47 protein-coding genes, 1 tRNA gene and 1 pseudogene (2 of these 49 running past the window's edge) are annotated in these 56310 nt (G+C 72.2%); 22 read left to right on the forward strand and 27 right to left on the reverse strand.

The features are described from left to right. On the reverse strand, positions 1-2169 hold the 5' portion of the coding sequence (locus WMF42_RS05860; RefSeq protein ID WP_437690726.1) for a sulfatase-like hydrolase/transferase. The gene continues 213 nt to the left of window position 1, outside the view; only the first 2169 of its 2382 coding nucleotides appear in the window; it begins with the start codon at positions 2167-2169; its stop codon lies off the left edge, out of view. 245 nt (positions 2170-2414) lie between these two features. On the opposite strand from WMF42_RS05860, the gene WMF42_RS05865 reads away from it, so the two are divergent. The 3 genes from WMF42_RS05865 to WMF42_RS05875 all read left to right on the forward strand — a co-directional run bounded on the left by WMF42_RS05865 (position 2415) and on the right by WMF42_RS05875 (position 6072). After that, a complete protein-coding gene (locus WMF42_RS05865) occupies positions 2415-3002 on the forward strand; it encodes a Uma2 family endonuclease (RefSeq protein WP_437690728.1) in 588 nt (195 codons plus the stop codon). Between the two features lie 134 nt (positions 3003-3136). Further along, positions 3137-5164, forward strand: a complete 2028-nt coding sequence (locus WMF42_RS05870) for a redoxin domain-containing protein (RefSeq protein ID WP_437690730.1) — start codon at positions 3137-3139, stop codon at positions 5162-5164. Continuing rightward, positions 5161-6072: a hypothetical protein gene (locus WMF42_RS05875; RefSeq protein WP_437690732.1), complete on the forward strand. Its 912-nt coding sequence runs from the start codon at positions 5161-5163 to the stop codon at positions 6070-6072. The genes WMF42_RS05870 and WMF42_RS05875 overlap by 4 nt, the downstream gene beginning before the upstream one ends. Positions 6073-6165: 93 nt before the next feature. On the opposite strand, the gene WMF42_RS05880 is transcribed toward WMF42_RS05875, so the two are convergent. Beyond that, positions 6166-6420 carry a hypothetical protein gene (locus WMF42_RS05880; protein WP_155798980.1) on the reverse strand — a complete coding sequence of 85 codons (255 nt, stop codon included), beginning with the start codon at positions 6418-6420 and terminating at the stop codon, positions 6166-6168. Positions 6421-6961: 541 nt separating this feature from the next. On the opposite strand from WMF42_RS05880, the gene trpD reads away from it, so the two are divergent. The 5 genes from trpD (at position 6962) to WMF42_RS05905 (ending at position 12035) form a co-directional block, all read left to right on the forward strand. Beyond that, positions 6962-8005 (forward strand): anthranilate phosphoribosyltransferase, encoded by a 1044-nt coding sequence (gene trpD, locus WMF42_RS05885; protein WP_437694212.1) that lies wholly within the window; start codon positions 6962-6964, stop codon positions 8003-8005. Further along, complete coding sequence (gene trpCF / locus WMF42_RS05890) at positions 7998-9464, forward strand: bifunctional indole-3-glycerol-phosphate synthase TrpC/phosphoribosylanthranilate isomerase TrpF (RefSeq protein ID WP_437690734.1); 1467 nt, start codon at positions 7998-8000, stop codon at positions 9462-9464. The genes trpD and trpCF overlap by 8 nt, the downstream gene beginning before the upstream one ends. A 56-nt stretch (positions 9465-9520) precedes the next feature. Further along, on the forward strand, positions 9521-10714 hold the full coding sequence (gene trpB, locus WMF42_RS05895; protein WP_437690736.1) for a tryptophan synthase subunit beta: 1194 nt from the start codon (positions 9521-9523) through the stop codon (positions 10712-10714). Beyond that, positions 10711-11535, forward strand: coding sequence for a tryptophan synthase subunit alpha (gene trpA / locus WMF42_RS05900; protein ID WP_081426989.1), 825 nt, complete (start codon positions 10711-10713; stop codon positions 11533-11535). Before trpB ends, trpA begins: the two co-directional genes overlap by 4 nt. A 140-nt stretch (positions 11536-11675) precedes the next feature. Continuing rightward, entirely contained in the window at positions 11676-12035 is a 360-nt protein-coding gene (locus tag WMF42_RS05905; protein ID WP_061612294.1) for a hypothetical protein, read from the forward strand. Here the strand turns inward: WMF42_RS05905 and WMF42_RS05910 are convergent. Both WMF42_RS05910 and WMF42_RS05915 read right to left on the reverse strand, forming a co-directional pair. Beyond that, a complete protein-coding gene (locus tag WMF42_RS05910; protein ID WP_155798981.1) occupies positions 12022-12753 on the reverse strand; it encodes a hypothetical protein in 732 nt (243 codons plus the stop codon). The genes WMF42_RS05905 and WMF42_RS05910 overlap by 14 nt on opposite strands. Positions 12754-12837: 84 nt before the next feature. After that, positions 12838-16182 carry a POTRA domain-containing protein gene (locus tag WMF42_RS05915; RefSeq protein ID WP_437690739.1) on the reverse strand — a complete coding sequence of 1115 codons (3345 nt, stop codon included), beginning with the start codon at positions 16180-16182 and terminating at the stop codon, positions 12838-12840. A 327-nt stretch (positions 16183-16509) separates the two neighbouring features. On the opposite strand from WMF42_RS05915, the gene WMF42_RS05920 reads away from it, so the two are divergent. Then, the gene (locus tag WMF42_RS05920) at positions 16510-17322 is read left to right on the forward strand and encodes a phosphate/phosphite/phosphonate ABC transporter substrate-binding protein (RefSeq protein WP_437690741.1); all 813 of its coding nucleotides are present in this window, start codon (positions 16510-16512) and stop codon (positions 17320-17322) included. Between the two features lie 49 nt (positions 17323-17371). Here the strand turns inward: WMF42_RS05920 and WMF42_RS05925 are convergent, their stop codons facing one another. The 4 genes from WMF42_RS05925 to WMF42_RS05940 all read right to left on the reverse strand — a co-directional run bounded on the left by WMF42_RS05925 (position 17372) and on the right by WMF42_RS05940 (position 26729). Continuing rightward, complete coding sequence (locus WMF42_RS05925) at positions 17372-21808, reverse strand: translocation/assembly module TamB domain-containing protein (protein ID WP_437690742.1); 4437 nt, start codon at positions 21806-21808, stop codon at positions 17372-17374. 97 nt (positions 21809-21905) lie between these two features. Next, a complete protein-coding gene (locus WMF42_RS05930) occupies positions 21906-23024 on the reverse strand; it encodes an endonuclease/exonuclease/phosphatase family protein (protein ID WP_437690744.1) in 1119 nt (372 codons plus the stop codon). 91 nt (positions 23025-23115) lie between these two features. After that, positions 23116-24789: an energy-dependent translational throttle protein EttA gene (gene ettA, locus WMF42_RS05935; RefSeq protein WP_434045922.1), complete on the reverse strand. Its 1674-nt coding sequence runs from the start codon at positions 24787-24789 to the stop codon at positions 23116-23118. Positions 24790-25064: 275 nt separating this feature from the next. Continuing rightward, on the reverse strand, positions 25065-26729 hold the full coding sequence (locus WMF42_RS05940; RefSeq protein ID WP_437690747.1) for a lipopolysaccharide biosynthesis protein: 1665 nt from the start codon (positions 26727-26729) through the stop codon (positions 25065-25067). Between the two features lie 195 nt (positions 26730-26924). On the opposite strand from WMF42_RS05940, the gene WMF42_RS05945 reads away from it, so the two are divergent. The 5 genes from WMF42_RS05945 (at position 26925) to WMF42_RS05965 (ending at position 31965) form a co-directional block, all read left to right on the forward strand. Continuing rightward, positions 26925-27000, forward strand: a tRNA-Asn gene (locus WMF42_RS05945). Between the two features lie 162 nt (positions 27001-27162). Further along, a complete protein-coding gene (locus tag WMF42_RS05950; protein ID WP_437690748.1) occupies positions 27163-28371 on the forward strand; it encodes an efflux RND transporter periplasmic adaptor subunit in 1209 nt (402 codons plus the stop codon). 1 nt (position 28372) lies between these two features. Next, positions 28373-29593 (forward strand): ABC transporter permease, encoded by a 1221-nt coding sequence (locus WMF42_RS05955; RefSeq protein ID WP_437690750.1) that lies wholly within the window; start codon positions 28373-28375, stop codon positions 29591-29593. Continuing rightward, positions 29586-30272 (forward strand): ABC transporter ATP-binding protein, encoded by a 687-nt coding sequence (locus tag WMF42_RS05960; protein ID WP_061606746.1) that lies wholly within the window; start codon positions 29586-29588, stop codon positions 30270-30272. Before WMF42_RS05955 ends, WMF42_RS05960 begins: the two co-directional genes overlap by 8 nt. Before the next feature lie 988 nt (positions 30273-31260). Beyond that, positions 31261-31965 (forward strand): DUF6968 family protein, encoded by a 705-nt coding sequence (locus WMF42_RS05965; protein ID WP_437690752.1) that lies wholly within the window; start codon positions 31261-31263, stop codon positions 31963-31965. 156 nt (positions 31966-32121) lie between these two features. Here WMF42_RS05965 and WMF42_RS05970 read toward each other — a convergent pair whose 3' ends face one another. From WMF42_RS05970 to WMF42_RS05980, 3 genes are all read right to left on the reverse strand, one after another. Continuing rightward, on the reverse strand, positions 32122-33243 hold the full coding sequence (locus tag WMF42_RS05970) for a hypothetical protein (RefSeq protein WP_437690754.1): 1122 nt from the start codon (positions 33241-33243) through the stop codon (positions 32122-32124). 149 nt (positions 33244-33392) lie between these two features. Further along, the gene (locus WMF42_RS05975; RefSeq protein ID WP_437690756.1) at positions 33393-34493 is read right to left on the reverse strand and encodes a hypothetical protein; all 1101 of its coding nucleotides are present in this window, start codon (positions 34491-34493) and stop codon (positions 33393-33395) included. 83 nt (positions 34494-34576) lie between these two features. Continuing rightward, a complete protein-coding gene (locus WMF42_RS05980; protein ID WP_437690758.1) occupies positions 34577-36013 on the reverse strand; it encodes an RNA polymerase sigma factor in 1437 nt (478 codons plus the stop codon). A gap of 210 nt (positions 36014-36223) precedes the next feature. Here WMF42_RS05980 and WMF42_RS05985 point away from each other — a divergent pair, with 210 nt between their 5' ends. Together WMF42_RS05985 and WMF42_RS05990 are read left to right on the forward strand one after the other, a co-directional pair. After that, positions 36224-36703, forward strand: coding sequence for an SRPBCC family protein (locus tag WMF42_RS05985; protein ID WP_437690760.1), 480 nt, complete (start codon positions 36224-36226; stop codon positions 36701-36703). Positions 36704-36783: 80 nt separating this feature from the next. Then, entirely contained in the window at positions 36784-36930 is a 147-nt protein-coding gene (locus WMF42_RS05990; protein WP_437690762.1) for a hypothetical protein, read from the forward strand. A gap of 36 nt (positions 36931-36966) precedes the next feature. Here the strand turns inward: WMF42_RS05990 and WMF42_RS05995 are convergent. From WMF42_RS05995 to WMF42_RS06005, 3 genes and pseudogenes are all read right to left on the reverse strand, one after another. Beyond that, a pseudogene (locus WMF42_RS05995) lies at positions 36967-37095 on the reverse strand (LysR family transcriptional regulator); the annotation flags it as partial. 24 nt (positions 37096-37119) lie between these two features. Beyond that, positions 37120-37896: an SDR family NAD(P)-dependent oxidoreductase gene (locus tag WMF42_RS06000; RefSeq protein WP_437690764.1), complete on the reverse strand. Its 777-nt coding sequence runs from the start codon at positions 37894-37896 to the stop codon at positions 37120-37122. Positions 37897-37973: 77 nt separating this feature from the next. Next, positions 37974-39194: an FAD-dependent monooxygenase gene (locus WMF42_RS06005; protein WP_437690766.1), complete on the reverse strand. Its 1221-nt coding sequence runs from the start codon at positions 39192-39194 to the stop codon at positions 37974-37976. An 84-nt stretch (positions 39195-39278) separates the two neighbouring features. On the opposite strand from WMF42_RS06005, the gene WMF42_RS06010 reads away from it, so the two are divergent. After that, on the forward strand, positions 39279-40235 hold the full coding sequence (locus WMF42_RS06010; protein WP_437690768.1) for a LysR family transcriptional regulator: 957 nt from the start codon (positions 39279-39281) through the stop codon (positions 40233-40235). 289 nt (positions 40236-40524) lie between these two features. On the opposite strand, the gene WMF42_RS06015 is transcribed toward WMF42_RS06010, so the two are convergent. The 3 genes from WMF42_RS06015 to WMF42_RS06025 all read right to left on the reverse strand — a co-directional run bounded on the left by WMF42_RS06015 (position 40525) and on the right by WMF42_RS06025 (position 42153). Then, positions 40525-40677, reverse strand: a complete 153-nt coding sequence (locus WMF42_RS06015) for a YetF domain-containing protein (protein WP_437690770.1) — start codon at positions 40675-40677, stop codon at positions 40525-40527. 40 nt (positions 40678-40717) lie between these two features. Continuing rightward, on the reverse strand, positions 40718-41197 hold the full coding sequence (locus tag WMF42_RS06020; protein ID WP_437690772.1) for a nucleoside deaminase: 480 nt from the start codon (positions 41195-41197) through the stop codon (positions 40718-40720). 110 nt (positions 41198-41307) lie between these two features. After that, positions 41308-42153, reverse strand: coding sequence for an AraC family transcriptional regulator (locus WMF42_RS06025; RefSeq protein WP_081426441.1), 846 nt, complete (start codon positions 42151-42153; stop codon positions 41308-41310). Positions 42154-42409: 256 nt separating this feature from the next. Here WMF42_RS06025 and WMF42_RS06030 point away from each other — a divergent pair, with 256 nt between their 5' ends. Then, a complete protein-coding gene (locus WMF42_RS06030; RefSeq protein ID WP_437690775.1) occupies positions 42410-43108 on the forward strand; it encodes an O-methyltransferase in 699 nt (232 codons plus the stop codon). Positions 43109-43151: 43 nt separating this feature from the next. Here WMF42_RS06030 and WMF42_RS06035 read toward each other — a convergent pair whose 3' ends face one another. Continuing rightward, positions 43152-43895, reverse strand: a complete 744-nt coding sequence (locus WMF42_RS06035) for an SDR family oxidoreductase (RefSeq protein WP_437690777.1) — start codon at positions 43893-43895, stop codon at positions 43152-43154. A gap of 139 nt (positions 43896-44034) precedes the next feature. On the opposite strand from WMF42_RS06035, the gene WMF42_RS06040 reads away from it, so the two are divergent. The 3 genes from WMF42_RS06040 (at position 44035) to WMF42_RS06050 (ending at position 47868) form a co-directional block, all read left to right on the forward strand. Continuing rightward, the gene (locus tag WMF42_RS06040; RefSeq protein ID WP_437690779.1) at positions 44035-44931 is read left to right on the forward strand and encodes a cupin domain-containing protein; all 897 of its coding nucleotides are present in this window, start codon (positions 44035-44037) and stop codon (positions 44929-44931) included. 164 nt (positions 44932-45095) lie between these two features. Then, complete coding sequence (locus WMF42_RS06045; protein WP_061608024.1) at positions 45096-45425, forward strand: ArsR/SmtB family transcription factor; 330 nt, start codon at positions 45096-45098, stop codon at positions 45423-45425. A gap of 13 nt (positions 45426-45438) precedes the next feature. After that, complete coding sequence (locus tag WMF42_RS06050; RefSeq protein ID WP_437690782.1) at positions 45439-47868, forward strand: ATP-binding cassette domain-containing protein; 2430 nt, start codon at positions 45439-45441, stop codon at positions 47866-47868. Between the two features lie 54 nt (positions 47869-47922). Here WMF42_RS06050 and WMF42_RS06055 read toward each other — a convergent pair whose 3' ends face one another. From WMF42_RS06055 to WMF42_RS06070, 4 genes are read right to left on the reverse strand one after another with little or no spacing between them, the layout of a single operon-like run. Continuing rightward, positions 47923-48669 carry an ABC transporter ATP-binding protein gene (locus WMF42_RS06055; RefSeq protein WP_437690784.1) on the reverse strand — a complete coding sequence of 249 codons (747 nt, stop codon included), beginning with the start codon at positions 48667-48669 and terminating at the stop codon, positions 47923-47925. Continuing rightward, positions 48669-49478, reverse strand: a complete 810-nt coding sequence (locus WMF42_RS06060; protein WP_061608013.1) for an ABC transporter permease — start codon at positions 49476-49478, stop codon at positions 48669-48671. The genes WMF42_RS06055 and WMF42_RS06060 overlap by 1 nt, the downstream gene beginning before the upstream one ends. Further along, positions 49475-50281 (reverse strand): molybdate ABC transporter substrate-binding protein, encoded by an 807-nt coding sequence (gene modA / locus WMF42_RS06065; protein WP_437690786.1) that lies wholly within the window; start codon positions 50279-50281, stop codon positions 49475-49477. Before modA ends, WMF42_RS06060 begins: the two co-directional genes overlap by 4 nt. A gap of 59 nt (positions 50282-50340) precedes the next feature. Further along, complete coding sequence (locus WMF42_RS06070; protein ID WP_437690788.1) at positions 50341-51447, reverse strand: substrate-binding domain-containing protein; 1107 nt, start codon at positions 51445-51447, stop codon at positions 50341-50343. On the opposite strand from WMF42_RS06070, the gene WMF42_RS06075 reads away from it, so the two are divergent. Next, positions 51446-51772: a sensor histidine kinase gene (locus tag WMF42_RS06075; protein ID WP_437690790.1), complete on the forward strand. Its 327-nt coding sequence runs from the start codon at positions 51446-51448 to the stop codon at positions 51770-51772. The two genes, WMF42_RS06070 and WMF42_RS06075, sit on opposite strands and share 2 nt — an antisense overlap. Positions 51773-51817: 45 nt before the next feature. Here WMF42_RS06075 and WMF42_RS06080 read toward each other — a convergent pair whose 3' ends face one another. The 5 genes in view from WMF42_RS06080 to WMF42_RS06100 are tightly spaced (at most 27 nt apart) and all read right to left on the reverse strand, a layout consistent with a single transcriptional unit that may run on beyond the window. Next, positions 51818-52981: a DUF2169 family type VI secretion system accessory protein gene (locus WMF42_RS06080; protein ID WP_437690791.1), complete on the reverse strand. Its 1164-nt coding sequence runs from the start codon at positions 52979-52981 to the stop codon at positions 51818-51820. Next, a complete protein-coding gene (locus WMF42_RS06085; RefSeq protein WP_061608017.1) occupies positions 52978-53985 on the reverse strand; it encodes a hypothetical protein in 1008 nt (335 codons plus the stop codon). The genes WMF42_RS06080 and WMF42_RS06085 overlap by 4 nt, the downstream gene beginning before the upstream one ends. 8 nt (positions 53986-53993) lie before the next feature. Then, positions 53994-54983, reverse strand: coding sequence for a DUF2169 domain-containing protein (locus WMF42_RS06090; RefSeq protein ID WP_437690794.1), 990 nt, complete (start codon positions 54981-54983; stop codon positions 53994-53996). 14 nt (positions 54984-54997) lie between these two features. Then, on the reverse strand, positions 54998-55459 hold the full coding sequence (locus WMF42_RS06095; protein WP_437690796.1) for a hypothetical protein: 462 nt from the start codon (positions 55457-55459) through the stop codon (positions 54998-55000). A gap of 27 nt (positions 55460-55486) precedes the next feature. Beyond that, positions 55487-56310, reverse strand: partial view of a type VI secretion system Vgr family protein gene (locus tag WMF42_RS06100; protein ID WP_437690798.1) — the end only. It continues 1507 nt past the right edge of the window; 824 of the gene's 2331 nt are visible here — the last part of the coding sequence; the start codon falls outside the window, past its right edge — the gene reads right to left on this strand; its stop codon occupies positions 55487-55489.

A 56310-nucleotide genomic window follows, 5' to 3' on the forward strand; every position in this document is an offset into this window, starting at 1 on the left:
GGGCGCGCGCTCGGCGCCGGCCGCGATCGCGGCGAGGGAGCTGCCCTCGACGGCCGTGGTCTCGGCGCCGCCGAGGTCGAGGACGGTGGGCGCGATGTCGACGGTGCTCACCGGGTGCGGGTAGCGGCCCGGGGCGGCGCCGGGGAGGGCGACGACGAGCGGGACGCGGATCACCTCCTCGAAGAGCTCGACGCCGTGCCCGACGGGGCCGTGCTCGCCGAGGCCCTCGCCCTGGGCGCCGTGGACGAGGATCGCGGTGCGGCCGGCGCGCGGGCCCGCGGCCACGGCGTCGATCAGCGCGCCGAGCTGGCGGTCGACGTAGGCGATCTCGCCGTCGTAGGCCGCCGTCCTGCCGGAGCCGAAGCGGATGCCGGGGTGGGCGATGTAGCGCTCGTGCGCGTCGAAGAGGTGGAGCCAGAGGAAGATCGGCTGGGCGCGCTGGGCGTGGCCGGCGAGCAGGTCGATGGCCTTCTTGACGGCGAGGTGGCCGGTGGCCTCGCGCTCGGGGTGGGCCTCGCCGTGGACGGTCTCGAAGCGGTCGAAGCCCTGGTCGAAGCCGCGCTCCTGGCTGATCCACGTGAACGAGCTGACCGCGGCGGTGAGGTAGCCGGCGCGCTTCATGCGCTCCGCCAGGGTGTCGTTCTCGGGCAGCAGCGTGGGCCACGCGCGGCGATCGCGCGCCGCCCGGTTCAGGCGGCGGCCGGTGACGAGGGGCGAGATGGCCCGCTGCATCTCGCTCGAGGCGGCGTAGGCGCGCTCGAACAGCACGCCGCGGGACGCGAGCTCGGCGAGGCGCGGGGTGGTGTCGCGGCCGTAGCCGTAGGCCGACGTGTGATCGGCGCGGACCGTGTCGAGGGTGACGAGGAGGATGTCGGGGCGCTCCGGGGCGGAGAGGGCAGGGGCCGTGACGGCGGCGGGCATGACGGCGCCGGAGGAGGTGGTGGTCCGGGTCAGGACGGCCGGGACGACGGCGCCGCTGTCGTCCCCGGCCGCGGGCGCGGTGGCCGCGGGCGCGTGCGGGGGCGGGGCGGCGGGGGCGGCCGGCGGGGCGCTGGCAGGGGCGCCCGCGAGCGCCATGGCGGGGCGGGGAGCGTCGCCCTGGGCGCCGCCGCTGCAGTCCTGATCGATGCCGTCGCCCGGGATGTCCTGCGCGCCGTGGTACCGGGCGGGGTCGCCCTCGTCGCAGTCCAGGCCGCCGAAGTGCGAGCCCATGCCGTCGCCGTCGCGGTCGGTCCACTGCTCGAGCGCGACGAAGAGGGTGGCCGCGAGGCCGCCGCCGGCGCGCACGGCCTGGCCGAGCGGGGGGAACGACTCGACGCGCGCTGTCGCTGTCATGAGGACCAGGGCGGCGAGCGGGACGCCCGCGAGGCCGGCGACGCGGCCGACAGCGGCGCTGAGGTCGACGCTGGAGACGAGCGCTGTCGCCACGAGCGCGATGGCGCCGTCGACGATGGCGGCGCGCACGGCGGCGCCCGCGTCGCCGGTGGTGTTGCCCGCGAAGGCGGCGAGGGGCGCGAAGGCGGCGATGAGCGGCAGGACGCCGATGGCGGCGCCGGCGACGGCGAGGATCCACGGCTTCACGCCGCGGGCGGCGAGGCGGTCGCCGAGGGCGACGAGGCGCTGGGTGAGGAGCGCCGCGGCCGCGACGCCGGCGAGGCCGAGGACGCCGAAGGTGGCGCCGGCGAGGCCGCGGTGGTGGGTCGCGGCCTTGAGGAGGGCGGCGAGGGCGGCGAGCACCGGCAGGGCCACGCCGATCCACAGGGCGACGCGGAGGACGGCGAGGCGCTCGCCGCCGGCGCCGACGATGCCGCGGAAGCCGCGGCCGGCGGCGCGCGAGAGGATGAGCGCGAGCGTGACGAGCGGGAGCAGGACCGCGGTGCCGACGAGGAGCCCGTCGAGGAACGACGCTCCGGCGCGGGCGGTGCGCAGCGCGGTCGGCACGGCGGAGAGCGACGCGACGCCGAGGCCGAGCACGCACGCCTCGCCGAGGCGGGTGGTCCAGGCGCCGTGGCGCGGCGGCGGGGGGGCCGACCGCGCTGGCGGGGGAGCGGACCGCGCGGGCGGCGCGCCCGGGTGGGGGGGCGGCCCGCTCGGCGATCGAGGCGGGACGCTGTCATGAGCGCCGGCGGCGCTCGGCGGCGGCGGGGGACCTGGTTCGGCGGTGATCATGGGCACACAGGGGGGCGGGCCGCGCGGCGCCTCGCGAGGGCGTGTCGCGCCTGGCCGCGAGGTCGTGCGCCCTGGGGGATGTCCGGGGCCTACCATCGGTCGACGGGGTCGGAAAGTATCCTGCGGGAGCGGATGGGGTGGGGGTGCAGGAGGCGAGGGATCGCGCGCCGGGGCTCGAGGTCGCCCGCCGTGGATGGGGCGCGGCGCTGGCGGCATGCGGGCGGCTACGGCACGATGCAGGGGCCGTGTCGCTCCCCGCGCGCAAGCTCGCCACGATCGCGGATCTGCTGGCCATCCCGGAGGCGCAGCGCTTCCACGAGATCATCAGCGGCGAGCTCGTCCCGAAGGCGATGCCCTCGCCGAAGCACGGCGGCGCCCAGGCGTCGCTCGCCGGGCTCGTGTTCAGGCCCTACAACCGGAGACCGGGAGGTCGCTGGCCCGGGGGGTGGTGGCTCGCCACCGAGGTCGAGGTCCAGCTCGAGGAGCACGATGTCTACCGCCCCGACGTGGTGGGCTGGCGGCGCGAGCGGCTCCCCGAGCTGCCCGAGAAGACGCCGATCCTCGTGCGGCCCGACTGGGTCTGCGAGGTGCTGAGCCCGTCGAACACGCGCAACGACCTCGTGAAGAAGCAGCGCACGTACCAGCGGTGCCAGGTGCCTCATTACTGGATCGTGGATCCGATGAACGAGGTGCTCACCGTCTATCGCTGGATGCCGGATGGCTATCTGAACGTGCTCACCGCAGAGCGGGGCGACCGGGTCAGGGCAGAGCCGTTCGATGCGATCGAGGGGTCCGTCGGGGTGCTCTTCGGGGACGACCCGGACGAGGAGTAGCGCTGCGGTTCAGGAGGCGTCGGTAAACGGGTATCTCCTTGCCCGGCCCCCCCTGGCGACCTCTATCCTTCCCTGCGACGCTGCGCGCGGCCGCGTGCGCGCCCGATCTTCGCCTCATTTCAAGGAGCTTCTCGATGACGCTGCTACGACGTCGCGCCGCTCTCCTCGCGCTGGTCATTGTCGCCTCGTCCGCATGCGCCGACGACGACCCTGCGAGCGGGGCCGGGCTGTCCTGCGGCCCCGGCACGGAGGAGGTCGACGGCGCCTGTGTGCCGGCGGCGACGAGCCCCGGCGTCACCTGCGGCGAGGGCACGGAGGAGGCCGACGGCGCTTGCGTGCCGGCGGCGACGAGCCCTGGCCTCACCTGCGGTGAGGGCACGGAGGACGTCGAGGGCGAATGCGTCCCGACCGCGCTCCAGCCCGGCCATTTTCTGAGCCCTCTCGTGCAGCTCCAGAGCCTGCACGAGGTCGGGAGCCACACCGATGAGGTGCGCCTCCGCGAGGACGGCCTGCTCCTCAATTGCAGCTACACGTTCAACGTCATCGACGCGAAGGACCCCGCCGACATGGAGGTGCTCGCGGGGGGGCTCAAGCACGCGATCCCCGACGATTCCCGCGCCCCCGGCTGCAAGCACCTCGCGTGGGACGACAACCTCGTCTTCACCACGCACCTCGGCAACATCCGGAACCCGGCTTTCCTCAGCGGCTGGGACATCAGCGACCCCGAGGCGCCGGTGCAGCTCGACGTCCTGCAGGAGCAGGGGATCAGCTACGAGGGCATCGACGTCGCGAACCACAACATCTTCGTGGGGCTGCACGGAAATGGCCTCGGCGTCTACAACCATGACAGCGCGACAGGCTTCACGCGCGTCGGGAGCCTGGGCGGCTTCACCAATGCGTGGGGCATCGCCGCGCGCGACAACCACGTGTTCGTCGCCGACGGCGTGGACGGGCTCGTCACTGTCGACGCGACGGACCCGACGAAGCCGGTCGAGCTCGGGCGCGTGGCCACCGGCGGCCAGGCCAAGGGCGTCGTCGTCGACGGCGACTTCGCCTATGTGGCGGCGGGGTCGGCGGGCGTCGCCGTGGTCGACATCTCGGACCTCGAGAGCCCTGTCGTCGTCGGCCGCGCCGAGATGCCCGGGACGCCGCTCCGCCTGGCGTACTCCGAGGGTCGCCTCTTCGTCGCCGCGTGGAACGACGTGCGCGTCTACGACGTGTCCACGCCGGCGACGCCGACCTTCGTGGCGGCCGTGCGCATCCCGAGGGAGTTCGAGTACGACGATCCGGATCGCGAGCTCCCGACGATGCGCACCTTCGGCGTCGCCGCGCGAGGGCAGGACGTGTTCATCGGCACCTGGGAGAACCCGTATTCTTACCGCCTCGAGCCGGAGCGCGTCGCCCCCAACATCCGCCTCCCGGAGGCCGCCGCCAGGATCGACTTCGGCCAGGTCGCCGTCGGGGGCAGGAAGACCGTCCCGCTCGAGGTAACGAACCAGGGGACGGCGCCGCTCACGCTCGTGGACAGCTGGATCAGCGGCTCGGCCTTCAGCGTCGCGCCGCGCCAGGCCCGGATCCAGCCCGGCGAGACGATCGAGCTCGCGCTGACCTACCTCGCCTCGGCGACGGACCAGGAGATCGGCTATCTGCACGTCGTCTCCGACGACCCCGCGGCCCCGGTGCGCAAGGCGTACCTCGTCGGCAATGCGCCCGGCGTGACCGTCGGGGCGCCGCTGCCCGCGACCGTGGGCACGATGCTGGACGGCACGACATGGACCTCGGAGGCGTCGTCCGGGAGCGTCCTCTTGCTCACCTACTTTGCCACCTTCTGCCCTGTCTGCGCCAACCACCTGCCGGACACCGAGGAGCGGTTCTGGCGGAAGTACAAGGACCAAGGGCTGCAGATCGTCGCCCTCAACCCGCGGGAGTCGGTCGACCAGATCGGTCAGGTGCAGGCGTACGGCGACAACATCAAGGTCACCTTCCCGCTCGGGATCGAGGAGACGGCGAGCACCTACGCCGCCGTGACATCCAACTTCCCTGGGCCCAACCCGTTCCCTGTCGACGTGATCGTCGGCAAGGACGGCATCGTCCGGTATGCCAGCCACGAATACGATCCGGACGCCATGACGGCGGTGATCGAGCAGGCGCTGGCCGAATGAAGCGCCGCACGCTGCTCGTGCTGGTCGCGGTCGTCGCGTCCGCCTGCGATGGCGGCGGCGGCTCGACCAGCGGGGCGGGGGACGCCGGCGGCGCAACGACGGGCGGCGGCGCTGGAGGCGGAGCCACCGTGGGCGGGGGCGGGGAAGGGGAAGGCGGCGCGGCGACAGGCGGAGGCGGAGGCGGCGCGGCGGGCGGCCTCGGCGCGGGCGGCGCTCCGGCGGGGCCGGGCGTGACCGGCGTGCTCGAGGACGAAGCCGGGCAGCCCATCGGCGGGGCCTCCGTGCTGCTGTGCAACACAAGGGTCTGCTACTCGGACAACACGGCGGCGGACGGCCGCTTCACCTTTCTCTGCGACGCGGAGGTGCCGGTCGATTTCGTTGTGAAATCGATGGAGGACGCGGGAACGACGCCGCGCCGGGGCGTGACCATGTTCCCGCTGCGCTTCCTCGACGCCGTCACCGTCGACGTCGGGTCGCTCTTCGTGCCGGACCTGCCCGCGGGCGCCCTCCTCGGCCCGAGCAGCGGCGATCCGCAGGTCCTGGAGGTCGGCGACGGGCTCCAGCTCACCGTGAACCGCGCCGATCTCGCCCCGCCGCCCGGCGCGTCCCTCCACGACATCGCGGCCCGGCGAATCCCGCCGGAGCGCGTGCCGCCGCTCCCCGATCTCGGCGGCGAGGAGATCGTGGCCGTCTACGCGCTGTACCCGTTCGCGACGACGAGCGGCTCGCCGATCGCGGTTCAGGCCCCCTCGGATATGGCGCCCGGGACGCCCGTGCGCTTCCGGACCCTGAGCGAGTACGACGGCGCGCTCTCGGCGCCGGTCGCCGGCGAGGCCGACGGCGCTGTCGTCACGACGGCGCCGGGCGCCGGGATCGACGAGCTGACCTGGATCGTGATCTCCAGGTAACGCGGACGCCTCTGGAGGGCGCTTGGCTGCGCTCCTCGAGCACGGAGCAGATCGCGCCGAGGGGCCGCAGCCGAGCGCCGACAGCAGCAACGCTCACGACCGGCGCGCCGGCTCGGCGAGCCAGCGCACCAGCGCGTCGCCCTCGAGGTCGAGCAGCGCGTCCTCGACCTCGCCCGGGCCGAGCGCGCGCGCCCGATCGAGGATCGAGCCCTCCGCTGTCGCGTCCCTGGCGAGCGGCGCGAACGCCAGCCAGAGCACGCTGCCGCGCGCCCGGAGCTCGGCGACGCTGGCCGTCGATGCGCAGGCGCAGTGCCTTGTCGAGGCGACGCTCGATATCCCTCGTCTCACTGCCTTTGACAGCGTGTCTGTCCCGCACACCCGCCTCCCGACGGCGAGGACATCGCCAGACGCTCAGGGCCACACGGCACCGCCGCACGCAGCCACGCGCCCCGCGCGCCGTGGACAACCCCGCGCCTCGTCGCCATCGCCGCCATGTCGCCATCGCCGGAAGACAGGCAGAACCTGCGAAGCGGGAACCGCCGCGAACCCGCTTGACCCCGCGCGCGACCGCAAGCTATGTTTCCCGCATGCACCGCGCGCTCACCGCGTCCTGCGCTCGCTCCGGCTCCGAGGCGTTCGTCCTCGGCTCCGCCGTGCGCGCGGCCGCAGGGCTTCGCTGGTGGCGCTGGTGGTCTACCGCGGCGGGCCCTCACGACGGGTAACGCGCCTCCCTGCGGGGAGGCCGACCTGAAGAAAGAAGAAAGAGGGCCCGCCGAACAACGGTGGGCCTTTTCGTTTTTGTCCGGTATGCAGGGCGCCGCAGTCCGATGTTCGAGTCTCGAGGAGCAGTGTCTGCCAGAACGGCCGTGAACATGAGGAGCGAACCATGTTGCATGCAGTGATCGATGCGCTCTGCGCGGGCGTGGACCTCTCGGCGGAGCAGACCGAGGCGCTCTTCCGCGACGTCGTCGCGGGGGCGCTGACCGAGATCGAGCTCTCGGCGCTGCTCGTCGCGCTCAAGGCGAAGGGCGAGACCCCCGCCGAGATCGCGGGCGCCGCGCGCGCCCTCCGGGGGGCGTCGGCGCCGTTCGCGCGGCCGGCCTACGCGTACGCCGATTGCTGCGGCACCGGCGGGGACGGGCAGTCCACCGTCAACGTGTCGACAGCCGTCGGCTTCGTCGCCGCCGAAGGGGGGCTGCCGATCGCCAAGCACGGCAATCGCTCGGTCTCCTCCCAGTGCGGCTCCGCCGACGCGCTCGAGGCGCTCGGCGCTCGCCTCGACCCGTCCGCCGAGGTCTCGCGCCGGGCCCTCGACGAGGTCGGGTTCTGCTTCCTCTTCGCGCCGCAGTACCACGCGGGGCTCCGCCACGCGATGCCCGTGCGCCGCGCCCTCAAGGTGCGCACCATCATGAACCTGCTCGGCCCGCTCGTGAACCCGAGCGCGCCGCCCATCCAGGTGATGGGCATCTACGATCCGGAGCTCGTCGTCCCCGCCGCGCGCACGCTCGGGATGCTCGGCTGCCAGGCCGCCCTCGTCGTCCACGGCGGCGGGCTCGACGAGATCGCCCTGCACGCCCCGACCCGCGCGGCCCGGCTCCGCGACGGGGTCGTCGAGGAGATCACGATCGAGCCGACCGACGCCGGGGTCGCGCCCGCGCCGCTCGAGGCGCTCCGGGGCGCCGGCCCGGAGGCCAACGCGGCGTGGCTCCGCAACCTCCTCGCCGGCCGCGGCGAGCCCGCGCACACCGACGCCGTCGCGATCAACGCGGGCGCGCTGCTCTGGATCGGCGGGCGCGCCGACAGCCTGCGCGAGGGGACGGCCGTGGCGCTCGACGCGCTGCGGTCGGGCCGGGCGGGCGAGCGGCTCACGCGCTTCGTGGCGCTCAGCCGGGATGCGACCCAGGAAGCGCGGAAGGAGGCGCATCATGGCTGAGCAGAGCAATGTCCTCGCGCGCATCGTGGAGAGGAAACGGGCGGACGTCGCCGAGCGCGAGCGGCGGACCCCGCTCGCCGGCCTCAGGGCGAAGGCCTCGCCCACGTCGCGGAGCCTCCGGCGCGCGCTGTCCGCGCCGGGCGCGCGGTTCGTCCTGGAGTGCAAGAAGGCGTCCCCGTCCGAGGGGCTGATCCGGCCGGACTTCGACCCGCGCGCCGTCGCCGCCGCGTACTACGGCGTCGCCGACGCGGTGAGCGTGCTGACCGACGAGCCCTTCTTCCAGGGCAGCTTCGAGATCCTCCAGGCCGTGCGCGCGGTCCTGGACGTCCCGATCCTCTGCAAGGACTTCGTCGTGACGCCCTACCAGGTGGTCGAGGCGCGGGCGCACGGCGCGGACGCGATCCTGCTCATGCTGTCGGTGCTGGACGACGCGACAGCGCTCCTGTGCCTCGGCGCCGCCGAGGCGCTCGGCATGGATTGCCTGGTCGAGGTCCACGACGAGGCGGAGCTCGACCGCGCGCTCGCGCTGCCGGCGCCCGTGATCGGCATCAACAACCGCGATCTGAAGACGCTCAAGGTCGATCTCGCCGTCTCGGAGCGGCTCGCCCCGCGGGTGCCGCGCGACCGGATCGTCATCGCGGAGTCGGGCGTCGAGTCGCGCGCCCACGTGGAGCGGCTCGCGCGCTCGGTCGACGGGTTCCTCGTCGGCACGTCGCTCATGCGCAGCCCCGACATCGCGGACGCCGCGCGCGCGCTCGTGAACGGCCGGGTGAAGGTCTGCGGCCTGACCCGGCCCGGGGACTCGCGCGAGGTGGAGCGGCTCGGCGCGCGCTTCGGCGGCCTCGTCTTCGCCGAGGCGTCGCCGCGGCGGGTCACCCGCGAGCAGGCCGAGGTCGTCGTCGCCACCGCGGCGGGGCTGCCCTTCGTCGGCGTTTTCCTCAATCAACCCGCGGACTTCGTCGCCGACACGGCGCGCGGGCTCGGGCTCCGCGCCGTGCAGCTCCACGGCGACGAGGACGCCGCGTTCGTCGAGGCGCTGCGGCGCGCGCTGCCCGAGGGGTGCGAGGTCTGGAAGGCGGTCCCGATGGCGCCTTCCGGCGAGGCAGCGGGCGCGGCGGGCGACGCCGGCGCGGGCGCCGAGGCCGAGCGCAGCGCCGACCGGCTCGTCTTCGACACGCGCACAGCGCAGGCGCGGGGCGGCACCGGCCGGACGTTCACCTGGAGCGCGATCGAGGGCCACCCGGCGCGGGCGCGGAGCCTGCTCGCGGGCGGGCTCAACCCGGAGAACATCGCCGCGGCGCGCCGGGTGGGGACGTGGGCGCTCGACGTGAGCTCGGGGGTCGAGAGCGCGCCCGGCGCGAAGTGCGCCGACCTGCTCGTGCGGCTGTTCGACGGCGCGCGCGGCCCCTCGCGCCACGACCCCGACCCCGCGGGCCCGGCGGACAGCGCTTCACCCTGACCGCATCTTCCACGACGCACAACGCACCACGCACATCGACGATCGAGGCAATCACCATGCAGCAAAGCGGTCGCTTTGGCGCCTTCGGCGGCGCCTATGTCCCGGAGATCCTCGTGCCCGCGCTCGAGCAGCTCGAGCGCGCGTACCTGGAGGCGCGCGGCGATCCGTCGTTCGCGGCGGAGTTCAACGCGCTGCTGACGACCTACGCGGGGCGCCCGACGCCGCTCACCCTGTGCCGCAACCTGACCGGCGATCCGCGCGTGAAGGTGTACCTCAAGCGCGAGGACCTGCTCCACGGCGGCGCCCACAAGACGAACCAGGCGCTCGGCCAGGGGCTGCTCGCGCGGCGCATGGGCAAGAAGCGGCTCATCGCCGAGACCGGGGCGGGCCAGCACGGCGTCGCGACGGCGATGATCGGGGCCCTGCTCGGGATGCCCACGCGCATCTACATGGGCGCGAAGGACGTCGAGCGGCAGCGGCTCAACGTCTTCCGGATGCGCCTCATGGGGGCCGAGGTGGTGCCGGTGAGCTCGGGCACGCAGACGCTGAAGGACGCCCTCAACGAGGCGCTGCGCTACTGGACCGAGAGCTACGAGGACACGCACTACCTCATCGGGACCGTGGCCGGGCCCCACCCGTTCCCCACGATCGTGCGCGACTTCCAGTGGGTGATCGGCCGCGAGGCGCGGGCCCAGATCCTGGAGACCGAGGGGCGCCTGCCCGACGCGGTTGTCGCGTGCGTGGGCGGCGGCAGCAACGCGATGGGCATCTTCTCCGAGTTCATCCCGGACAAGGGCGTCGCGCTGATCGGCGTCGAGCCCGCCGGGCACGGGCTCTCGACCGACAGGCACGGCGCGACGCTCCTCAAGGGCCGTCCGGGCGTGCTGCACGGGTCGGAGACCTACATCCTCCAGGACGAGCACGGGCAGGTCGCCGAGACGCACTCCGTCTCGGCGGGGCTCGACTACCCCGGCGTCGGGCCGGAGCACGCGCACCTCATGACGTCGGGCCGGGCGACCTACGTGGCGGCGACCGACGCCGAGGCGCTCGACGCGTTCCAGAAGCTCGCGCGGAGCGAGGGCATCATCCCGGCGTTCGAGTCGGCGCACGCGATCGCGCACGCGCTGAGGATGGCGGCGGAGGCGGCGCAGGCAGGGCGCGAGGCGGTGCTCGTCGTGAACCTGTCGGGGCGCGGAGACAAGGACATGGAGCAGGCGCAGAAGCTGCTCGATCCCGGGAGGTCGACATGAGTCGGGAGGCGATGACGACGCGCTACGATCGCGCATTCGATCGGCTGCGGCAGCGGGGCGAGGGGGCGTTCATCCCGTTCCTGATGCTCGGGGACCCCGACCTCGCCACGAGCGCGCGGCTGCTGCGCGCGGCCGTGGAGGGCGGGGCGGACGCGATCGAGGTCGGGATCCCGTTCTCGGACCCGATCGCGGACGGCCCGACGATCCAGGCCGCCGCCGTGCGGGCGCTCGCGGCGGGCGTGCGGCCGTCGGACTGCATCGAGCTCCTCGGGCGGTTCCGGGCGGAGGCGCCCGAGGTGCCTGTCGGCATCCTGACGTACGCGAACCTGGTGAAGCACCGCGATCTCGACGGCTTCTACGCCTCGGTGGCCGCGGCCGGGGTCGACAGCGTGCTCGTCGCCGACGTGCCCGTGCGGGAGTCGGATCCCTACGTGGCGGCGGCGCGCGCGGTGGGCGTCGCGCCGGTGCTGATCGCGCCGCTCAACGCCTCGGAGGCGACGCTGCAGCGGCTCGCGGAGCGGTGCGCCGCGTACACCTACTGCGTGACGCGCAAGGGCGTGACCGGGGCCGACGAGCAGCTCCAGCTCAGCCACGGGACGCTCTTCGAGACGCTGCGCCGGTTCGGCGCGCCGCCGGCGATCCTCGGGTTCGGCATCTCCAAGCCCGAGCACGTGCGCGCCGCCCTCGGCGCCGGGGCGTTCGGCGTCGTCAGCGGGTCCGCTGTCGTCCAGCGGGTCGCCGCGAACCTCGGGGATCCCGAGGCGGCCGCGCGCTCGGTCGCGGGCTTCGTCCGGGAGATGAAGGCGGCCACGGCGCGCTGAGCGGCGCTGCCCGCCGCGGTCCGCGGGCGGCTCGCCGCGGGGCGAGCCGCGCTCCCTGCAGCGGCCGCGCGGCTCGCTGCACGCCGCTGTCGCGCGGCGGCCGTCCTCGCCAGGATGGCCCTCGCTTCCAGGAGACGCCCATGCGGCTGACAACGAACACGACAGCGATCCTCGCCGCCGCGGCCCTCGGCGCGGCCTCGGCGCACCTCGGGGCCTCGGCCGGCGCCCTGGCCGAGGCGCTGGGCGCCGGCGGGGCCCCCGCGACGGCGGCCTTCCACCTCGCGGCCGGCCCCGTGTCGATCGCGCTCCAGGCGGCCGCGCTGGGCGGCCAGCGCGAAGGGTGGCCGGCGGGCGTCCCCGCCTGCGGCCACCTGGTCCTCGGCGTGGCGCTCCCGGACCTCGGCCTGCACGCCGTGCGCGGCGTGAGCTACGCCGCGCCCCCGCGCTGCGCGTGGCAGGCGGGCGGGGGCCGGCGGCGAGCCGGGGTCACGGGCACGTGAGGCCGCACCGGATCCGCGCGAGCGCGATGCAGCTCTCGTCCCAGTCGAACATGCAGCAGTAGCCGTCGCCCTCGCTCGGGTCGCACACTGTCTCGACGCAGCCATTGCACGCGGGGTCGAGCGGCTCGCCCGTCTCGCAGAGGTCGTGCGCGCACCCGCAGGTCCGCCCGCAGGCGGTGGCGAGGCCGTCCACGCAGTCGGGGCCCCACGCGCTCATGCAGCACGCCGGGTCCCGCGTGCACAGCGCTGTCACGCACGGGTCGCAGCCGGCGACGAGGGGATCTCCCTCCTCACAGAGGTCGTGGCCGCATTCGCCCACCGGGCACTCGCCGCAGTCGGTGGCGCACGCATGGCAGGTCTCCCTCGCGGGCTCGCACGTGCCGTCGCCGCAGACAGGCGGGCACACGCCGCAGTCGTCCGCGCACGAGCCGCACGTCTCGGGCGCCTCGCATCGCGCGTCGCCGCACACCGCCGCACCGCCCGAGCCGGTCGACGCCGCGCCGCCGCCTTCCGCCTCGCTGCCGCCGGCTGCACCGCCGCCCGCCGTGCCGCTGCCCGCCGTGCCGCTGCCCGCCGCGCCGTGCCCGCCCTGGCCTCCCTCCCCACCGCCGGACGCGCTCCCCGCGCTGCTCGGCGCGGCGCCGTCATCCCCGCAGCCGAAGATCGTCAGGACCGATGTCAGGGCGAGCAGCGCACAACCACGGAAAGAACGGTTCATCAGGGGAGCCTCGTCAATCTCGAGCTGAGGGGAGCTGCCTTTGCGCCCGCGCCGCGCGACCCTCGTCGCGCGCGGCATTGCCTGTCAGAAGAGCCCGACGGAGAAGTGGAGGGCGCCGTCGATCTCGTTCAGCTCCTCGCGCGGGTCCAGGTTGAAGCCGTAGTCGAAGGCGAGGGGGCCGATGGGGGTGTTCACCCGCAGACCGGCGCCGAGCCCGTAACGGAGCAGCCGCGGGTCGAGGTTGACGTTCCTCGCCCTGATCCAGAGGTTGCCTGCGTCGAGGAACAGGCCGAGCTGGAGCAGATCGGTCAGCGGAACGCGCAGCTCGGCGCGCGGGTTCACCATGACCGTCCCGCCGCGGGGGATATCCTCGGTCGAGATGTCGGCCCCCCCGCCGACCGCCTTTCTCGCCTCCTCGAGCCCGTCCTCGGGGTACAGCGACTCGGCCAGGTGGGAGCGGAGCGAGTCGACGCCGCCGAGGAAGAACAGGCGGTCAGGGTAAGTCCCGCTCTCGGCAACGAGCGGCTGGATGTACCCTCCCGACAGGCTCAGCGCGAGGGTGAGCCCCGACCGGCGCGAGAGCGGGATGTAGCCCGACACGCGGCCCGTGAACCGCAGGAAGTGGCTCTCGGGGAAGCTCGACTGGGCCTCGCCCGAGTCGAACACGTCGAACGCGTCGACGTGCTCGACCCCGCCGGAGATGAGGAAGCCGCGCGTCGCGGCGAAGGGGACATCGCGGGTGTCCCAGGACGCGTCCAGCCGCTGCGCCAGGGCGATCGTGCGGCCCTCGGGCATGCGGAGCTGGTCGAGGATATCTCGCTTGTCGCCGGCCGCTTCGGCCGCTTCGTCCGGGTCGCTGGCGGCATTGTCGCCCTGGAAGAAGTCGACAGCGTTCAGCTCGGTGGAGACGGCGAGCTGCGCCGTCACGGAGCGCCGCGGCCTGTACGTGAGCGCGGGGATGATCGCCTGCTTCTCGAAGCCGAAATCGAGCTGGTTGTCGCGCATCTCGACGCCCGAGAGCGACAGGCCGACCAGCGGGCCGAGCCCGATGTCCGGGAGCGTGACCGAGACGGTGTTGCGGCGCTCGAGCCGCTGGGTGCCCTGGAGCTGCTCGTAGTGACGGCGCGCCGCGGGGTCCACGATCATGAACTCGAACAGGTAGCTGAGCTGGACGCGCATCGTGAGGCCGACGGCGAGGCCGCCGATGTTGCGGTGTCCATATTCGAAGGCGGCGCGGACGCCCTCGCCGGTCGAGAACCCGATCTGCGGGTTGAGGTACTGCGGCAGTTGCTCGACCACGTGGACGATGACCCGCTTGTTCTTCTGCGGGACGTCCGGGTCCTCGAGCGAGATCGACACGCTCGAGAAAGGCCCGAGCGTCGCGATGCGCTCCTCGCTCAGCCGGGCCTGCGACTGCCGGAACGGGGCGCCCTCGCGCAGCAGCACGCGGCGGAGGATGAGCTGCTCGTCCGTCCGGACGGCCCCCTTGACGACGATGCCGGTGACGAACACCCGATCTCGCTCCGACACGATGAACCGCGCGCGGGCGCGCGTGCGGTCGGGCGACGGCTCGATGGCGGCGCGGACCTCGGCGAACGCGTAGCCGAGATCGCGGTACGCATCGAGGATGCGCAGCCGCGCTGCGTCGAGGGCGAGCGTCGAGAGCGGCTTGCCGAGCTCCAGATCGGCGATGTCGCTGAGCCAGCGCTCGCTGAACGGCCGCTCCTCCGCGCAGAAGGTCCGGTCGCGCTCGCCGAGGCCCTTCTGCGCGCAGAAGCCCTTGTTCCCCTCGAAGGCGAGGTCGTAGAGCAACGTCTGCGGGCCGGGGTGGACGGGGATGCGGAGCGTCACCTCGGGGGCGCACGTGACGTGCCGCGCGGGGTCGGGGCGACAGGTCAGGGCCGCGGGGACGGGCGGCTCGGGCAACGGGAGGCCCAGCGCGTCGGTGCGGCACTGGGCGGTGACGCGCTCGGCGACGGGCTCGGGGACGCAGGCGCCCGGCGGAGAGCGGCGCGAGCAGGTGGCGCGGAGCACGGAGACGGGGCCGACGACGGCGTTGAGGTAGCCCTTGCTGAAGTAGAGGTCGCGCAGGTGCTTGAGGGCGCGGTCGTAGGTCTCCTGCGCGTACGTCATCGCCGGGATGAGCTCGACAGGGCGGGCCCGGCCGCCGGCGCCGCGCGTCGGGCCGAACAGGTCCGCGACGCCGCGCGGGTCGGGGACCGCGAAGTCGTCGCCGGGCAGGTCCTCCTCGAGGAAGCTCTCGATCTCGCGGCCGAGGTCGTCGGCGCTGAGGTCGCCCGTGAGGCAGGGGAAGACGCGCTTCGTGACGCGCACCTGCTCGTTCTCGCGGACGGTGAAGGTCAGGTAGCGGACCGGATCCTCGGGCTTGCCGCCCAGCGAAGGGGTGACCTCGGCGTCGAGGAAGCCGCGCACGACGTAGAACGAGCGGAGCCGATCGGCGAGGTCGCCCGGCTTTGTGTCGGTCGTCGCGCCGAGGCCGAGCGCGTCCTCGAGGGCGTCGTCGTCGAAGGCGCGGTTGCCGTCGAAGGCGGGGACGATGCGCGCGCCGGGCTCGAGGTAGACGTAGAGGTAGTTGTTCGGGCCGACGGCGAGCACGCGGTGGGAGACCTGGGCGTAGTGAAAGCCGCTCCGGCGGAGCAGCTCGGTCATCTCGCGGTCGGCGTCGGCGAGCGCGGGCTCGTCGACGCGGGCGCCGACGCCGAGGGGGTAGCTCTCCTTGAGCGAGCCGAGCTCGCGGCCGGCGCGCGGCTCCACGACGAAGACGCGCTGCGAGACGAGGCGCGGGGCGCCGCCCTCGACGTTGAGGGCGAGGATGACCTGGGTCGGGTCGTCGGTGTCGACGGCGCGCACCGTGACCGCGGCGGCCGGGTAGCCGTGCTGCGCGTAGAAAGCGCGGACGCGGGGGCCGATCTCGGCGAGCGCCGCGGCGGTGATCTCGCCGCCGTCGGCGATGCCGGCGGCCCTGAGGGTGTCCTGCCGGTCGAGGGCGCCGCCGGTGATCTGGATTGTCGCGATGCGGCGGCGCGGGACGACCACGATCCGGAGCGCGGCGCCGTCGGGCAGCAGGCGCGCCTCGGCCGACGCGCGGGCGAAGTTGCCGGAGGCGAGCAGCTCGCGCATCGCGCGGCGCGCGGCGTCGTGGCTGAGCGGCTCGCCGAGCTCGACGCTTGTCACCGGCGCCACGCTGAGCCAGCGGTCGCCCTGGGCGGTGACGTCGATGCGGACGATCGGCTTGCCGACGAGCGCCCCCAGGGCGAGCGGCTGCTGGAGCGACGGCACGTCGGTCGCCTCGGTGCCCGCCTCGCCCGAGGGCGCGGGGGTGGCCTCGACCTGGTCGGCCTGGCGAGCAGGCGCCTGGTCGGCGCGCGCGTCGACGGCGGCCGCGCCGAGCGGCAAAAGGCCGAGCAAGACGGGAATGAGGGGGGAGCGAAGGCGAGCCATCAGGCGCGGAGCGCCGGGGGACGAAAGCGAAACGAACCGGCGGCGGCGTGCACGAGGAGCGCAGCGTAGCCCGGTTGGGCGGCCGGTGGGCAAGAGGGCACCTGCGCGGGGCTCGTGCCGGCGCGTCGCCCCCGCCGCCGCGCGAGGTGCGCGCGGCAACGCGATCCGCGCGGGCTCCAGCCCCCGGCCCGGCCCCGGCCGGACCGGATCGCGCCCCGGGGTGTCGATGTGCGAGACGTGGGGCTCTCGGCGGGCGGACCTCGTGCTAGCGTCGCCGCCCGTGCGAGGCACCGGATGAAGGACCTGGCGATGCTGGTCGGCGCCGTGGCGCACGACGCCAAGGTGGTCACGCTGTGGGAGCTGCTGCGCGAGCACTTCCGCGAGCATGGAATCCTGATTGATTTCGCGCTCTTCTCTACCTACGAGCGCCAGGTGGAGTCGCTGGTCCGCGGGCACATCGACGTCGCCTGGGACAGCGCGACGGCGCATGTGCGGGTCAAGCGGCAGACCGAGGGACGGTCCCGCTCGCTCGCGATGCGCGAGATCGACCGCGACTTCCACAGCAAGCTCCTCGTCCGCCGCGACGCCGCTGTCGGGTCGCTGAGCGACCTCGAGGGCAAGGTGCTCGCAGTCGGGAGCGCCGACTCGGCGCACGCGCGCATCCTCCCGCTCCACTTCCTCCGGCAGGCGGGGGTGGCCGTGGAGAAGATCCAGCTCATGCCGTTCGAGGTGGACGTCGGCAAGCACGGGGACACCGCGACGAGCGAGATCCAGGCGCTCGCGGCGCTGCACGAGGGCAAGGCGCAGGCGGCGGCGGTCGGGGACGCTGTGTGGCTCTCCGAGCAGGCGAACGGCCACATCGACCTCCGGCGGGTCGACGTCCTCTGGACGACGCCGGCCTACGACTTCGCGATGTTCGACGCGCTGCCGGCGCTGCCCGAGGCGAAGGCCGAGGCGTTCCAGCGCGTGCTGCTCGGCATGACCTGGAAGAACCCGAAGCACCGGCGCATCTTCGAGCTCATGGGCCACAGGCAGTGGGTCGTCGGCCGCGACGACCGCTACGGCGCGCTCGACGCGGCGCTCGCGGCGCTCGCGGCGCCCGCCTGATCCTGCGAGCGCCGGGCCGCCGGCGCTCCGTCGCTCGGGCTCCGCGAGCTCACTCGAACTCCAGCCGCCAGCGGAGGTCGGCGCCCACGTTGCCGAGCGGTGAGCTCGAGGAGGCGTCGTTGGTGTTGTCGTACGACCCCTGCAGGCTCATGCGGTCGCTGAGCTTCACCTCGACGCCCGCGCGCACCTGGCTGCCCTGCGAGAGCCCCGTCGTGACGTTGGCGCGGACAGCGTCCGTGATGCGCTTGCCCAGCGTCACCGTCGGCTCCGGGGCGCCGTTCTTCGACGAGTAGCCGGTGCCGAAGCGGAACTCGTCGATGATCGGCACGATCGTCTTCACCGCCTTGTCGGCGCCCGTCAGCGACGAGAGCGCCTCCAGGCCCATCGTCTCGCCGAGCGACGACACGACGCCCTGGTTGAGCTCGGCGCGCGTGATGCCGAGCGTGAGCAGCAGGACGATGTCCTCCTGGCTGAGCGGCGGATCGCTCGTGAGGTTGAGCCGGAGGTTGTCGGCGTCGCCCTGCGCGTGCAGCTTGATGCGCCACTGCCCGCTCGGGTTCGCGCCGGCGCCGAGGCCCGCGGCCGTGGGGGCCGCCGCCTCGGCGCCGGCGGCCGGGTCGGCCGCGGCGCTGCTGCTCGCCGACGTGTAGCGGCGGTACTCGCTCTCGGCGCGCACGTCGACCTTGGGCGCGATGCGGAACGGATCGTCGAACCGGACGTAACCCTCCCGCACCTCGAACTCGGTGCTCCGCAGCATAAGCTTGGAGTCGGGCAGGATGCGCAGCGAGCCGCGCGCGCCGAAGCGCTGGTTCGTGCCCGAGAGCGCGAGCCCCGTCGGCGAGACCTCGAGCCGCATGTCCGCGAGATCGTTCGAGAAACGGAGCGGGTTCGGCGACAGGACCGTGACGTCGAACCGGACAACGTCGGCCGCCGGGTCGTAGGTCTGCACCGCCGTCCGCTGGCGGCCGGTGAGGTCGTCGAGGTCGACGCTCATCAGGATCGGCCGCGTGTAGCTGAACGACGTGAGCGTGATCGTGCCCTTCACCGACGGCAGGTTCTTCTCGCCCGCCTCCTCGTCCTCGACGCCGGGCCGGAAGCTCGCGGAGAGGTTCGCGTTCGCGGTGAGGTTCACGCCCTCCGCGACAGGCAGCTTCACGCCGGTCGCCACGATCGAGGCCTCCGCCGTGCCGAGGGCCAGGCCGCGGACAGGCATGTGCCCGACCGCTGTCACCGTGCCCGAGCCGACCCGCGCGCTCGCGCGCGTGAGGCGCACCTGGTCGCCGCCGATCGCGATCTCCACGTCGATGTCGTCGAGCGACACCGGCAGGCCCACGACGTCGAGCTCGCCCTCCTTGAGCGTCGCCGAGCCCGAGTAGCGCAGCCCCGCGAGCGGGCCGGTCACCTGCACCTCGGCCTGCACCGTGCCCCGCGCGTGCCGGATCTGCGGGATGTCGGCGCTGAGCCGCGACAGGTTCGTCGGGCTCACCCGGATCGCGACGTCGAGGTCCGGCGCGGTGAACACCCGCTTCACCTCGCCGGAGGCGGTGAACGCGGCGGACAGGCGCGAGGCGGTGTGCGCCTCGAGCCGGAGCTCCGGCACGTTCACCGCGTTGCCCGCGAGGCGGATCGGCCCGCTCGGGCTCGTGAGGTTCAGCCCCTGGCCCGCGCGCTCCAGCTTGAGCGCGTCGACCTTGAGCGTGAGCGCCGCCTGCCGGAAGTCGGCGAGCGGCAGCCGCTCGATGTCGAGCGAGGCGGTCAGCGTGCCCTTCGGCGGCGCCGCCGAGAACGCGACGCCCGGGATCAGGTTCGCGAGCGTGCCGAGGTCGAGCGCGTCCATGCGCACCTTGCCGTCGACGATCTTGCGCTGCTGGCGCGTGACGCGGAGCCCCTCGAGCGCGACCTGCCCGCCGAACAGCGACCCGTTCGCGACGAACGACCCGTCGGGGAGGTCGCGCTCGTACTCCGCCGGATCGAACGGCGCGCCCTGCGGGTTGCCGCAGATCGGCGTCTTGCCGACGATCTTCGGCGCCTTGTCGTTCGGCACGATGGTGAGCTCGACGCGCGAGGGGGGCAGGCTCGCGTGCGAGCGGCGGATGCCGACGCGCGAGACGTGGACGTCCGCGAACCCGGCCATCCGGCTCACGGTGCCCCCCAGGTTGGCGACGAGCGACACCGAGCCGTCGACGAGCGACGCCGCCGGCCCGAGCGCGTCCAGCCGCGCGATGGGGAGGCCGCTGGCGATGACGCTGCCCTTGATCGCGCCGCCGTGCTGCACGGACACGCTCGCCAGCACCGAGCCCGTGCCCTTGCGCAGCGACGCCGAGCGGACGTCGAGCCGCATGCCGTCCGCGCCGGCGGCCTGGTCGTCCCAGATCAGGTTGAGGTCGACCTCGCCCTCGTCGAAGCGCTCCTCGAGCAGCTCCACGCCGCTGAGCCGCATCCCCGCGCTCACGGCGAGGTAGCCGCCGCCGCAGCGATCCTCCGGGCCGCCGAGCGCGAAGTGCGCGCGCGCCGTCCCGCTCGCGGTCGCCTTGTAGGCGGCGAACCGCGGGTCCTTGTCCATGCGGAGCATCTCGAGCAGGTCGCGCGCGGCGAGGTGCGGCGCCTCGCGCGTGTCGACTGTCGCGTCGACGACGACGACGCCCGACGCGCTGTCGAGCGGCCGGCCCTTCGGCAGGTTGCCCGCCGGGTCGAAGTCGATCTTGATCGAGGGGACCCGGACGCGGCTCGCCCCGTGCCGGACGCGCGCGTTCTCGAGCGTCAGGAACAGCGGCTCGAACGCGACCGGCGAGGGCTCGAGGTCGCCGATGGGGAAGCCGGCGAACACGAGCTTCTCGATGCCGACCTCGCCCTTGAGCTTCGGGTGCGCGTAGGAGCCGTGCATCGAGGCCTTCATCGTGGCGACGCCGCCGAGCTCGAGCGAGGCGAGCGGCGAGACCTCGGCGAGGTCCACGCGCGAGCCCGGGTGGACCTCGACCCCGAGCTGGTCGTTGAAGCCGAGCGAGACGGTCGTCCTGAGGTGCGAGCTCGGCGTGTCGACAGAGAAGCCCGAGAGCACGACGGCGTTCTGCCGCACCTGGAACGAGCCGCGGGCCGCGGCCTCCTTGACGCCCATCAGGCGCTGGCGCGCAGGGTCCCTCGTCGGTTTGTCGAAGATCTCGAAGCCGCGCGTCTCGATGGCGAGCGGGCCCTCGAGCGAGAGCGGCGACAGCGTGCCGCCGAAGCGATCGAACCGGCCCTCGTGCAGCGTCCAGGCGACGTGCGCCTGGGGGTGCACGCCGAGATCGCGGAGCAGGCCGGGCAGCTCGATGTTCGCGATGTCGATCGGCCCGGCCCGGAGCGGCATGCCCTTCTCGAACGGCTTGAGCTCCGCGCTGGAGATCTTCAGCGTCCCGTCGGCCCAGGCGACGTCGGCGTTCGTGAGCTGCACGGCGTCGTGGGTCGTCGAGACCTCGCCGGAGAGCCGGGTCACGAAGACCCTGCCGTCGAGGCCCGGTTGGTCGAGCACGAGGGTGCCCTTCACGCGGGGGAGCGCGAGGCCGAGCGGCACGGCGGCGGCGTCGTACTCGGCGGCGACGTCGATCGCGAGCGCGCCGGACGCGGGCGGCAGGCTCACGAAGCGGTGCGCGATCGGCACCGGCAGGCGCGCGCGCACGCGGCCCTCGATGTGGTGGGGCAGGCCGCCGCCCAGGCCGACGGCGCGCAGGGCGCCGAGCTCGAGCTCCAGGCGGCGCCAGTCGCCGTCCGGGAGCGCGCAGGGGGGCGCGGTGCCGGGATCCGGGTCGAAGTCGGCGGCGCCCTCCAGGATGAGCCGGCGGATGAGCGCGCGATCGGGCTCGACGCGGACGCGCGTGTCGAAGCGGCAGACGACGTCCTCGTCGACGCTGTCCTCCTCGGCCTCGCGGCCGGGGACGGCGTGCGTGTGGACGACCGAGATGAGGCCGGAGCGCATCGCGATCTCGAACGCGTCGGACGGCTCGGCGGAGACGTCGACGTCGACCTCGCGCGCCTGGACGCGGACGTTGTCGATCGTCAGGTCGAGCCGCGCGTCGGTGATCGCCACCGACGAGAGCGGCGCGCGGTCGAGCCCGCCCCCGTCGCCGCTCTTCTTCGTGCTGGGGAGCTTCAGGTTCCGGAGCTCGCCGTCCTTCACGACGGCGCGGACGCGGGGGCCGATGATCTCGACGTCGCCCGCGTCGATGTGCCCCGCGAGCAGCGAGAACAGGCGCGGGCGGATCGCGAGGCGCTCGAGCTCGAGGAACGGCGCGCCGCCGTCCGAGGAGTCGACGACGAGGCGGTTCAGGCCGACCATGAGCGGCCAGGCCTGGACGCGCACGTCGTAGCGGGCGGTGATGCCGAGCTCGCGCTCGAGCAGCGCGGCCGTCTCGTACGCGGCCCAGGCCCGCACCGTCTCGGTCCGCACGAGCGCGCCGAGCGCGAGCGGGATCGCCCCGATCACCGCGAACACGACGCACAGCAAGCGCACGGCGAGGCGACTCCAGTCCCTGCGGGCTCTCGGCGGGGAGCCCTTTCTCCTCGTGCCGTGCATCGGGGCGAAGCTTAGCTGAAGCGCGGTCGAACGCTTACGTGGGCGGGGTGATCCTGTAGGCGGAAAAAACTGGCGCGTGATCGCTCGCGTCCTCGATCGACGGGCCGTGCGGGATCTGGACCGAGGCCGGGTCGAGCATGTCCTGGAGCAGCGGGTTGACCATCTGGTGGTCGATGAGCTCAAGCTGTCCGTTGAAGTCGTACGTCCACCTGTCCGCGGGCGGCGCGGCGGTGGCGACGTCCTCGAACACGACGTCGCCGGCGCCGGCGACGGCCTCGACGGGGGGCGAGCCGGGCAGGTCGTTGAAGTCGCCGAGCACGGCGATCGCCGCGGTGGGGTGCTCGGCGGCGAGGGCGTCGGCGATGGCGCGGGCGCGCTGGGCCTCGGCGAGGCGCCGGTCCGGGTTGTCGGGTGCGGCCTTGGACTTGAAGTGGACCCCGAGCAGGATGACCTTGCGGCCCCCCCGGGTGAGGTGGAGCTCGAGGCAGTCGCGCGTGAACGTATAGACAGGTCCCTGCGTCCCGCGCAGCGTGAAGCGGTCGTCCCGGTGCGACACGACCTTGTCGAACGGGATCTTCGAGATCGCGCCCACGTCGATGCCGCGCGGGTCGTACGCCTCGACGAGCGCGGCGTAGGGGTACGCGCCGCCGAGCTCGATGCGGTTCAGGTCCTCGAGCACGTCGAGGTGCTCGACCTCCTGGAGGACGGCGACGTCGGGCGCGAGCTGCTCGAGCACCGCCGCGACCGCCTCGCGCTTCTGGCGGTAGCGCGCGGGGCTGAGCACCTTCTCCGCGGTGCCCTCGGTGTCGTCCTTGTCGTTGAAGAAATCCTTGGTGTTCCACGTGACGACCGCGAGCGGCGCGGCCTCCGGCGGCGGGTCGACCTGAAAATCGCCGCCGCCGGAGCCGCCGGCGGCCAGGCCGCCCGCGCCGGTGGAGCCGCCGGCGGCCAGGCCGCCCGCGCCGCCGGAGCTGCCGGCGGCCAGGCCGCCCGCGCCGCCATCGCCCGCGGTCCCGCCGCCGGCGTGGGACGAGGCGACATCGAACGGCGAGCGGGTCTCGGCGGCGTCCCGGCAGCCGGTCGCGGCCAGGGTGGCGAGCGCGCCCGCCGCGACAGCAGCGGCGAGCCCCGCGCGAAGGGAGCTCCGGAGCATGAGAGGAGAGCTACTGCGCGCGCCCGCGTCGCACCAGACAGGAATCGTGCTTCGAGGCTGGAATTTGCCGGGCGGCGGAGCGCGGCGCGTGTCAGCTCGCGGTGAGCTTGCGGTAGCGGATCTTGCGGGGCTCGGCCGCGTCGGCGCCGAGGCGGCGCTTCAGGTCGGCCTCGTAGTCGGCGTAGTTGCCCTCGAACCAGACGACCTTGCTGTCGCCCTCGAACGCCAGGATGTGGGTCGCGATCCGGTCGAGGAACCAGCGATCGTGGCTGATGACGACGGCGCAGCCGGCGAAGTTGAGCAGCGCGTCCTCGAGGGAGCGGAGCGTGTCGACGTCGAGGTCGTTGGTCGGCTCGTCGAGCAGGAGGACGTTGCCGCCGCGGCGGAGCAGCTTGGCGAGGTGGAGGCGGTTGCGCTCGCCGCCGGACAGGTCGCGGACCTTCTTCTGCTGGTCGCTGCCGGCGAAGTTGAAGCTGGAGACGTAGGCGCGCGAGTTGACCTCGCGCTTGCCGACCAGCAGCCGGTCCTCGCCGCCGGAGATCTCCTGCCAGACGTTGTTGTTCGGGTTGAGCGCGTCGCGCGACTGGTCGACGTACGCGAGCTCGACGGTCTCGCCGATGCGGAGCGCGCCGCCGTCGGGCTGCTCGAGGCCCATGATCATGCGGAAGAGCGTTGTCTTGCCGGCGCCGTTCGGGCCGATGACGCCGACGATGCCGCCGCGCGGGAGCGAGAAGGTGAGGTCGTCGATGAGGACGCGGTCGCCGTAGCCCTTGCGGAGGTGATCGGCCTCGACGACCACGTTCCCGAGGCGATTGCCGGCGGGGATGTGGATCTCGTTCTCCTCGACCTTCTTGGACCTGTCCTCGGCGAGGAGCGACTCGTAGGCGGCGAGGCGGGCCTTGCTCTTGGCCTGGCGGGCGCGGGGGGCCATGCGCACCCACTCGAGCTCGCGCTCGAGGGTGCGCTTGCGCGCGGACTCCTGCTTCTGCTCGAGCTCGAGGCGCTTCTTCTTCTGCTCGAGCCAGCCTGTGTAGTTGCCCTCGTAGGGGATGCCGGCGCCGCGGTCGAGCTCGAGGATCCAGCCGGCGACGTTGTCGAGGAAGTAGCGGTCGTGGGTGACGGCGACGACGGTGCCCGGGTAGTCGTGGAGGAAGCGCTCGAGCCAGGCGACGCTCTCGGCGTCGAGGTGGTTGGTCGGCTCGTCGAGGAGCAGGATGTCGGGCTTCTCGAGGAGGAGCCGGCAGAGGGCGACGCGCCGGCGCTCGCCGCCGGAGAGCTTGGTGACGTCGGCGTCGGGCGGAGGGAGGCGGAGGGCGTCCATGGCGCGCTCGACGACGCGGTCGATCTCCCAGCCGCCCGCGGCCTCGATCTTGTCCTGGAGCGCGGCGTACTCCTCGAGGAGCGCCTCCATGTCGGGGGGCGACTCGCCGAGCTTGGTGCCGATCTCCTCGAAGCGCTGGACGAGGGAGCGGACGTCGTGCACGGCCATCTCGACGTGCTCGAGGACTGTCTTGCCCGCCTCGAGCTGCGGCTCCTGGGCGAGGTAACCGATGCGGATGCCGTCGGCGGGCCTGGCCTCGCCGAGGTAGTCCTTGTCGACGCCCGCCATGATGCGGAGCAGGGTGCTCTTGCCGGCGCCGTTGGAGCCGAGGACGCCGATCTTCGCGCCCGGGTAGAAGGAGAGCCACAGGCCCTTCAGCACCTCCTTGTTCGGGGGGTGCACCTTCCGGACGTCCTGCATCGTGAAGATGAATTGAGGAGCCACGGTTTCTCCTGCGTGTGCGAGCCCGGCGCGCGGGGGGGTGGGGTGGGGATGGAGGCGCGCCGCCCGATCGACAGAGCGTCGACCGGGCGGGCCCCGGCCGCTGGCCGGATCAGGGAGACCGGCGTATGCGAGATTGCCGGCTGTCGGTCAAGAGGCGTCGACGGCGAGGGGCAGGGGCGGCGCCGGCGGCGGGCGGGGGTGGAGCTGGCGGGGCGGTGATCGTCGTGCGGTTCACGTGCGGTTCACGTGCGGTTCACGTCCGATTCACATCCAGCTCACGCCGGGCGACCTCTGCGGCCGAACGCCTGCCGGAGGACGGCGAGGTCGTCCCGGCCGACCTCGCGCGTGGCGACGAGGAGCGCGACGTACACGAGGCCGACGAGGAGCGCCTCGCCGAGCACGGCGACCTTGCCGAGCCACGGGAGCCGCGCGCCGACGGCGACCGCGACGGCGAGGGAGAGGCCCACGCGGAGCGCCGTCTTCGCTGTGACGAAGCCGCCGGCGACGCGGTGGAGAAGGACGCCGGCGACGACAGCGGACGTGGCGAGCGCGAGCGAGGTGGCTGTCGCGGAGCTCACGAGCATGTCGGGGCCGAAGGACGCGCGGGGGACGGCGACGGAGCAGCCGATCGCGACGAGGAGGACGGTGGCGGCGGTGAGCGCGGCCGCGATGCGCTCGCGGCGGAGGCTGGTGAGCGCGGCCGAGGCGACGCCGAGGACGGCGAACGCGCCCATGCCGAGCGAGAGGACGCGGAGCGTGTCGCCGCCGCGGCTCCAGATCTCGACGGGGAAGGCGAAGCGCAGGACGTGCGGCGCGAGGCCCGAGATGGGGGCGCAGAGCAGGCCGGTGAGCAGGAACGAGAGGCGGACGCCGGTCATCGTGTAGCGGCGGACCGCGGCGCTGTCGGCCTCGGCGTGCGCGCGGGCGAGCATCGGGAAGAGGATGAACGTGACGGAGAGGAGGAGCTGGTAGGGGAGGAACGCGAAGAGCTGCGCGCCGCGGTAGACGCCGATGAGGTCGTCGGCGGCCCTGGCGCCGAGGGCGAGGTGGTTCGTGGCCTGGCCGAGGAAGCGGCGCAGGAGGAAGAAGTCGGTCTGGAGCAGGAAGTTCAGGAAGGTCTGCGAGACGGCGAGCGGCAGGAGGAAGACGAGGTGCTCGCGGATCGAGGGGCCGGCGCTGCCGCGGCGGCCGAGCCCTGTCTTGAGGGCCGCGAGGGGGGCGATGATGGCGGCGGCGGCGACGAAGCCGGCGATGGCGCCGAGCACGCCGCTCTGGCCGGCGCGGAGGAAGAGGAGGGCGCCGGCGGCGACGCTCGCGGTGCGGAGCGCGCCGTAGCCGATGTCGAAGCCCGCCTGGGTGAGGAACCGCCGCTGGCCGTTGAGGGCGCCGACGAGCGGGGCGTAGAGGCCGTAGAGGAGGACGACGAGGGCGGCGAGGCGGAGCGGGCCGGCGACGTGCGGGGCCTCGGAGAAGTCGGCGATGGCGCCGGCGAGGAGCGCGAAGGCCGAGGAGACGACGACGGCGAGCACGGCGTGCAGGGCGAGGGTGCGGCGGAAGGCCTCGGCGGCGTGGTGCTCGGCGACGCTGGAGACGGCGCGCGAGACGCCCTGGATGCCGGTCGCGACGATGACGTTGTTGACGACGCTGACGCCGGCGAAGACGACGGAGACAGCGCCGTAGCCGTCGGTGCCGAGCAGCCGGGGGAGGATGAGCTGCTGGACGAAGCCGAAGACGATGAAGGAGACCTTGGCGCCCGCGATGGCGAGGCCGCCGCGGCCGGCGGAGCGGGCGGTGGAGGGGAAGGCGGGAGCCGGGGCGGCAGGGGCCGGGGCCGGAGAGGCCGCGGCAGGAGCCGGGGCGGCCTGCGCGGGGGCCGGAGGGGCCTGCGAGGGGGCGGAGGCTTCGGGCGGCGGCGGGAGGGGCTCGGCGGCGCGCGACACGGCGGGGTTGTCGCAGAAGCACGCCAGGCGGGCAATCTCGCGGGAACGGGCGAGGGGACGAGAGGACGAGGGGAAGCGCGCGGCGCAGGGGAGGAGGCGGGCGAGCTCGCAGGCGCGTCACCAAAGTGAAGCGGCGTCCGGATTCGCTTGACGGGAAGGGCTGCCCGACTATTCTCGCGCCCGTCTCCGACGCATTCCAGCTTAGCTCAGTTGGTAGAGCAGGCGGCTGTTAACCGCCGGGTCGCTGGTTCGAGTCCAGCAGCTGGAGCCATTCTTATCTCCTTGCCCGCTTCGTAGCGGGGCGCGGGACGGTGTTCGCGTTCCCCTATTCGTGCCCACAGGGGCTCGGGGCGCGGCGGGCGAAGCAGGCCGTGTGCCTCTTCGTCGCCAACTTCCCCGTGCGCAAGGCGTTCGGTGGTAGACCGTCCGGCAGATGAGGACGCTCTTCCGGCGGCCTGGGTTCTGGATCCTGATCGCGGTGCTCGTGGCCTCCGCGATCGTGATGGCGGTGCGCGCGCGTGGACCCAAGGTGAAGGGCGCCGTGGCCGCTCGACAGGATCTCGAGCAGCGCATCGTCGCGAGCGGGCGGGTAAGGGTGCCGACGCGCGTTCAGGTCGCGGCGCAGGTCCCGGGCCTCGTCGTCGCTGTCGGCGCGATCGAGGGGCAACGCGTGAAGACGGGCGATCTCCTCGTGCAGATCGACGACGCCGAGGCGCGCGCGGCGGTGTCGCAGGCGAAGGCCGCCGTCGATCAGGCGAACGCGCGCGTCGAGCAGCTCCGCCGCGTCGGCGCGATCGTCGCGACGGAGGCGCTCCGTCAAGCGGAGACGAACCTCGAACGCGCCGAGGTCGACCTCGCGCGGGTGCGAGAGCTCTCGGCGTCGGGGGCTGTCGCCCAAGCCGAGCTCGACAACGCCCGACAGAGCGTCGAGCTCGCGCGCGCACAAAAGGTCGCGGCGGAGGCGCAACGCATCGCGTCGGCCCCGATGGGCGCGGACTCCCGCATCGCGCTGACAGCGCTCCTCCAGGCGCAGGCGCAGCACGTCGGCGCGAACGTTCGCCTCGCGCAGACCCGGATCGTGGCGCATCAGGACGGCGTCGTGCTCACGCGCTCCGTGGAGCCAGGCGACGTCGTGCAGCCGGCGCGAACGCTTGTGGTGCTCGCCGCGGACGGGAGCCCGCAGCTCGTCTTCCAGCCCGATGAGCGGAACCTCGCGTGGATCGCGCTGGGGCAGAAGGCGCGCGCGTCCGCGGACGCCTATCCACAACAGGTGTTCGACGCCGAGGTGAGCTACATCGCGCCTTCGATCGATCCGCAGAGAGGCAGCGTCGAGGTGCGCCTCGCGGTGCCGAGCGCGCCAGCCTTTCTGTTGCCCGACATGACCGTCTCCATCGATCTCCTGGTCGCTCGGCGCGAGAATACGCTCATCGTTCCGAGCGACGCCGTGCGCGACGCGGCGACGCCGGCGCCATGGCTGTTCGCGGTCGAGGGGGATCGCCTCGTGCGCAAGGACGTGAAGCTGGGCATTCGCGGAGAGGGCGCCGTCGAGGTCGTCGAGGGCCTCGACGAGGGGAGCGTCGTCGTGCTCCCCGACGGACGGATCCATGCGCCGGGCCAGCGCGTGCGCGCGGAGCTCGATTGAGATGCCGTTCGAGTGGTTCGTGGCGCTCCGTTACCTGCGCGACGCGAAGGGGCAGACCGCGCTGATCCTCGCGGCGGTGTCGGTGGGCGTGAGCGTGATTGTCTTCCTCTCCGCGCTGATCAACGGACTCCAGGTGTCGCTCATCGACAAGACGCTCGGCTCGCAGCCGCACATCACGTTGCAGGTGCGGCGCGAAGCGGCGCGCCCGCTCGTCGACCCCTCGCACGATCGCGCCGTCGCGCGCTCCGTGCAGCCCGCGCCGCAGCGCCTTCGCTCCATCGACCAGTGGCCGCTCGTGATGGCCGACGCGGAGCGCACCGCCGGCGTCATCGCCGCGTCGCCGGCGATCGTGGGCGCCGGCTTCGCCGTCCGCGCCGAGGCGAAGAACGCCGTCGTCGTGCGCGGCGTCGATGCCGAGCGCTTCCTCTCGATCATCGACGTCCGGAAGCGCATGCGCGCGGGCCGGTTCGACGTCGCCGGGGGCGACGCTGTCATCGGCGCCGTGCTCGCGGACGAGCTCGGCGTCGGCGTCGGCGACAAGATCCGGATCACGACGACCGAAGGGATCGACGATGTCGTCGCGATCATGGGCGTCTTCTCGCTCGGCAACGAGGCGGTCGACAAGACGTGGGTGATCACGTCGCTCCGCAGGGCGCAGACGCTCTACGCGCTCCCCGGCGGCGCGACCTCGATCGAGCTCAAGGTCGCCGACGTGTTCGCCGCCGAGGCCGTCGCGGGCGAGCTGCGCGGGAGGACGGGGCTGAAGGCGGATAGCTGGATGAAGATCAACGCCGAGCTGCTCACCGGCCTCTCGGCGCAGAGCAGCTCGAAGAGCATGATCCAGTTCTTCGTCATCCTCGCTGTCGCGCTCGGAATCGCGAGCGTGCTCATCGTGTCGGTCGTCCAGAAGTCGCGCGAGATAGGCGTCCTCCGCGCGGTCGGCACGTCGCGAGGCCGCGTCCTGCGCATCTTCCTGATCCAGGGCGCTGTCCTCGGGCTCCTCGGGTCGTTCGTCGGATCGGCGCTCGGGGCGCTCCTGTCGAAGCTCTTCGAGGGCCTCGTGCGCGGGCCCGACGGCGCCCCGAAGTTCCCCGTGCAGCTCGATCTCGAGCTCTTCGTGCTGGCGACCGCCCTCGCCGTCGGCGTGGGGCTCCTCGCCGCCGTGCTCCCCGCGCGGCGCGCCTCGAGGCTCGATCCGGCATCGGCGATCCGCAATGGCTGATCCGCTGCTCGTCGTCGAAGGCGCGGTGAAGGAATACGGCCAGGCCGTCGTCACGCGCGCTCTCGATGGAGTCGATCTCCGGATCGAGAAGGGCGAGTTCGCCGCGCTCATCGGCCCGTCCGGCTCCGGCAAGAGCACGCTGCTCAACATCATCGGTCTGCTCGATCGGCCGACGCGCGGGCGCGTTGTCGTCGACGGCAAGGACACGACGGGGCTCGACGACGCGAGCCTCACCCGGCTTCGCGCGCGGACGCTCGGCTTCGTGTTCCAGTTCCATCACCTCTTGCCGATGTTCACCGCGCTCGAGAACGTGATGCTGCCCGCCTGGGGCGACGAAGGCTTCCCTTCGTCGACCATGAAGGAGCGCGCGGCCGAGCTGCTCGGAGCGGTGGGGCTCGCCGACCGGATGAACTTCAGGGCGACCGCGCTCTCGGGCGGCCAGCAGCAACGCGTGGCCATCGCGCGCGCGCTGTCGCGCCGACCGCCGCTCGTCCTGGCCGACGAGCCGACGGGGAACCTCGACACCGAGTCGTCGGCGGAGGTCTTCGCGCTGATGCGCCGGTTCAACCGCGAGCTGGGTACGACGTTCCTCGTCGTCACGCACGATCCGCGCATCGCCGAGCAGTGCGACCGCGTCATCGAGATCGTCGACGGGCGCATCGCCAGCGACCGCGCATGAGGGGGAACCAGGCGTCGCACCGAGACGCTCCCCGCCAATCGCACTCCCCGCCAATCGCACGCCGTGCAGGAAGCGCAGACGCGGCTGCTCCTCATCGTCGATCCGGCCGTGGCCGATATCGGCGAGCGCGCCCGGTTCGTCGTCGACCCGCGAGGTGACGAGCGCCTACGAGCGGCGCCGGCGCGGCGGCGCGGCGCGAGAAGGCCCGCAAGGGTTAGTCCCGCGGCCTGGTCCATCCCGCTCCCAGCGGACGTGTCGCCAGTACCTGAACGACACTATTTCGTGTGTCCCCGTATCGAACCATGGTGCATATCCGAGCGAATCATGGGGCTACTTAGGGTCTCTTCATGGTGTCCTGTAGACGCCGTCGATGATCGGTCGATCGTCGCGGGAGGGGACATGAATGTTGTCGAATCCGTCGCGGCCATGTTTGCCGTGTCGTGCATCGGTTTTGTGGTGAATCCAGCCGAGCAGACCGCGCATGAGCCGTCGGATCTGGACGTTCAGGAGGCGCGCGTAGGTTATTTGCCTCCCGCTCCGATGTTTACGTCCGGGCCGCGGGAGCAGGTGGCTGCTGAGGCGCTCGACGAGCCCTTGTCACGGGACACCTGTGAGGATGCGTGCGAACGGTATCATCAGCGATGGAGCCTGCTTTGTAGCCGTGTTTCAAGGAATGTCAGACGGCAGTGCCACTCTGAGTCCATGGAAGGATACGGGCTATGTCAGAAAAATTGTCGCAACGGATGCGATGCTGCCAGTTCAGCTATGTACGACAGGTGGGAGCTGTACTGCGACGAGCGTTGTCCATGGTACTGCAAAGGCGAATGTACCCTGCGCAATAGGCTAGGGCGCATAGCGTTCAATCGTGAGTGCGGCTGAGTACGGCATGTGGTATGGGCACGCTCTGAAGAGCTGCAGAGTCACGTTTGAGCTTGGACGGGCGCTTCTCCCGCTTGACTAGGCGTCGGCAGCGAGTATCGGACGACGCATGGACAAGATCCTCGGAGAGCGGAAGCTGGTGTTCAAGCCTTCCGACGGTTCACCGGCACAGACGGTGGTCGCCCGATTCGGCCATCCAGAACCAGGGGGCGACGGTACATGGTGCGTAGACGTCCAAGTGGAGCAAGCAGGGAAATCGGGTATAGCAGTCCAGGCGCACGGCCTGGACCAGGCGCAGGCCCTCTGGCACGCGTTCCTGATGCTCGATGCTCACCTTGAGGCCATGACGGACCGCGGATCCGTTGAGCTCTCCGACGGCAACGAACCCCTAGAGCAAGAGGCTACAGAGGAGACGGAAGCTTGGCGCTTCGTGTCGAGAGTCGCATTGGACCACGACTCCAAGTTCAGCAACGAGCTGATGCTTGCAAAAGTGGATGTTCTTGGTGAGCGAGAGCTGACGCTGAGGAGGAAGGATGGCAGCGAGGAAAAGGTCGTCGTGCGCCTAGGACATCCGTATCTATCCAGAGGCTATTGGCGCGCTCCGTGCGAGATTGTCGGGCCGAAAGGCGCGGTGCAGCGTCGCTCTGGATCAGGAGAAGACTCGATCCAGGCGCTGACGAACCTGCTGTATCTGGTGCCGACCCTTCTGGAAAGCGTCGCAGAAGAAGGGGAATTTTATACACAGGAAGGTGCGGTAGGACACTGGTTCCCTCGAATTTTGCTCGAAGAGCAACCGGATAAAGCGGCGAAGTGAAGCTCAGATCCGCCCACGGCACCGGAGCAGGCAGCGCGACGGAGGTTGGCAGCACCGGATCCCGAGCTTGGCCAGGTCGACCGCGAGCTTGCCGGCGTTCGTCTCGACCTCCTCACCGCGCCGCCGCAGTTCCGCCGGGCGGCGGCTCCGGGGAGCTCAGGCGATGCAGCAGAACGTGGACGGCCCGGCCGGCTGGACCTCGCCGACGGGCTCGGCGCCCTGCGGCGCGCACGCGCCCGGCTCCACCGCCACGACTGCGGCCGACTTGCTCCCCAGGCCGACGCCGGGCGGCGTCACCACGCAGAACGGGACGCTCGAGCTGACCAGGTTCGACGCGACAAGGTCGGTGCACGCCGCGTCGCGGTACACGGACGCCATGGTCGTGCACGAGGCGCCGGTCGGGTCGCCGCAGCTGCAGGGGGTGCAGTCGCGGCCGTCGAGCACGTCCCTGTAGAAGACGTGCCTCTGGGCGTAGCCCTCCGGACAGCCGGCGTCGCCCTCGTGATAGATGCAGGTCAGGAACCCGTGCGGCGCTGCCGGCGCGCACGTCGTCGCGTCGGCGCACGCGGTGTGCGCCCCGGCGACGCAGGCTTTCGCGCGCGTCGCCCACCGGGGCGCCTCCTGGGGGATGGGCTGCGGGACCTCGATGCGCGCCGTACACGCGCTGGCCGCGATCGAGGGCGCCGCGATCGTCAGCGACTGCACGCAGAGCTCGCCGTTGCAGCGCTGATCGGCGGGGATCGCGCTCTCGGCCGTGCACGCGCCATCCCATGCGTCGGGCGCGGCGAACGAGGTCGCGACGGCGCCGGGCGCGTCGCCGGGGCACGAGGACGACGATGCGGCCCACGCGGTGGGGAGCCCGCACGAGACCTCGGGCGGGTCGCACGCGCAGGTCGGGCACGTCATCGGCACCTGCTCGAGCTCGGCGAAGCCCTCGTACCCGACCGTCGGCGCGTCGGCGGGGCAGTCGGGCGTGGCCTCCGGCGGGCCGAACCAGAGGAGCGCCGGGCCGGACCAGCCGAGCGGCGCAGGGGAGACGCACTGGCCGGAGCACAGCGCGCTGTGCGCCTCACCGCCGTCGCCGCCCTGGCCGCCGTCGCCGCCCTGGCCGCCGTCGCCGCCCTGGCCGCCGTCGCCGCCCTGGCCGCCGTATTTTTCGCACCAGTCAGGATAGAGGACGCGCTCTTCGTCCGAACATGGGCCAGTGATGATGATTGGGTCTGTGGAGCAACCAGCGGTCAACAGCGCTCCAGCAAGGACAAAGCTCGGCACACGCATGCTTCGTACCCTAGGTGAACGATGGTCCTCTGCGCAAGGAGGGTGTCTCCCTCCGGACCTCGTGCGCGTTGGCCATTCCCTTGGCTGATGGAAATTTATCATCATTCTTACCTTGGGGCAGGGCGGATGTCTCTGCCGCCGGATCCCCCTCACAGGTTCAGCTGTAGACCCATCCCGAACGCCACAGCGACCGCGGGAGCGGTCCAGACCGCGCGTTCTGATTCGGCAATGCCTCCACGACGGAGGAGCGACGAGTCGACCAGGCGCTGAACCGCCTCGGTATAGCCGTACCCATAGAGGTTCTCTGAAAATGGCCACGCAACGCCCGCTCGCGCGCCGATTCCAACACGAAGATAGAGCAGCGGGCCGCCGCTCCTGGGAGCTTCGGGCACGGCACGGCGCACCCCGACCTCTCCGACCCCGCATGCGAAGAGAACAGGCCGGTGAAGGCACAAGGCAGCGTTCGTGGTGAGCGCCGACGTCGCCACACGTATGCCCGCTAGATCGGTCGACAGCGCGGAGAACCCGCGGCCCTCCAGCGTGAACGACCATGCCGGCCAGCGTCCCGTGACCGCCAGCGTCGGTCCAGCCGCAACGCCGGGCGTCACCCCCAGCGCCACCGTGGCGCCGGCGCCAACGGCCCAGCGGAAGCGCTCCGCCGCAGCTTGCCCCGCGCTGATCGAGGGCCGCGCCTTGCCGGGCGGACGTGCGCGCGGCGCCTTGCTGGGCGGGCGCGCGGGCGGCACCTCGCTCGACGGCGCCGCCGGCTGCCCCTCGCTTGACGGCGCCGCCGGCTGCCCCGCACACGGGCGCTCCGGGGAGCATCCCGCCTCCGCTCGCGTCGCGGGCTCTCGCTGCGGGGCCGGCGCCGCCTGCGGCGGCGGGAGCTCGCCCGTGTCGTCGAGCTGCACGGCGATCGACAGGGCCACCGTCGAGACCAGCGTCTTGCAGTCGTCGCGGGTCCTGTAGCCGTCGGCCCAGAGCACCAGGCCGCGGCGATCGCGGAGGTAGATCGACGCGATGAGCTCGCCCTGCCCTTGTTCTATCGACACCGCCACCGTGAGCGGAGCCTCGGCGTCGAAGGGGTCGAAGCCCATGCGCCGGGCGGTCTCGGCGCGCAGGAACCGCTCGTCGGGGCAGCGCTCGGCGCCAGGGCCGCGCGTGAGCTCGATGCGCACGGGGGCCCGGCGCGGTCCGGAATCGGCCCGGGTCGGCGCGGCCGCGAGCTGCGCGGCAAGGGCCGCGACCATCGAAGCGAACGCTGCGCGCCGGGTCTGCTTTCCCCATCGTGCGGGAGGCGACGCGACGCGCGCGTGAAGCGGCGGCTCTGCGCTCATGGCCGCTCGTGCCCCGCCGTGCCGCCGGTCGCCGTCACCGGCAGCGCCTCCGCCTGCGACCGAAGCCGCTCGCGCAGCAACGTGAGCCGGCTCCGTGGAAACCGCCGCGCGTGCGCATCGAGGTGCTTGAGGGCGGCGCCGCGCTCGCCATGCAACAGCGCCTCCTTGGCCGCATCGAGCAGGGCGAGCTCCTCGTCGAGCCGATCCGGACCTTGGTCTGCGGGCGCCGGGGCGCGCCTCGAGGCGGCGGGCTTGCGCTGGCCTGGCCCATCGTTCGTCCGTGCCGCGGGCGCTCGGGGCCCCTGGGCCTCGTCGGAGCGCGTGGCGTCGTCGGAGCGCCGCGCTTCACCGAGAACGCCCCGGGGGCGCGGCTCCGGCGTCGGGCCCGGATGGGCGCTCCGGACGACCAGGAGGGGGCTCGCGACCGCGCCGAGGTGGCGAGCCCAGGTCACCGGCGCCGGAGCGAGCGCCGTGGCCAGGAGCACGCCGCCGGCGACGCCTGCCGCACCCCACCCGAGCGCCGGGCGACGGGCCCGGGCGAACGGGCGCGCGAGGCGCGCTCGCCACCGCGTCCTCGCGAGGCGCGCTCGGGAGCTCGGCGCGGCCGGGCCGCTCGCGGGCAGGATCGTCTCGGAGAGCGCACGCAGCGAGGTCGCGGAGAACAGCGGAAGCACGAGGACGCTGGACCGGAGCGCCCGTTTCTCCTCGGGGCGCAGCCGCTTCTCGGCGGCGCGGTAGTCCCGGCGCGCGAGGCGCAGCCGGCTCGCGGCGGTGTTCTCGTTGATCTCCAGGGCGCGCGCGATCTCGCATACCGGGACGTCGTACGCGTCGGCCAGGATGAGGACGGCGCGGCGCTCGGGCGCGATCTCCGAAAGGAGGCGGACCGCGAGCGCGAGCCGCTCCTTCGCGGCGACGTGCTCCTCGTTGCTCGGCGCGACGTCTGCCTGCTGGAAGCAGGCGACGTCGGCGAGCCCAACCGGCACCTCGCGGCGCCGGTAGGCGCGCTCCAGGTGATGGCGGACCTGCCGCCAGGCGATCCCGAAGAGCCACGAGGCCTCCGCTCGCCAGTGCTCGCCGAGGCGCTCCGGCCGCGATGGATCGGGCACGCCCGCGGGGGTGCCGCGCAGGCGGGGAGGTGCGTCGCTCGGTGCGCTGTCCGCGGCGACGGCGGCCTGCGCGGGCGCAGCGGCGAATCTCAGGGTGTCTGGCGAGTCCAGCAGGGCCGCGGCGCGCGCGCTGCCAGGGCGCATGGGGTCGTACCGGGGGAAGCTGCGGTAGGCGCCCAGCAGGACGTCCTGGCACAGGTCGTCGAGGTCGTCCTCGGCGACGCCGAGGAACCGGAGCATGCCGGGGAGGACCTGAACGGCGGTTGCGTGCATGGATGTCCAGGCGCCGTGCTGGACCGGGGCGGCCGGAGGACGAGAAGGGCTCATGCTCAGAGTTACGGGGCGTCTCCCGCGGTCGTCACAGAATCGGGCCGGGCCGAGGCCCCTCCGACCCGATGCGCCCCCTCCGACCCGGTGCGATGCCAGCTCGGACGAGGGCGACGCATCCGGTCGCGGTGATCCGCGACACGGGGGCCGCTGAGCGACCTTCACCGACTCGGGCGTCTCGAAATCCCGGCGGCATGGTAGCTTGTGCCGGTGCGAGACTCAGCCGCCAGGGGCCGGACCGATACCGCGTCGCTCGTCGTCACAGCTCAGCCCGACGCGGTCTACCGTGCCTTCGCTGACCCCGACGCCCTCATGGCGTGGCTCCCGCCTGACGGCATGACCGGTCGCGTCCTCGACTACGACTTCCGCGAGGGCGGTCGCTACCGCATCGAGCTGACCTACGATGAGGCAGCGTCCTCCGGCGTGGGCAAGACCTCCGGGAATACCGACGTCAGCGCCGGGCGGTTCCTCTCGCTGGAGCCGGGCAAGCGCATCGTCCAGTCGGTCGTGTTCGAGTCGTCGGACGCTTCGTTCGCGGGCGAGATGACGATGACGTGGTCGTTCGAGGCGCTGCCCGCAGGGACCCGCGTCACCATCACCGCGGAGAACGTCCCGCCCGGCATCAGCCAGGCCGACCACGACGCCGGCCTTCGAGCGTCCCTGGAGAACCTCGCGCGCTACCTGGGGTGACGCCTGCCTGTTGCGCGGAGCGACCGGACCGGGGGCCGCCTATAACCCCGCCGCCAGGCCCCGCGACGCAACTGATTGCGATGTTAGCCTTTCTGAAGGCTCCTGAGCTCTGGAAGGTATCCGAGCACGGCCGCGAGTTTGGTGCCTTGGATCCAGAACGCGGCGTGGAGCGGGCAGCGCGTGCCATGGCCTTCCTGGACGACCTCGGCGCCAACGAGGTCAGCTGACGCGCTCCGCTCCACCGCCTCTTCCCCGCCTGCCACGACTTCCCGCGCGCTGTCGCGCAACCAACGGTGAGCGGGGTCTGCGTCCAGCCTCGGATGCCACAGCAACGAGACGGTGATCTCCGGCGCAGCGAAGGGCAGCGCGACGCTGAACAGGCCGTCGCGCAGGCTCCTCAGCCGGGGCGCCGGAGCTCAATCCCCCGGCTGGATGGCGACGGAGTATCCGCCGTCGGCCATCACGATGGAGCCGACCATGAAGCTCGCCTTGTCGGACGCGAGGAACGCGACGACCTCGGCGATCTCCTCGGGCGCGGCCGCGCGACGGATGGGGGCGCCTCTGCCGTGATCGCGCAAGAACTCGCGGCCGTCGGGCCGGATGTCGTTGAGCAGGTTCGTGACCACGTCGCCCGACCCGACGGCGTTGACGCGGACGCCATGGTCGATGGCCTCCAGGGCCAGGACCCGCGTCAGCTGCGCCAGCGCGCCCTTCGACGCCGCATAGGCTGCGATCTGCGGGAATCCGAAGAAGCAGGCATAAGAGCCGATGTTGACGATCGCCCCGCGCCGGTTCGGGATCATCGCTCGCAGCGCCTCGCGCGAGTGCAGGAACACCCCGGTGATGTTCACGTTCATGATCGAATTCCAGTCGTCCAGCGACATGTCGATCACGAGCTTGTTGATGATGCGCGCGGCATTGTTGACGAGGATGTCCAGCCTGCCGAAGCGCTCGACCGCGAGCGCGACCACGCGCTTCGCCGTCTCCTCCTGGGCGACATCCCCGACGAACGGCACGATGCGACCGTCACCGCGGGCCAGCTCGTTGACCGCCGGGCGGATGTCCTCGGCCACGACCGCGGCGCCGCGCGCCTCCAGCAAGAGCGCCGTGGCCCGACCGATGCCGCTCGCCGCGCCGGTGACGATCGCGACCCTGCCTTCGAGATCACGCTGCAAATCTTCGGTCCTGCTCATGTTCTTCTCCCGAGAGCGCCGTGCGTGTGCTCTCCAGTCTTTCCTGGTAACCGTCCAGGAAGATCGCAAGCCCCCGGCTACCGCGGCTCCGGATGGGCATCGCCAGCGCCGCTGTCGTAACGTTTGAGATCGAACGGCAGCGTCAGCGCTCCGAAGTCCGGGATGCTGCCGGCGGGGGCGGTCTGCCCCTCGTCCGTCGGTTCGTCGGGCTTTGCGTTCTGCTCCAGCGCGATGTCCTGATTGCGGACCACGTAGGCGCGCAGGCCGTCCTCGTACGCGGCGATGCCGCCCACCAGATCATCCTTGTGCATGGCGAGCTCACTGGCCAGAACGTAAGCGCCGACCATCGCGACCGAGGTGGCCTGTCCCGTACCCAGAGAGACGGCGTAGCCAGCATCGCCGACCAGCACGATCCGCCCGCGTGACCAGCTGCTCATGCGGACCTGGCTCAGCGAGTAGAAGTGGAAGTCGGTCGCGCGCAGCATGTGCTCCACGATCTGCGGAATCACCCAGCCTGCGCCCGCGACGCGGTCGGCGAGCAACCGCTTCTGCGCGCCGATGTCGCGGACGTCGTGGTCAACCTTCTGCGGCGCGTTGAAGCCGAGATACGTCCTCGCGTTGACGTCCTTCCGCAGGCCCATGACCAGCGCGCCGACGGAGTCCGGCTGCCGGTACATGACCTGCCAGCGCTCGAGGCCGAGGAAGTTCGGCATGCCGAACGTCGCAATGTACAGGTCGCCGAAGGCGCGGACGAACTGCTCATCGGGGCCGAACGCGATCCGCCGCACCCCCGAGCCCACTCCGTCGGCGCCAACCACCAGCTCGAAGCGGCGAGGCGCAGCCGTGACGAACGTGACGTCGACGCCCGACTCGTCCTGGGTCAGCGACGCGATGGAATCGGCGAAGAGGTACTCGACCTGGGGACCCACGGCCTCGTGAAGCACGTGACACAGGTCGTCGCGCAAGATCTCGACATCGGGGCTGTCGAGCCGGCCGCCCGTCAAGGTGCTCTCCGTGCTCCGAAAGATCTCCTGACCGGCCGAGTCGACAACGGAGATGCCCGTCAACCTGGTGCTTCGATCGCGGAGCGTGGCGAGGATGCCCATCCGCTCCGCGACCTGCAGGGCCGGCCCCCGAACGTCGAGCGCGTGACCGCCCGGGCGTAGATGCGGCGCACGCTCGACCACCGTGACCGCGAAGCCGTGGCGGGCGAGCCAACAGGCGATGGTGAGACCGGAGACGCTGGCGCCGGAGACCAGAACCCGGGAGGCGGGACGCTTCGGGATTGTCGTGCTCATGGGAAGCACGGTAGGTTTCTCGAACCGAGCCGTCCAAGACACTGATCGCAAGGCTATGATGCCTCCAGGGCAACGGTCGAGACCATGGAACTCCGACACCTCCGCTACTTCGTCACGATCGCCGAGGAGCAGAGCTTCCGCCGAGCCGCCACCAGGCTCCACGTCTCGCAGTCGCCGTTGAGTCGGCAGATGAAGGACCTCGAGGAGGAGATGGGCGTCGAGCTCTTCGCGCCCGAGGGACGCGGGATCAAGCTCACGGCCGCCGGGAAGTCCTTCGCGGAGAGAGCCAGGAGCATCCTCGCGAGCGTCGACGCGGCCGCCGACGAAGCGAGGGGAATCGCCGAAGGCAGGCTCGGAACCGTGGTCATCGGCTTCGAGACGGGCACGACCTTCATGGGCTCGTTCCTGTCCCTCGTCGCGGCGTTTCGTCGGCGAGCGCCCCGCGTCGGCCTCGAGCTCGTCCCCATGAGCAGCCTGGAGCAGTGGACGGCGCTGCGGCAGGGGACAATCGCCTTCGGCTATGGCGCCTACGCGCCCGATGACGACGCCCTCGGCCACCTCGAGATGACCCGCGATCGACTCGGGCTGCTCCTCTCCCCTGAGCATCGACTCGCGCGGCTCAAGAAGATCCGGCTTCGAGACCTCGAGGGCGAGCGCCTGCTACTCCAGCCGCGTCAGCTCTATCCGAGGCTCCACGCGGACATCATCACGGCGGGGCGCGCGCAGGGCGTGACGCTGCACGTGACGGCGGAGGTGCTCGACCTGGAGGCGCTCCTGGCGCTGGTCGTGATCGGCGATGCGGTCACCTTCCTCTCGGAGAAGTTCTGGGAGCTGGCTTCGCAGACCTCGTTGCTGTGGCGGCCCGTCGAAGATCTCCGCATCGACCTGAGCGAGGTCGTCACATGGCGCGTGGAGGACGACGGCGCGCCCGTTGTGCGAGCGCTGATCGAGAGCGCGCGAGAGGTGAGCCCGCTCCTGCCGCACGCCGCAGGCCGCGCGCGCTCCCCCAAGGCCGCCAGGCGAAAGCGCGACGAGCGCTGAGGCGTCTTCCCGGGCGGTCACGAGAGCGACACGTGTCCCCTCCGCGCCTGGGCGGCTGCAGTGCCCCTGCGGAGGTCGGCGGCTGCCCACAGAACCGGAGAGGCTGCCAACCGCTTCTTCGCTGTGCCCGGACGTCCCGCCCGGCATCAGCCGGGCCGACCACGACGTCGGCCTTCGAGCGTCCCTGGAGAACCTCGCGCGCTACCTGAGCGGACGCTCGCGCGGCATCGAGGACCTCAGCGAGAAATAACGGGCCGAGCGCTTCGAGGACATGGGTCGATGACCCGACTCACGGCTCGCCGCCCTGCACACCCTGCTCCCTGACCACGCTGATCTCCCCGTCCGCCTCGAGGCAGGCAGAGCGCACCGTGGTGATGTCCGTGATCCCTTGCCTGCGACGGGCCGCCTGCAGCTCCTCCTCGGTGACCATCTCCCGGCGCATGTTCTCCCGCTGCGGGCTCCCGCTGGTACGGCCACGCGCGTCAGCGGGCGGAATGGAAGCGTCGAAACAGCTCGTGAACCTCCTCCGCGAGGCTCTGGACGGGACCTTCCACGGGCAGCCCCGGGACGACATCGCGAATCGGCACGCACCGGACCGGAGGAGCCGGGAGGCCCAACTCGGCGAGCCAGCCGGCCAGTTGTGCCGAAGAGCTCGCGTACACGATGCGGCCGAGCCGGACCCAGCCATGGGCCGCGGCGCACATGGGACAGTGCTCGGTCGAGGTGAAGACCGTCGCCGCGGCTCGCTCGTCGGGGGCGAGGTTCGCGGCCGCCCAGCGCGCCAGCGCGAGCTCCGGGTGGCAGGTCGGATCGCCGCCGCCCACGCGGTTGTGATCCTCGGCGAGGACAGTCCCATCCGCGGCGACAAGGACGGAGCCGAACGGCTCGTTGCCGGTCTCCAGCGCCAGCGCCGCGAGCTCGACGCAGCGGTGCAGGTGCCTCATCTCGGTATGGCTCGGCATGGTCGTCTCCTTCGGGGGCACGAGAGTACTGCTTCGTTCGCGCTGGAGGGGCCCTCGCAAGAAAGGGGCCGCTCCAGGCCATCGGTCAATGCGCGCTCGTCCCGCTACCATCAAGCAAGCGCGGCCAGGCGGCCCGCCATGTACCGCGCGGGCGGCGTCCCGAGCGCCTTGCGAAACATGGTAACGAAGCTGCTCGCGCTCTCGTAACCGAGATCCACCGCCACGCTCTGCACGGCCGCGCCGCGGGAGAGCTTCTGGATGGCGAGGATGATGTGGAGCTGCTGGCGCCAGCGGCCGAAGCTCAAGCCCGTCTCCTCGACAAGGAGACGGTTCAATGTGCGCTCGCTGACGCCGATTCGCTTCGCCCACGTCCTCGTCGTCACGCCGATCGCCGGATCGGCGGTCATCGCGTCCACCAGACGGCGGAGCCGCGGATCGGTCGGCATCGGCAGGCGGTGTTTCTCGATCGAGACCGTCGCGAGCTCGTCGAGGAGCACGCTCACCAGGCGCGCGTCCGGTCCCTCGAGATCGTAGAGCGCGGGACGCGTCGCCAGGCGCAACAAGAGCTCGCGGAAGAGCGGCGTCACCGACACAGCGCAGCAATCCCGCGGGAGGCCCGGCGCCGCGTCGGGCTCGACGAAGACGCCGTAGCCCTCGAGCGGCGCGCGCGCGCGGATCCGATGCGTCACCGACGCGGGGATCCACAGCGCCGATCGCGGCGGCACGATCCAGAGGGCGCTCGACGCCTCGCAGATCATCTCTCCGCGCACCAGGTACACGAGCTGCGATTCGCGGTGCGCGTGAGGCTCGCTCTCGAGCCCGCCGCTCGCCATGTTGAGCCCGATCGCGTTCACCGGCCGCGGGACCGCTGTCTTCCAGCGCCCACGCGCCGCGAGCGCGAAGCGGCTCGCGAGCGACTCGAACGACGCCATCGCGCCACCGGGCTCGTTCGCCACCTGGACGTCTCCGTGAATCGTCCAGCCCGTCGGATGCGCAATCCGCGTCGCCCTCGAGCTCCGCCGCCTCGCTGCCATGACCGTTTTGATAAACAAATTGTCCTGGTTACGCAATGCGGTCAACGGCGCCGGCCGCTAGGTTCACCTCCGCGCCCCCGCCTTCCACCGCTTCGCCGGTGTTCAGCGCTGGGGGCAATGCCTGTGAGGAGGGCAAACGAATGCTCCGAGAATCTGTGTCGTTGACCGGAGGCCGATCATGAAGCCCGATCCCCTCGCCGTCCTGCCCGACGGGCGGGTGCGCGCCGTGCTGCGGCGCCTCCACGACGAGGCCGACCGGCAGGTGCCGGGCGTCCTCCTCCACTTCCTGCCGCGGCTGCCGCGGATGCTCCTCGGCCGCCGCGTCGACGCCCCGGGCACGGAGCTCGACTTCGCCGACAAGTACCTCGCGCTCGGGCGCGATCAGGGCGCCTTCTGCTACCTCACGGCGCGGGCGCTCCGCGCCAGGACGATCGTCGAGTTCGGCACGTCCTTCGGCGTCTCGACGCTGTGGCTGGCGGCGGCTGTGCGCGACAACGGCGGCGGGCGCGTCATCGGCACCGAGCTCGTGCCGGAGAAGGCGCGGCGCGCGCAGGCGAACCTGGAGGAGGCGGGGCTCGCGTCCTTCGCCGAGATCCGCGTGGGGGACGCGACGGAGACGCTGCAGGCGGACCTCGGCGAGGTGGACTTGATGCTCAACGACGGGATGCCCCTGCGGGCCCTCGACGTGCTGAAGCTCGTCGCCCCGGCCCTGCGCCCGGGCGCGGTGGTGGTGACCGACAACGTCGGCTTCTTCAAGGCCGACTACAGCGACTACGTCGCCTACGTGCGCGATCCGCGCCACGGCTTCGCGTCGATGACGGTGCCCTTCCGCTCGGGCACCGAGTACTCGGTCCGGCAGCCGGCGCGCCCGGGCTGACCGGGGACCCGCGGCAGGCAGGGGCCCGGGTCGTGGACGGCGCTCACGTCGACCGAGCCAGCGCCACCGCGTCGGGACCGGCCGGGAAACGGAGCTGCCCCGAGGCGTCGTTCGCGGCGCGCCACACCACCTCGGCCACGTCGGACGCTTGCGTCACCGCAGACGGCTGCCCGAGAGAGGCGAAGATGCGCTGCGCGAAGGGCGCGTACGCCTCGGGGATCAGCCCCTGCATGCGGGCCCCCCCGTTGCTCGTGAAGCGCGTGCTCGGGCCATAGCCCGGCTGAACCAGCTTCACCCGCACATTGAACTCCTCGAGCTCGAACGCGAGCGACGCGGTGAACCCTTCGATGGCCGTCTTGCTCGCCGTGTACACGGCCACCAGCGGCATGGGCGCCAGCGTCGCGCTCGAGGTCACGTTCACGATCACCCCCGACCTGCGCGCGCGGAACCCGGGCAGCGCGGCCTGCGTCATCGCCATCACGCCGAAGGTGTTGGTCTCGAACACCTCGCGCACCGTGGTCATCGGCGTGACCTCGAAGGCGCCCATGAGCCCGATACCCGCGTTGTTGGCGAGCACGTCGATGGGCCCGCTCGCCTCGAGCGCGGCCGCGATGCTCTCGGGCCTCGTCACGTCGAGCGTCACGACGCGCAGCCGGTCCGAGCGGGGCAGGACGTCCTCGCGCGGCGTTCGCATGGCGGCGATCACGGTCCAGCCCTGCGCGTGGAAGTGGCGCGCTGTCTCGAGGCCATAGCCCGAGGAGCAACCAGTAATGAGCACGGTCTTCATCGCATTCCTCCGTTGTGAAGCTTGCCGTCAGCGGCAGCTCGCCGCCGCGACGCGCGCGGCGTTCATGAGAGGAACCTAGCGACAGCGCGATGGACTATCTATCATTGGTAGTCCACATTTTGTTTGCTACAGTCCATGCATGAGCGACCCGCTCTCGGAGGTCATCGCGCTGCTCCAGCCGCGCGCCGTGTTCTCGAAGCGCATCAGCGGCGCCGGCCGCTGGGGGGTTCGCTACTCGGACTTCGGCCAGCCGAGCTTCTGCGCCGTGCTGGAGGGGAGCTGTCGCCTCGCCGTCGACGGCGAGCGCGCCGTGACGCTCGAGGCGGGCGACTTCGTGCTCCTGCCGGCGACGCCGGGCTTCACCCTGTCGGGCTTCGAGCCGGTGAGGCCAGAGCGCATCGACCCGAAGGTGACGCTCGCGCCGACGGATGAAGTCCGCCACGGCACGCGCGGTGGACGCCCCGACGTGCGGCTGCTCGGCGGCTATTTCGTCTTCGATTCGCCCGACGCGGCGCTCCTGGCGTCGCTGCTGCCGGCGCTCGTGCACGTGCGCGGCGTCGAGCGGCTCTCGGTGCTCGTGCGGCTCGTCGGAGGTGAATCGAAAGAGCAGAGAGCGGGGCGCGACCTCGTGCTCACGCGGCTCGTGGAGGTGCTGCTCATCGAGGCGCTGCGGCTCGCCCCGGGGGACGACGCGCCCCCGGGGCTCCTGCGCGGGCTGGCCGACGCGCGGCTCGCGCCGGCGATACGCAAGATGCACGGTCAGCTCGAGCGTCCGTGGACGGTGGCCGAGCTCGCGAAGACAGCGGCCCTCTCGCGCTCGGCGTTCTTCGATCGCTTCAACCGCGCCGTGGGCCTGCCGCCGATGGAGTACCTGCTCGCCTGGCGCATGGCCGTCGCGAGGGATCTGCTCCGCCGCCACGACGTCGGGATCGCCGAGGTCGCCGAGCGCGTCGGCTACGGCTCGGCGAGCACCTTCAGCACCGCGTTCAGCCGGCACGTGGGCCAGCCTCCGGGCCGCTACGCGCGCGCGGGCTAGCCAGAGCGACGGCGAGGGCGAGGGCGAGCCGACGCGCGACGGGAGGGGCTCCTGCGTCGTGCTGTCACGCCGCCCGCGGCCCGGGAAGCGGATGGGGGAGGGCGCTCGCGCGTCGTCCGATCCGCGCGCTTGACAACCCATAAGCGTTGGCTTATGCGTTGGACATGCAGCGCGCGGCCGCGGCCGAAGACAAGATCTTCCAGGCGCTGGCGGACCCCAGCCGCCGGGCGATCTTCGAGTCGCTCACGCGCGGCGAAGCTGCGGTGAAGGACCTCACGGCGCGCTTCGACATCTCGCAGCCGGCTGTCTCGCAGCACCTCGCCGCCCTGAAAGACGCCGGCCTGGTGAACGGCCGGCGCGAGGGGCGCTGCGTCTACTACAGGGTGGAGCCGCGCGGGATGAAGCCGCTCATCGACTGGATAGCGCACTACCGCGCCTTCTGGACGGAGCACGTCGATCGTCTTGAACGACTGCTGGAGAAAATGGACAGATGACATGAGCGCGAACATGACCTCCTCGAACCAACACCCCGCAGACAGCCACGACCTGATCCGCGTCCAGGGCGCCCGGGAGAACAACCTGAAGGACGTCAGCGTCGAGCTCCCCAAGCGGCGGCTGACAGTGTTCACCGGCGTCTCGGGATCCGGCAAGTCGTCGCTGGTGTTCGGAACCATCGCGGCGGAGTCGCAGCGGCTGATCAACGAGACCTACAGCGCGTTCGTGCAGGGGTTCATGCCGACGCTGGCCCGGCCCGAGGTCGACCTCCTGCAAGGGCTGACCACGGCGATCATCATCGACCAGGAGCGGCTGGTCGGCAATCCCCGCTCCACTGTCGGCACGGTGACCGACGCGAACGCGATGCTCCGCGTGCTGTGGAGCCGCCTCGGCAAGCCGCACATCGGCGGGCCCGGGGCCTTCGCCTTCAACGTCCCATCCGTCCGCGCGGCCGGGTCGATCACGGTCGAGAAGGGGGGGAAGAAGGCCGAGAAGGTCGTCTTCAACCGCACCGGCGGCATGTGCCCGCGATGCGAGGGCATGGGGTCGGTCAGCGACATCGACCTCAAGCAGCTGTACGACGAGAGCAAGTCGATCAACGAGGGGGCGATCACGATCCCCGGCTACAGCATGGATGGCTGGTTCGGCCGCATCTTCAACGGCTGCGGCTTCTTCGACGCGGACAAGCCGATCCGTAAGTTCACCAAGAAGGAGCTCCACGACCTGCTCCACAAGGAGCCGACCAAGATCAAGATCGACGGCATCAACCTGACCTACGAGGGGCTGATCCCGAAGATCCAGAAGTCGATGCTGTCCAGGGACCTCGACTCGCTGCAGCCGCACGTCCGAGCGTTCGTGGAGCGCGCCGCCACGTTCAGCACCTGTCCCGAGTGCGACGGCACCCGGCTCAGCGAGGCCGCCCGGTCGTCCAAGATCAAGAAGATCAACATCGCCGAAGCCTGCGCGATGCAGATCAGCGAGCTGGCCGGGTGGGTGCGCGATCTGAACGAGCCGTCCGTCGCGCCGCTGCTCACCGCGCTGCGGCATACGCTCGACTCGTTCGTGGAGATCGGCCTCGGCTACCTCAGCCTCGACCGGCCGACCGGCACGCTGTCGGGCGGTGAGGCGCAGCGCACCAAGATGATCCGCCACCTCGGGTCGTCGCTCACCGACGTGACCTACGTGTTCGACGAGCCGACCGTCGGTCTGCACCCGCACGACATCCAGCGGATGAACGATCTGCTGCTGCGGCTGCGCGACAAGGGCAACACGGTCCTCGTGGTCGAGCACAAGCCGGAGGTGATCGCGATCGCCGACCACGTGGTCGACCTCGGCCCAGGCGCCGGCACGGGCGGCGGCGAGGTCGTCTTCGAGGGCACCGTGGATGGGCTGCGGAAGAGCGGCACGCTCACCGGGCGTCACCTGAGCGACAGGGTCTCCCTGAAGCCGTCGCTGCGGAAGCCGTCGGGGGTGATGAAGGTGCGCGGCGCCCGCACGCACAACCTGAAGAACGTCGACGTCGACATCCCGCTCGGCGTGCTGGTGGTGGTGACAGGCGTGGCCGGGTCGGGCAAGAGCTCCCTGATCCATGGCTCGGTGTCGAACCGGGACGGGGTGGTGTCGGTCGATCAGACCCCGATCCGCGGCTCGCGGCGGAGCAACCCGGCGACGTACACCGATCTGCTGGAGCCGATCCGCAAGGCGTTCGCGAAGGAGAACGGCGTCAAGCCCGCCCTGTTCAGCGCCAACTCCGAGGGCGCCTGTCCGACATGCAACGGCGCCGGGGTGATCTACACCGATCTCGCGATGATGGCCGGCGTCACCACGGTCTGCGAGGACTGCGAGGGCCGGCGGTTCCAGGCGTCGGTCCTGAAATACAGGCTCGGCAAGCTCAACATCGCCGAGGTGCTCGATCTGTCGGTCCAGGAAGCGGCCGGCTTCTTCGGCGCTGGCGAGGCGCGTACGCCGGCCGCGCACGCGATCCTGCAGCGCATGGCCGATGTGGGGCTCGGCTACCTGCGGCTCGGCCAGCCGCTCACCACGCTGTCAGGTGGCGAGCGGCAGCGGCTCAAGCTGGCGACGCACATGGGGGCTGACGGCGGCGTCTACGTGCTCGACGAGCCGACCACCGGGCTGCACCTGGCCGACCTCGAGCAGCTCCTCGGGCTCCTGGACCGGTTGGTCGACTCCGGCAAGTCCGTCATCGTGATCGAGCACCACCAGGCGGTGATGGCGCACGCCGACTGGATCATCGATCTCGGGCCGGGCGCGGGCCACGACGGCGGGCGGATCGTGTTCGAAGGCACCCCGGCCGACCTGGTGGCGGCGAGGTCGACGCTGACCGGCGAGCACCTGGCGGCGTTCGTCGGCAGCGGCCCGAAGGCTGCCCCGGCAGGCGCGCCCGAGCCGCGTCGGGCCCGTCTTCAGAGGGCGTCCCAATGAACGGGAGCACGCCTGTGACCCCCGGCCGCTGAGCGCGCCAGCCGCGCAGAGCGGCTACTCCCCGCCGCCGCGCGCCGACGCGACGAGCTCCTCCACGAAGCGCGACGCCGGCCGGGCGGCGAGCTCCTCCCACGTCCCTGCCTGCGTCACGCGCCCCGCCTCGAGCACCGCGACGCGGTGCGCGAGGAGCCGCGCGTCCGCCGCGTCGTGCGTGACGACGATCGTCGGCAGCGCGAGCGCCCGCAGGTAGTCCGCGAGGAACGCCCGGACCTCGCGGCGGGAATGGACGTCGAGCGCGGCGAGCGGCTCGTCGAGCAGCAGCGCGCGCGGGCCCACGGAGAGCGCGCGCGCGAGGGCCACGCGCTGCTTCTCGCCCCCGGAGAGCGCCTGCGTCCGGCGGTGGGCGAGCGCGGCGATGCCGAGCTCGTGGAGCATCGCGTCCACGCGCTCGGCGCGGTCCACCACGCTCCGCCGCGAGGCCGCGCTCCTCACGGCGAACGCGACGTTCTCACGGACGCTGAGGTGCGGAAACAACGCATAATCCTGCGGGACATAGCCAATCCCGCGCTCCTCGACAGGCACGTCGACCCCGGCCTCCGTATCGAGGAGCACAGCGCCGCCGATCTCCACCCGCCCTCGCTCCACGGGCAGCACGCCGAGGAGCAGCGAGAGCAAGCTCGTCTTCCCGGAGCCGTTGGGCCCGACGAGCGCCAGCGTTCCACGCCCTGTCTCCAGCCCGGCGTCGAGGCGCAAGCGCCCGATCCGCGCGGCCACGCGCGCGCGCAGGCTCGGCGCCTCCATCACAGCGCCGCCTCCGGCGGCTCGGTCGAGCGCCGCGCCACGGCCCGCACGAACAGGAGCAGCGCGAACGCCACGACGACAAGGACCATCGAGAGCGCCTGCGCGGCGCGCAGGTCCGACTCGAGCGCCGTGTAGATGGCGAGCGGCAACGTCTGCGTCGTCCCCTGCAGGTTGCCGGCGAACATGAGCGTCGCGCCGAACTCGCCGAGGGAGCGGGCCCAGCTCATCGCGGCGCCCGCGACAAGCGCCGGGGCCGAGAGCGGCAGCGCCACGCGGAAGAACACCCGCAGCGGCGACGCGCCGAAGGTCCGCGCCACAACGAGGAGCTTCGCGTCGATCCGCCGAAAGGCGCTGATCGCCGCCTGCACGAAGAACGGCGCCGAGACGAACACCTCGGCCATCACAACGGCGGCGGTCGTGAACGTCACGGACCACCCCTCCGGATAGAGCCACCCGGCCAGGAGCCCGCGCCGCCCGAACGCGAGCAGCATCGCCACCCCCGCGACCGCGGGCGGGATCACGATGGGGAGCTGCACCGCCGTCTCGACCGCCCGCGCGAGCCGCCCGCGCGCGCGAGAGAGCGTCCAGGCGAGCGGCGTCCCCAGAACGACGACGAGGACGAGGCTCGCCGAGGTCGTGAGCAGGCTGAGGCGCAGCGCGGGCCACACGAGGGGGTGGCGCAGCCCCTGCTCGACGTCCGCCGCCGTGGCCGTCGCGAAAAGCGCCAGGACCGGGACGGCCAGGAACGCCACGAGGACCGCGCCGACAGCGGCCAGCGCGCCCCGCTCCGCGTGGAGGCGCGCGCTCATGGGCCCGGGCCGCGCCCGGCAGGCGCCAGGAAGCCGGCGCGCCGCAGCGCGCTCTGACCGGCCTCCGACAGGACGACGTCGACCCACGCGCGCGCGAGACCGGGATGCGCGGCGCCGGCCACGACAGCGATCGGGTACTCGGCGACGACGTTGATCTCGGGCGGGATGGCCACGAGGGCCACGCCGTCCTGCGCCGCCTGCGCGTCCGTCCTGTAGACGACGCCTGCCTGCGCCTCGCCGAGGCGCACCTTGGTCAGCACCTGGCGCACGCTGAGCTCGCGCGAGACGACCTTGCCCTCCACGCGCGCGCGGAAGTCCGCGCCCAGGGACGCGGAGGCGCGATCGAGGATCTCCTCCGTGTAGCGGCCGATCGGGACCTCGGGGGCGCCGAGGACGATGCGGGACGCGGCGGGGAGATCCGCGAGCCCCCGGATCGCCCCGGCGCTCTCCCGCGCGACGACGATCACCGGCTCGTTGCGGGCAAAGACGACGGGGCTCACGGCGCGCCCGGACCCCACCAGCTCGTCCATGTGGCGCTGATCCGCGGAGGCGAACACGTCGGCCGCGGCGCCGTGCTCGAGCTGCGCGCGGAGCTCCTGCGTGCCGGCGAAGTTGAACGTGACCTCGACGCCGGCGTGGGCGCGCTCGAAGTCCTCGCCCATCGCGGCGAACACGTCCCGGAGCGAGGCGGCCGCGAAGACGACGAGCCTGTCCTCGCCCCTGACGGGCGCCGGCTCCGCGCGCCCGCAGCCGACGCCCGAGACGACGCACGCCGCGAGCGCCAGGGGCGGTAGACACAGCAAGAAACACCTCCGGGAACGACGCATCTGCATGCGTCGCTTCGATGCCCGCGCCGGCCCCTTCATGCCGCCCGGACCTCCGCGACCCGCTCGCCCGCCGGGCGTACGTCGTAGCCGAGCGCCGAGAGCTCGCGGCGGAACTCGCCGGAGACGAGCACGTCGAGCAGGCGCTGGATCCGCGCGTCGCCGAGCGCCTCGCGCGGGAACGCGAGGTCGTAGCGCTCCTCGGCCAGGGCGACGAAGCCGAGCCCGAACGCCATCGCCGCGTCGCGCGTCGCGACGCCTGTGTCCGCCGCGCCCATCGCGACGGCGCGCGCGACGTCGAGGTGGCCGGTGAGCCGCACCTGCGGCCTGCGCGCGAGCTCGATCGGCATGCCGTGCGCCCGCACCTCGCGCTCGAGGAGACGCTGGGCGCCGGCGCCCGCCTCGCGGCCGGCGAGGCGAAGGCCAGGGCGGCCCAGGTCGGCCGCGCCGCGGATGCTGCCCGCGTCCTCGCCGCGAACGACGAGGCCCGCTTCCCAGCGCGCCAGGGTGATGAGGACGATCGGCTCGGCGTGCCCGAGCCGGCGGACGTCGGCGACGTTGGCCTCGCCGGTGCGCGCGTCGACGAGATGAACGCCCGCGACGTGGGTGCGCTGCCTAGCCAGCGCGCGGAGGGCCGCGGTGCTCGAGCGGGGGAACCACAGGAACCGCCCCGGCCCGGGCCTCGTGTTGAGCCGGTCGGCCAGCAGCCCGAGGCCGGCAGCGCAGCCCATCAGGACGACGTTCTCCTCGACCTCGGCGAGCGCCCGGAGGGGCTCGACGCACGCCTTCCCGCGCCGCTCGCCGGTCACGATGCCGTCCGCGGCCACCCGCACCGCGTCCCGCACGAGCGCGTAGGAGACCCAGCGGCCCCCGATGCGCGCCATCGCGGCGCGGCCCGGCGCCGGCGGGCCGTCGGCCTCGGCGGTGACGAGCGCCGCCGCGCCCGGCGCGCCGAAGAGGTCCTCGACCTGGCGGTCGAGGGCCCTCGCGATGCGCAGCGCGACGTCGACAGCCGGGGTGGCGCGGCCCGCCTCGATGGCGCCCACGCTCTGCCGCGTGAGGCCGGCGCGCTCGGCGAGCGCGACCTGCGACAGCCCGCGCGCCTCGCGCTGCTCCCGGACCCGGTTGGCAGCTCGGTCGGCCATGGCAAGGATCCTTTACACCAGGGAAAGTGTGCTTGCCATCACCTGGTGCGCCCCCCGCGCCGGGGTCGCTCGCGCTGTGTCGATCCTGCTCAGAAACCTCCCGAGCATCTTCGAGCGGTTCTGGAAGGACGAGGCGCCCGGCAAGAAGGGCACCGGGCTGGGGCTCTACATCGCCAAGGGGATCATCGACGCGCACAACGGGCGCATCTGGGCGGAGAGCGAGGTGGGGCGCGGCGCCCGGTTCTGCTTCACGCTCCCGCTCGTGGGGCCGGCTGGACGCGAGGCGCCTGCCGCGGAGATCGGAGCGCCGTCCCACCCGGCCTGAGGCCGCAGCCGCCCGCTCTTCACCGCGGACGCGCGACGGCCGCGCTCACCACGCCACGCGGAGCGGCATCTTCTCCAGCTCCACCGGCATGTAAGGCCGGATCGCCCTGGCCGCGCCGCGCCACACAACGGTGACGCGATCGTGATCGGGCTCGATCGTGACGGTCTGGATCACCGGGTCGGCCTTGTTCATCTTGCCATTGCGGCCATCCGTGGCGATCTCCGGCCGCTCGCCGGGGAGCCGGATCTCCCATTTCGGGTGCCGCGGGTGCAGGTTGTAGAGCACGAGCTCCTCGTCGCCCGCGAGGTGCGGGAGCTGTAAACCCAGGGATCCGCAGCACGTGAAGCGGAAGTCGATGTCGTGGTCCGGGCTCAGGAAGGTCTCCTTCAGGACGGACGCGGGCGCGAAGCCGCGGCGCACCTCCTGGAACACGGCGTGCTCCTGATCGTGGAGCGGCACGACCCCCATGTACCCGAAGCGAGGGAACCACCCGTAATCCAGCGCGCCGTACGACGCGGGGAGCGGCATCCTGGGCCACGCCCGGGTGCTGCCCACGACGAGCCGCTCCGGCGTGAGCCTGTCTTCGGGGTCCTCCAGGTTGGGCAGGACGAGGGCCTCCACCGCGTCCGGCGTGGCCTCGATCAGGTAGCCTTTCCCCGCGACGTTGCGCGGGTAGCTGTACTCGCTCGCGCCGGGGCCCTGCGCCTCGCGCGGCATGCAGGCCTTGATCGGCGCGGTGGGATCGCCGAGCCGCGCCTCGGCCACGGCGTCGATGCCGCCGTAAGCCTTGTCGTAGCCGAGCGGCATGCGCTCGAACGGCGCCGGATCCGAGAACAAGAGGCGCCCCGTGTGCGACAGCGCGGCTCGCCTGTCTCCAAGAACGAGCACCTGCTTCGAGCGCTCGCCGACGCGCACCGCCGTGAGGAGGGACGAGGCAGGGCCGGGCGCGTACGCGTGGCCCAGCACCAGCACGTCGGTGAGCGGCTTGAAGGCGACGAGGTCGGTGTCGTGCACGAGGACCGCGGGCGCGGCTGGATCGAGGATGAAGTCCTCGAACAGCGGGACCTGCTCGGACGCGCGCGACAGGCGGCCGCGGCTGTCGACGCTGTACGTTCGCTTGCAGACAACCGAGAGGATCTGCCCGCCCTCGGGATCTTTCGCCGAGAGCTGGCGCGCCGTGGGGCCGGGGCTGGAGAACGACTCTTTCATCGCCCGCCTGTCGGCGTGGGCGCCGGGGCCGGGGTCGGCGCAGGGGTCGTGGTGGAGGGCGACGGCGAGGTCGTCGCGGAGGGCGCCGGAGGTGTCGGCGCGGGGCCCGGCGTGGGCACGGGGACGGGGCCCGCCGGCGCGGTTGGGTACTGGGGTATCGAGGGGCTGTTGAAGTAGTCGTACACCGCGCTGTGCGCCCACCCGGACGGGTCGAAATACGATGTGTCGCCGATGTTGAGGCCGCCGCCCGGGGTAAGGGGGTGCGAGTACCCGAGCGGCGATCCGTGCCCGAAGATGCTGATCGCCGCGGCAGGGATGTTGCCCGCAAAGTAGGCGGCGGACCGGTTCCACCCCGTGGCATGCAAGGCAGAGCCGAGCATCGTGCCCGACGGCAGGCGCTCGACGAGCCCGGGCGCGATACGGCGCCACAGCGGGCCGGTGATCCTGTCGACGAACCGGCCGAACGCCTTGGTCGACGTGAGCTTGTTCACGAGGGCCTGGATCGCCCAGTCGACGACCGCGGCGGCGAGCCCCGCCAGGAAGTCTGCCAGCGACATGCTCGCCTGCACGCTGGTCCACGTGATCACGACCCCCACGCCCGGCAGCGGCGACGTGTACCCGAAGCAGTTGAGGTTGAGGTTGACGATCTTCGCGACCGCCACCGCGACCGGCGCGTCCTCCACCAGCACGGCGTTGACGCCGAACTCCGACTTGGAGCCGGTGAGCGTGTTCCAGATCGGGAGCAGGAAGTGGGGGATGAGCGGTATCGGGACGTGAATGACGAAGAAGCCGATGTCCGTCCCCCGCTGCATCGTCTTGTTGCCGTCGCACAGCACGACGGAGCTGTCCTTCGCCGTGGCGAAGCCCCAGATGGCCCAGTGGTTGAACGCGCCGGTGATGTGGGCGTAGATCGGGATGAGCGGCAGGCCGACAGGCGGCGGGAGCGCCGTGTGCGGGTCCAGGCCGATCATCGGGTTCACGTGGACGAGGACGTTGCAGTACATGATCGGCCTCAGAGGAAGAGGTGCGCCTCGCGGATCTGCTCGGGGACCACGACGTACCTGAAGGGGAATCGATAGCTGACGAAGACGCGCCCCCTGTCCGCCTCGATGCCGACCTGGTCGATGGCCAGCGGGCGCTCGTCCACCTCGTCCTCGAAGCGCACGCGGGCGCGCGGTCGGACCTCCGGGAGGTCGACGACGAGCGGCGCTCCGCCCGTGACCCCGCCCACGGCGATGCGCGTGCCCGGCTCGATCGAGGGCACGATCATGCGCGGGTGGGCCGCGTTGAAGAAGGTGGCGTCGAACTGGATGGGCGGCCCCGCGGCCGCAGCGTCGGCGGCGCCGGCCGCGTGCGCGTGGAGCCCGGGCCCCGCGAGGCGCGCGAGGCGGATGCCGCTCATGGGCGGGCAGGGGCCCACGCCCGCGGGCAGCGGCCTGTCGTCCCAGGACGAGATGAGCTGGTCGGGCTCCTCCAGGTTCGGGAGCGGCCTGTCCTCCGCGCTGTGCGGCCAGAGGTAACAGCCGATCCCGTCCGGGTTGAGGGGATAGGGCACCTCCAGCCCGTCCCACACGTCCTTGCCGCCGTACGCGTAGGCCATCGTGAGGGGGATGGCCTCGATCGGGAGCGGCGATGTAGGGGAGAGCCCGGACAGGCCCTTTCGCCACACCCGCACGCCGGAGACAGCGACCTCCCGCTTCCACGCGCCGCCCACGAGGATGGAGAGGGTGAGCCGCGTCGTTCCGGGCTTCTCGGGGCGCGCGTGGCCGAAGAGGAAGAGGTCGACGCCGCCGCGGTAAAAGAGCTGATCGGTGTCGATGACGCCGTACTCGCTCTCCCACGGCTCCGCCGAGATCCGCCAGGGCTGCTCCTCGCTGGGCACGAGCTCGGTCCCCCGGAGATCGTAGGTGATCTTGGTCACGAGCGACGCCGCGATACGATCGTCGTCGATGGCCGTGCGGAACAGCCGCGCGGCAAAGCGGGTGTGGTTCTCGAGATCCATGCCCCTCGATCCCGTCAGGAGCCCAGCCGGACGCGCTCGCCGGTGACCTCGACGTCGTCGTTGGCCTGGATGCGCACGTTGCCGCGCGCCGACCGGATGAGCTGGCTGCGCCCGACCGTCTCGAGGCGGCCGGCGGCCTCGACGCGGGCGTCCCCGTCCGTCGTGAGCGAGATGCCGTTCTTGCCATGGAGCGACAGGCTGTCGGCCTCGATCGCGAGCGCGCCTGTCGTCGCCAGGGAGAGGCCGGCCCCGCGCACCACGAGGCGGATGCCCTCCGGGCCGATGGAGATCTCCAGGTGGGCGGCGCCGCTCGGGTCCACGAGCTGGAGGCGGTTGTGCTCCTTTCCCCCTTCGACAACCAGGGAGTGGCCGTGCGCGAGGGCGACGGTGTGGGGCGCGGCGCCGACGTCCGCGTCGGGCGCGGCGTCGGGGGAAGCGTCGGAAGGAGCGATGCCTTCCGGGTCGTGAGCGCTCATCGGGTCCTCGCTGTCATGACGCTGCTCTCAGTTGAGGCGGATGATGCTGCCCTTGATGACGGTCTCGCCACCGGCCTCGATGTTGATGGCGCCGCCGGTCACCTTGACCGCGGCGCCGCTCGCCTCGAACGACGCACCGCCGTCGATCTTCGCCGCGCCGGTGGTCACGGTCCAGGTGGCGGAGTTGACGTTCTTGGCCGCGCCGACGTTCTCGGTGGAGTCGGCTGTCGTCCCCTCGGTGCGCGCGCCGACGACTGTATCGCTCAGGGCGCCTATCTCGACGCGGGTGGTGCCGCCGAGCTGGACGTCGAGCCGGCTGCCGAGCTGGAAGTCCCTGCGGCCGCCGACCTGCACGTCGAGCCGATCGCCGAGCTGGAGCGAGCTCTGGTTCCCCGCCTGCAGCTCGGTCTGGCTGCCGACCTGGAGGTGCGTGCGGTCCCCGACAAGCGTGACCGACTGGCTGCCTGTCTGCGTGCGCGAGGAGTCGCCCGTCACCTGCTCGGTCTGATTGCCGACCTGCGTGAGCGCGCTGTTGCCGGTGATCGTCTCGGTGAGATCGCCCGTGAGCGTGAAGGTCCGGTTGCCGGTAATTGTCTCCGTCTGGTTGCCGGCCGGGAGCGTGATCGTCTGATCCGCGCCGACCGTGATCGACTGGTTGACGCCGACGAGGATCGTCTGGGAGTTGCCGATCTGGATGGACTCGTTGTTGCCGACCGTGTGGGTGCGGTCGTTGCCGACCGTGAGGACGTCGTTGTTCCCGACGGTCGTCGTGCGATCGTTGCAGACGGTGTTGGTCTCATCGTGCTTGACCAGCTTCGTCGCGTCCCGCTCGGCCTGGACGCGCATGAGCT

The organism is Sorangium sp. So ce176, assembly GCF_051519835.1.
GTDB lineage: Bacteria > Myxococcota_A > Polyangia > Polyangiales > Polyangiaceae > Sorangium > Sorangium cellulosum_G.

Bases quoted from the DNA above. Each gene is read 5' to 3' on its own strand.
- WMF42_RS05870 (WP_437690730.1), top strand. From the start codon at position 3,137: ATGACGCTGCTACGACGTCGCGCCGCTCTCCTCGCGCTGGTCATTGTC.
- WMF42_RS05875 (WP_437690732.1), top strand. From the start codon at position 5,161: ATGAAGCGCCGCACGCTGCTCGTGCTGGTCGCGGTCGTCGCGTCCGCC.
- trpCF (WP_437690734.1), top strand. From the start codon at position 7,998: ATGGCTGAGCAGAGCAATGTCCTCGCGCGCATCGTGGAGAGGAAACGG.
- trpB (WP_437690736.1), top strand. From the start codon at position 9,521: ATGCAGCAAAGCGGTCGCTTTGGCGCCTTCGGCGGCGCCTATGTCCCG.
- trpA (WP_081426989.1), top strand. From the start codon at position 10,711: ATGAGTCGGGAGGCGATGACGACGCGCTACGATCGCGCATTCGATCGG.
- WMF42_RS05905 (WP_061612294.1), top strand. From the start codon at position 11,676: ATGCGGCTGACAACGAACACGACAGCGATCCTCGCCGCCGCGGCCCTC.
- WMF42_RS05910 (WP_155798981.1), bottom strand. From the start codon at position 12,753: ATGAACCGTTCTTTCCGTGGTTGTGCGCTGCTCGCCCTGACATCGGTC.
- WMF42_RS05920 (WP_437690741.1), top strand. From the start codon at position 16,510: ATGAAGGACCTGGCGATGCTGGTCGGCGCCGTGGCGCACGACGCCAAG.
- WMF42_RS05930 (WP_437690744.1), bottom strand. From the start codon at position 23,024: ATGCTCCGGAGCTCCCTTCGCGCGGGGCTCGCCGCTGCTGTCGCGGCG.
- WMF42_RS05950 (WP_437690748.1), top strand. From the start codon at position 27,163: ATGAGGACGCTCTTCCGGCGGCCTGGGTTCTGGATCCTGATCGCGGTG.
- WMF42_RS05955 (WP_437690750.1), top strand. From the start codon at position 28,373: ATGCCGTTCGAGTGGTTCGTGGCGCTCCGTTACCTGCGCGACGCGAAG.
- WMF42_RS05960 (WP_061606746.1), top strand. From the start codon at position 29,586: ATGGCTGATCCGCTGCTCGTCGTCGAAGGCGCGGTGAAGGAATACGGC.
- WMF42_RS05965 (WP_437690752.1), top strand. From the start codon at position 31,261: ATGGACAAGATCCTCGGAGAGCGGAAGCTGGTGTTCAAGCCTTCCGAC.
- WMF42_RS05970 (WP_437690754.1), bottom strand. From the start codon at position 33,243: ATGCGTGTGCCGAGCTTTGTCCTTGCTGGAGCGCTGTTGACCGCTGGT.
- WMF42_RS05975 (WP_437690756.1), bottom strand. From the start codon at position 34,493: ATGGTCGCGGCCCTTGCCGCGCAGCTCGCGGCCGCGCCGACCCGGGCC.
- WMF42_RS05980 (WP_437690758.1), bottom strand. From the start codon at position 36,013: ATGAGCCCTTCTCGTCCTCCGGCCGCCCCGGTCCAGCACGGCGCCTGG.
- WMF42_RS05990 (WP_437690762.1), top strand. From the start codon at position 36,784: ATGTTAGCCTTTCTGAAGGCTCCTGAGCTCTGGAAGGTATCCGAGCAC.
- WMF42_RS06000 (WP_437690764.1), bottom strand. From the start codon at position 37,896: ATGAGCAGGACCGAAGATTTGCAGCGTGATCTCGAAGGCAGGGTCGCG.
- WMF42_RS06005 (WP_437690766.1), bottom strand. From the start codon at position 39,194: ATGAGCACGACAATCCCGAAGCGTCCCGCCTCCCGGGTTCTGGTCTCC.
- WMF42_RS06010 (WP_437690768.1), top strand. From the start codon at position 39,279: ATGGAACTCCGACACCTCCGCTACTTCGTCACGATCGCCGAGGAGCAG.
- WMF42_RS06015 (WP_437690770.1), bottom strand. From the start codon at position 40,677: ATGCGCCGGGAGATGGTCACCGAGGAGGAGCTGCAGGCGGCCCGTCGC.
- WMF42_RS06020 (WP_437690772.1), bottom strand. From the start codon at position 41,197: ATGCCGAGCCATACCGAGATGAGGCACCTGCACCGCTGCGTCGAGCTC.
- WMF42_RS06030 (WP_437690775.1), top strand. From the start codon at position 42,410: ATGAAGCCCGATCCCCTCGCCGTCCTGCCCGACGGGCGGGTGCGCGCC.
- WMF42_RS06035 (WP_437690777.1), bottom strand. From the start codon at position 43,895: ATGAAGACCGTGCTCATTACTGGTTGCTCCTCGGGCTATGGCCTCGAG.
- WMF42_RS06040 (WP_437690779.1), top strand. From the start codon at position 44,035: ATGAGCGACCCGCTCTCGGAGGTCATCGCGCTGCTCCAGCCGCGCGCC.
- WMF42_RS06045 (WP_061608024.1), top strand. From the start codon at position 45,096: ATGCAGCGCGCGGCCGCGGCCGAAGACAAGATCTTCCAGGCGCTGGCG.
- WMF42_RS06050 (WP_437690782.1), top strand. From the start codon at position 45,439: ATGACCTCCTCGAACCAACACCCCGCAGACAGCCACGACCTGATCCGC.
- WMF42_RS06055 (WP_437690784.1), bottom strand. From the start codon at position 48,669: ATGGAGGCGCCGAGCCTGCGCGCGCGCGTGGCCGCGCGGATCGGGCGC.
- WMF42_RS06060 (WP_061608013.1), bottom strand. From the start codon at position 49,478: ATGAGCGCGCGCCTCCACGCGGAGCGGGGCGCGCTGGCCGCTGTCGGC.
- WMF42_RS06075 (WP_437690790.1), top strand. From the start codon at position 51,446: ATGGCAAGGATCCTTTACACCAGGGAAAGTGTGCTTGCCATCACCTGG.
- WMF42_RS06070 (WP_437690788.1), bottom strand. From the start codon at position 51,447: ATGGCCGACCGAGCTGCCAACCGGGTCCGGGAGCAGCGCGAGGCGCGC.
- WMF42_RS06080 (WP_437690791.1), bottom strand. From the start codon at position 52,981: ATGAAAGAGTCGTTCTCCAGCCCCGGCCCCACGGCGCGCCAGCTCTCG.
- WMF42_RS06085 (WP_061608017.1), bottom strand. From the start codon at position 53,985: ATGTACTGCAACGTCCTCGTCCACGTGAACCCGATGATCGGCCTGGAC.
- WMF42_RS06090 (WP_437690794.1), bottom strand. From the start codon at position 54,983: ATGGATCTCGAGAACCACACCCGCTTTGCCGCGCGGCTGTTCCGCACG.
- WMF42_RS06095 (WP_437690796.1), bottom strand. From the start codon at position 55,459: ATGAGCGCTCACGACCCGGAAGGCATCGCTCCTTCCGACGCTTCCCCC.